We start from the raw sequence: 55,670 nt of genomic DNA, 5'->3' as shown, positions 1-55,670 counted from the left end.
CGACCGCGGCGCCACCTGGTACCTCGGCTACCTCGACGAGAACACCGACGGCTACGTGAACGTCAACGAGACCACCGCCGCCGAACTCCCCGACGGCCGCGTCTACTTCAACACCCGCAACGACTCCCCGTCCCCCGGCAACCGCGCCGACGCCCACTCCGAGGACGGCGGACGGACGCTGGTCAAGCCCTTCCGCCCGCAGGCCGGCCTCGTCGCCCCCATCTGCGAGGGCAGCGTGCTCCAGCTCCGCGACCCCGACGTCCTGCTCTTCTCCGGCCCTGCCGACCCCGCCGCCCGCGCCCTGATGACCATCCGCGCCTCCACCGACGGCGGCACCACCTGGCGGCCCGTGCACACGGTGGACGGTCTCCCCGCCGCCTACTCGGACCTCGTACGGATCGACGCCGCCACGGTCGGACTCCTCTACGAGACCGGCGACTTCGGGCCGTACGAGACCATCACCTTCCGGCGGGTGCCGGTGACGCGGCTCACCTGAGCCGCTCGGGGTGCGCGGGACGGACGTAAAGTCTGCCCATGACCTCTACCGACAGTGCACAGCAGCCCACCGACGCGCCCGCGAAGGCCCCGGCCAAGGACCCCTGGGACCTCCCCGACGTCTCCGGGCTCGTCGTCGGCGTGCTCGGCGGGACCGGGCCGCAGGGCAAGGGCCTCGCCTACCGGCTCGCCCGGGCCGGCCAGAAGGTGATCATCGGTTCGCGGGCCGCCGAGCGTGCCCAGGCCGCCGCCGAGGAGCTCGGGCACGGCATCGAGGGCGCCGACAACGCCGAGTGCGCGCGGCGCAGCGACATCGTGATCGTCGCCGTGCCGTGGGAGGGCCACGGCAAGACGCTGGAGTCCCTGCGCGAGGAGCTGGCCGGCAAGCTGGTCGTCGACTGCGTCAATCCGCTCGGCTTCGACAAGAAGGGCGCCTACGCGCTCAAGCCGGAGGAGGGCAGCGCCGCCGAGCAGGCCGCCGCCCTGCTGCCGGACTCCCGGGTGACGGCGGCCTTCCACCACCTGTCGGCGGTCCTGCTGCAGGACCCGGAGATCGACGAGATCGACACGGATGTGATGGTCCTCGGCGAGGTGCGGGCGGACGTCGAGATCGTCCAGGCGCTGGCCGGCCGTATCCCCGGCATGCGGGGGATCTTCGCGGGGCGGCTGCGCAACGCCCACCAGGTGGAGTCGCTGGTCGCGAACCTGATCTCGGTGAACCGCCGGTACAAGGCGCACGCCGGGCTCCGCGTCACGGACGTCTGAGCCGATGGGGGACACTGGCTTCACCAAAGCAGTCCAAGCAGTCCAGCAGTGCAAGCAGTGTCCCCCGACAGGAGCCGACCCCATGCCCCGCCTCGCCTACTACACCCTGATCGTCTGTGTGCTCTCCGTGGCCGCGGCGGTCGTGTCCTTCGTCCAGGGCAGCTGGCTCGGGATCGTGTGGGTGCTGCTGGCGGGGCTGTCGTCGAACATGACGTGGTACTACGTCAAGCGCGCCAGGGACGAGCGGCGGGGCTCGGTCACCGGCTGATCGAGCAGAACTCGTTCGTGTCCTGCCAGAAGCGGAACAGGTCGTAGCCGCAGTACGTGTCGAGGTCGCTGATCCCGAGGCCGCGCAGGACGGCGTCGACCATGTCGAAGAACGCGCCGTTCACCGACGGCACCCACAGCAGCGCGAACACGAACAGCAGGCCGAACGGGGCGAACGGCTCCACCTGGCGCCTGATGTTCTGCGACAGCCAGGGCTCGACCACGCCGTAGCCGTCCAGGCCCGGGACCGGCAGGAAGTTCAGGATCGCGGCCGTGACCTGGAGCAGCGCGAGGAAGGCGAGCGCGAAACGGAAGTCCCCCGGGACGCCGTCGAGCGCGTCCAGCCAGAACGGGGCGGTGCAGACGACGGCGAAGAGGACGTTGGTCAGGGGTCCCGCCGCCGAGATCAGACTGTGCCGCCAGCGCCCCCGGATCCGCCCGCGCTCGATGAAGACGGCGCCGCCGGGGAGGCCGATGCCGCCCATGATCACGAAGATGACGGGCAGCACGATGCTGAGCAGCGCGTGGGTGTACTTCAGCGGGTTGAGCGTGAGATAGCCCTTCGCCCCGACCGAGATGTCGCCGCTGTGCAGGGCGGTACGCGCGTGTGCGTACTCGTGCAGACACAGGGACACGATCCACGCGGCGGTCACGAACAGGAACACGGCCAGACCGGGCTGCGCGGCGAACCCGGTCCAGGTGGCCCAGCCCGTCACCGCCGTGACGGCCAGGATCCCGACGAAGACGGGGCTGATCCGCCGGTCGCTGCGGCGGGTGAGGGCGGTGGTCATGAGGAGCGGCTCCTGGGGGACGGGACGTCGGGCCTGCCCGACCGTACCGGGCGCACGGGGAAAACGTCTCGCGGTGAGCGGTGGTTCCGTAGAGGGTGGGGGCATGGGGCTTTGGCATGTCTTCTACGAGGACTGGCAGATGGAGTGCTGCGGTACGCCGTTCAAGGTGGGCGACGAGGTGAGCTGGCCGCTGCTGTTCACGGACGCGGACGACGCCCTCGGCGGCGGCTGGGACGACGAGCTCTCCAAGATCGTGGGACCGGTGGAGGAGTTGCCGGACGACGAGGACGGCTCGGTGTGGGTCCTGCGGGACGAGACGGGGCTCACTGTGGCCCTGGGCGGGGAGACCGGTGCCGACGTGGGACCGGGGGACCGGATCCGGCTGGTCGGCCTCCTCGCGGTGGAGACGCACGGGGGCGAGTGGCCCGAGGTGAGCGGCCGTGTGCGGGCGGTGCGGGTGGTGACCCAGCAGTACGCCGAGACGGCACCGGGCTCGCGGTCCTGGGAGCCGGTGAGGGGGCCCGGGGCGCGGCGGCTGCGGTCGGTGGACGCGTGCCCGAAGTGGTTCGCCGACGGGATGCCGGGCGAGCGGGGGCGGCGGTCGGTGGACGCGGGGGTGGTGGTGACGCTGGAGGTGCCGGACGGGGGTGCGAGGGGACCGAAGCCGTGAGTGCGCGGCGACCGGGGCGCCTCACACGCCCGGCCCGTGTTCTCGCCGCGACCGCGCTCGGCGGCACGGCGGCGTCCGGCTGTGCCCTGTTCGCCGTAGCCGCCGCCCCTCCCGCGCCACTCCTCGCCCCGATACGTCATGATCTCCCCGCCCTGCCCAACCCTGTGACCTTCCCCTGACCGACCGGAGACAATGGACCCCGTGCGCTATCGCATCCTCGGCACGACCCAGGCGCTCCGCCCCGACGGCACCCCCGTTCCGGTGGGCGGAGCGCGGTTGCGTGCTCTGCTGACCGTGCTGGCGCTGCGGGTCGGACGTACCGTGCCCGTGAGCGTGCTGGTCGACGAGGTGTGGGACGGGGATTCGCCCGCCGATGCCACGGGGGCGCTGCAGGCGCTGGTGGGGCGGTTGCGCAGGGCCCTCGGCGCGGATGCCGTCGCCTCGGTGGACGGCGGCTACCGCCTCGCCGCCGCGCCCGACGACATCGACCTGCACCGCTTCGAACGCCTCGCCGGCGAGGGCACGCGCGCGTTGGCCGACGGCGACCCCGCCAAGGCGGCGGTCGTCCTCGACGACGCCCTCGCCCTGTGGCACGGCCCCGCCCTCGCCGACCTCCCCGACCGCACCGCCGAGTCGGCCCGCTGGGAGACCCGGCGCCTCGACGCCCTGCGCGCCCGGCACGCCGCCGGCCTCGCCCTCGGCCGCGCCGACGAGTCCCTCCCCGAGCTGACCGCCCTGTGCGACACGCACCCCCTGGACGAGCCCCTCCAGGCCCTCCGCCTGCGCGCCCTGCGCGACGCGGGCCGCACGGCGGAGGCCCTGGCCGCCTATGAGGAGGTACGACGACTGCTGGCGGACCGGCTCGGTTCCGACCCTGGGCCGGAACTACGGGCGCTGCACGGGGAGTTGCTCCGGGCGGGGCAGGGTGCGCACGGGGGAGGGGCCGGCGCACGTGCGCGCGACGGGGACGGGCAGGGGACCGGCCCGCACGCCGACGCGGGGGCCCGCCGGCCGACGTCCTGGGGTACGGGCACGGGCGTGTCTGACGCATGGACCGGCGCGGGCACGGGCGTGTCTGACGCGTCGACCGGCGCGGGCACGCGTGCGTCCGATACGCCGAACGGCGCGGGCTCGCGCACCGCCGGCACGTCGACCGGCCCCGGTGCTCCCGCTCACCGCGATGCCCGCCGCACGGCAGCGCCCGACCGGACCCGCACCCTCGACTCCCCGGCCAGCCGTGGCACATCGCCTGCCGCTGCCCCGACCCCACCCGCGCCCACCGGCAACCTCCGCGCCCGTCTCACCTCCTTCGTCGGCCGGGAGGCGGACATCGAGGCCATCCGCGGTGATCTCGGCACCGCCCGGCTCGTCACCCTGCTCGGTCCCGGCGGTGCCGGGAAGACACGGCTGTCGCAGGAGGCCGGTGAGACCGTGCGGGACGCCGCCCCGGACGGGGTGTGGCTGGCCGAGCTCGCGCCGGTCGACGACCCGCAGGCCGTACCGGAGGCCGTGCTCACCGCCGTCGGCGCCCGCGAGACCGTGCTGTACGGCGCCGGGGCCGAGGCCATGCGGGCCGGGTCCGACCGGCACGACGACCCCGTCGAGCGGCTCGCCGAGCACTGCGGCAAGCGCCGCATGCTGCTGATCCTCGACAACTGCGAGCATGTCGTCGAGGCCGCCGCCCGCCTCGTGGAGGAGCTGCTGGAGCGGTGCCCGGAGCTGACGGTGCTCGCGACGAGTCGTGAACCCCTCGGCGTACCCGGGGAGTTGCTGCGGCCCGTGGAGCCGCTGCCGGAGCCGGTGGCGCTGAAGCTGCTCGCCGACCGGGGGGCCGCGGCGAGGCCCGGGTTCCGGATCGCGGACGATCCGGAGGCGTGCGCGGAGATCTGCCGGCGACTCGACGGGCTGCCCCTCGCCATCGAGCTCGCGGCCGCCCGCCTCCGCATGCTGACCCCACGTCAGATCGCCGACCGGCTCGACGACCGCTTCCGGCTGCTCACCTCGGGCAGCCGTACCGTCCTGCCCCGCCAGCAGACCCTCCGCGCGGTCGTCGACTGGTCCTGGGAGCTGCTGGACGAGGACGAACGGGACGTGCTGCGACGGCTGTCGGTGTTCGCCGGCGGGTGCGATCTCGCCGCCGCCGAGGCCGTGTGCGGACCGGGCGCACTGGACGCGCTCGGCTCGCTCGTGGACAAGTCCCTCGTGGTGGCCGCCCCTTCGAGCGACGGCGAGATGCGCTACCGGCTGCTGGAGACCGTCGCCGAGTACGCGGGCGAGCGGCTCGACGAGAGCGGGCGGCGCGGCGAGGCCGAGCGCACGCACCTGACGTACTACCGCGAACTCGCCCGCACCACGGAGCCGTTGCTGCGCGGCGCCGGTCAACTCGCCGCCGTCCAGCGGCTGGAGCGCGAGAGCGAGAACGTCCGCGCCGCCCTGCACCACGCCGTCGCCCTGCGCGACGAGCAGGAGGCGATGTGCCTGGTGCTGTCGATGGCCTGGTACTGGCAGATGCGCGACCAGCGCATCGTCGCCCGCAACTGGTGCCGGGAGATCCAGGATCTCGGGCCCGACCCCTTCATCGAGCCCGTCCGGCCCGCCGCCCCGCTGTGGGAGCGCTGCACGGCCACGCCGCCCCCCTGGACGGGTGAGGTCCTCGCAGAGGCCCGGCGCGGCGTCCACCTGGTCCATCTCGCCTGCATGGACACCGAGTTGGACGCCTGGCAGACCCCTGAGCGGCAGAAGAAGCTGCGCGTCATCAGCGAGACGTACGAGCCCGGACTCCCGCAGGGCTGCCGGTTCCCCGGCTCCCTGTGGTTCTACGCCGTCCTGCTCACCGGGGACGTGGCGCGGGTCCGGGAGATCGTCGACGCCGCCATCGACACCTGCCGCTGTGTGCCCGGATACGAGTGGGACCTCGCCGCCGGTCTGCAGATGCGGGCCAATCTGCTCGCCAACCGCACCGAGTGGAGCGGCGACGCCACCCGCGACGCCGACGAGTCGCTGGCCATCTACCGCCGCCTCGGTGATCTGTGGGGCACCGCGGAGGCACTCGCCGCGCGCGCCGAGGCACAGGAGCGCCGGGGCGAGTACCGCGCGGCCGCCGCCGACTACCGGGCGGCGATCGAACACGCCGAATGCCTCGGCGCCCGCGCCCAGGTGGGCGTGCTCAGCGCCCGGCTCGGCGCCGCCCTGATCGAGTCCGGCGAGACCGAGCGGGGAGAGCGTCTGCTGCGCGAGGTCATCGAGCAGGGGGGCGGCGTCACCGAACACGCGATGCCCTTCGCCCGGCTGATCCTGGCCGGCCGGCTCGGCATGACCGACCGGGTTCCCGAGGCGCGTGAGCATCTCCGGCTGTTGCGCGAGCAGTTCAAGATCGCCCACTTCATCATCTTCGACGCCTTCATCCTCGGTGCCGAGGCCTGGCTGGACGCGGTCGACGGCCGCTACCCGGAGTCCCTGGACAGGATCAGGCGCGCCCTGGAACGCGCCGGGGACCCGCTGTCCCAGGCCATCGCCCCGCAGATGCGCTCCGCGTACCTGACCACCGCCGCGTTCGCCCTCGCCCGCGTCGACGGCGGCCGCCGGGCCCGTGACGCCGCCCGCTGCCTCGGCGCCGCCGACGCGCTGCTGCCGCCCCGGCACGTCCCGTCGTCCCAGGAGCGCGAGGTGTACGACCGGGCGGTGGCGCGCACGCGCGCGGTGCTAGGCGACGCGGCCTACGAGGCGGCGTACGCGGAGGGCGGCGGCCTCTCCGCCGAGGAGGCCGCCGCCCTGGTCTGACGCACACCGACACGCACCGACGCGGGCCGGGTCCGTACGTCAGCTCTTCGTCCGGAACTTGTGGATCGCGACCGGCGCCATCACCGCCGTGATGGCCACCGACCAGGCGAGCGTCACCCACAGGTCGTGCGCGACCGGCCCGCCCACCATCAGGCCACGCGCGGCGTCCGCGAGCGTGGACAGCGGGTTGTAGTCGGTGAAGGCCTGCAGCCAGCCCGGCATCGACGTCGTCGGCGCGAAGATCGACGAGCCGAACTGCAGCGGGAACAGCACCAGGAAACCCATCGCCTGCACGGACTGCGCGTTCTTCATGATCACGCCCAGGGTGAGGAACACCCACATGATCGACGAGGCGAACGCCGTGGACAGGGCCACGGTCGCGAACAGCCCGGGCCAGTTGGTGATGTCGAACCCGACGGCCACGGAGACGATCATCAGCACGGTCGTCGCGAACAGCATCCGCAGCAGCTCCACCGAGATCTTCGCGAAGAGCACCGAGCCGCGCCCGATCGGCAGGGACCGGAAGCGGTCCATGACACCGGAGTTGAAGTCCTGGCTGAAGCCGGTGCCGACGCCCTGGGACAGCGTCATGCTCATCATCGCGATCATGCCGGGGATCACGTACTGCACGTACTGTTCCTGCCCGCCGCCCAGCGCCTGCCCGATCGAGCCGCCGAAGACGAACACGAACAGCAGGGTGAAGATGACCGGCATCAGCAGCGCGTCGGCCATCGACTCCGGGTCCTGACGGATCCACAGCAGATTGCGGCGGACGAGGGCCCCGGTGTGCCGCAGGTGCCCGCGCAGCGAGATGCGGGCGTCGTCGGTGGTGGTGACGGTGGCGGCGCTCATACGGCGACCTCCTCGCGGTCGTCGGCGGGCACGGCGTCCTGCGGCGCACTGGCGCGGTGGCCGGTGAGGGACAGGAACACCTCGTCCAGGCTGGGCAGTTCGGTGGTGATGGAGGCGAGCGTGATGCCGCGCGCGGTGACGGCACCGACGATCGCGGTGAGCTGCTCGTCGCTGAGGACCGGGACGAGCAGCGTGCCGGTCTCGGTGTCCACGGTGGTGGTGGCGAGCCCGGTGATGCCGAGCTCGTCCAGGTACCCGGCGAGGGGCCGCAACTGCAGGGCGTCGGCCGGCCGGACGCGCAGGGTCCGCCCGCCGACCTTCGCCTTGAGCTCCTCGATGCCGCCGCCCGCGATGACCTTGCCCCGGTCGACGACCGTCAGCTCGGAGGCGAGCTGCTCGGCCTCCTCCATGTACTGGGTGGTCAGCAGCACGGTCACACCGTCCCCGACCATGGCCTTGACCTCGTCCCACACCTCGTTGCGGGTGCGCGGGTCGAGCCCAGTGGTCGGCTCGTCCAGGAACAGCACCTTGGGCCGCCCGATCATGGAGGCGGCGAGATCGAGCCGCCGCCGCATACCGCCGGAGTACGTGGCGGCGGGCCGCTTGGCCGCCTCCGTGAGGGAGAACCGCTCCAGCAGCGCGTCGGCACGCGCGCGTGCCTCCTTGCGGGGCAGGTCCAGCAGCCGGCCGATGAGGTACAGGTTCTCCCACCCCGGGAGCTTCTCGTCCACGGAGGCGTACTGCCCGGTGAGCCCGATCACCCGCCGCAGCTGCCGGGGCTGCCGTACGACGTCGTAGCCGGCGACGGTGGCCTGTCCGGCGTCCGGCGCCAGCAGCGTGGACAGGATCCGCACCAGGGTGGTCTTCCCGGCGCCGTTCGGCCCGAGCACGCCCATGACGGTGCCTTCACGCACCGTGAGGTCAACACCGTCCAGAGCCTTGGTCTCGCCGTAGTGCTTGACCAGCCCCCGCACGGATACGGCGCTGCTCACGCCGTCGGGGTTCTTGTCGATTCGCGTCATGGGGACGACGGTGTCAGGGCCCACCGACAAACGACCGACAGATCACCGACATGGCCTACAGGGCGCCGACAGGGCGGATCCGTCCCCCGCCCGGACCCGCCTCCCGCCCGGGTCGGTCACCGGCTCATTGGCCGACCCGCCCGTCCACGCACTCGCGCAACAGGTCGGCATGCCCGCAGTGGCGGGCGTACTCCTCGATCCGGTGCACCAGGAGCTCACGCACCGCGAACCCCTCCTTGCCCAGCCGCTCGCCCAGATCCGGGTGCTCGGCCAGCGCGGCGTCGGTCGCCGCCTGCTCGCGCTCCAGATCGGCGTACGCGGCGTCCACCACGGCCTGCTCGGCGACGGCTCCGAGGAAGTCCCCGTCGGGATCGCCGTACAGCTTCGGCAGCGGATCGCCCTCGGTGATCCAGTTGCGCCAGTCCCGTTCCGTCTCGGCGAGGTGCCGGATCAGGCCGAGCAGGGACATCGTCGAGGGCGGAACCGAACGGCGGGAAAGTTGCTCCGGGTCCAGGCCCTCGCACTTCATCCGCAGGGTCATGCGGTAGTTCGTCAGGAAGTCCTGCAGCGTCGCGAGCTCGCCGTCCGGACTGACCCCGTCGCTGTTGCGGGGGTCGTCGTCGGGGTCGACCCACATGTCGGGGTAGGTGGTCGCCTGGCTCCATCGTGCGGGTTCGTCAGTCATGCGGCTCATGCTGGTGCGGGAAGTGCCGGGCCCGCCAGTGGGTTTCGGGGAGAAGAGGGCGCCCCGCCGACGGGGGAAGATCGGCGGGGCGCTGTGGTGCCGCAGTGGTTCAGGGGTGTCGGAGCCCGGAAGGGCTCAGTGGACCGAGTGCTCCTCCTGCGGGAACGTTCCGCCCACCACGTCCTCCGCGAACGCCTTCGCCGCGTTGCCCATGACCTCGCGGAGGTTGGCGTACTGCTTGACGAACTTGGGGACCCGGCCGCCGGTCAGGCCCAGCATGTCCGTCCAGACCAGCACCTGGGCGTCCGTCTCCGGACCGGCGCCGATCCCGACCGTCGGGATGTGCAGGATCCGCGTCACCTCGGCCGCCAGCTCCGCCGGCACCAGCTCCAGGACGACCGCGAACGCGCCCGCGTCCTGGACCGCCTTCGCGTCCCGCAGCAGCTGCGCGGCCGCCTCCTCGCCGCGGCCCTGAACGCGGTAGCCCATGGCGTTGACGGACTGCGGGGTCAGGCCGATGTGGGCCATGACCGGGATGCCGGACTCGACCAGCAGCTCGATCTGGCGGTGCGAGCGCTCGCCGCCCTCCAGCTTCACCGCGCCGACCCCGGCCTCCTTCACCAGCCGGGTCGCCGAGCGCAGCGCCTGCACCGGGCCCTCCTGGTAGGAGCCGAAGGGCAGGTCGCCGACGATCAGGGCGCGCGAGGTGCCCCGTACGACGGCGGCCGACAGCATGGTCATCTCGTCGAGCGTGACGGGCACGGTGGTGTCGTACCCGAGGTGACAGTTGCCCGCGGAGTCGCCGACGAGCATGACCGGGATGCCGGCCTCGTCGAACACGGACGCGGTCATCGCGTCGTACGCGGTGAGCATGGGCCACTTCTCGCCCCGCTCCTTGGCGAGAGCGATGTCGCGGACGGTGATGCGGCGGGTGCCCTTCCCCCCGTACAGCGCCTTGCTGCCGTCGGAAGGCTTCGCCTGAGGCGTCTGGGCAGCCGAGAGCTGCGTCATGGCAACGGCTCCTTCATGTCATCTCGAGGCGCCCTGACGGCGTCCCCGGACCGTCTCCATGGTGGCACTTCGTGCCAGGGAGGGCCAGGCCTCCCGCTGTGAGTTCCGCCCCCCGGCCCTGCGTAAGATGTCGGCAAAAATTTACGATACGAGACGGTGCCGTATCGAAAATCGCCTACGCTCGACGGCATGACTTCTCCCGTCCCTGACACCGGCCCCCGGATACCGGAAGCCGTGCACCGGCGCCGCTGGGCGATCCTCGGCGTGCTGATGCTCAGCCTGCTGATCGTCGTCCTGGACAACTCGATCCTGAACGTCGCCATCAAGACCATCTCGACCCCGGCCCCGACCGGCCTGGGCGCCACGCAGAGCGAGCTGGAGTGGGCGATCAACGCCTACACCCTCGTCTTCGCCGGCCTGCTGTTCAGCGCCGGTCTCCTCGGCGACCGGCTCGGCCGCAAGAAGGTCCTGCTGGGCGGGCTCGCCGTGTTCGGCGTCGGCTCCGCGCTCGCCGCCTTCTCCGGCTCGCCCGGCGAGCTCATCGCCTTCCGCGCGGTGATGGGCCTCGGCGCCGCGTTCGTCATGCCGGCCACCCTCGCCGTCCTCATGAACGTCTTCGAGCGGGACGAGCAGCCGAAGGCCATCGGCATCTGGGCGGGCGGCGTCGGGCTCGCCATCGCCATCGGGCCCATCACCGGCGGCGTCCTGCTCGACCACTTCTGGTGGGGCTCGGTCTTCCTCATCAACGTGCCGATCGTGCTCCTCGCGCTCGCGCTGATGCTGTGGCTGGTCCCCGACTCGCGTGACCCGGACCCGGGCCGCATGGACCCCGTCGGCGTCGTGCTCTCCGTGGTCGGCCTGGTCCTGCTCGTCTACGGCATCATCAAGGGCGGCCAGCTCGCCGACTTCACGGACCCGACGGTCCTCGCGACGATCGCCTCCGGTCTCGCCGTCCTCGTCGGCTTCGTCGTGTTCGAGAAGCGCAGTGACCATCCGTCCATCGACGTCACGTACTTCAAGAACAAGGTCTTCTCGGCCGCGATCGGCGTCATCGCGCTGGTCTTCTTCGCCCTCATGGGCGTGACCTTCTTCTCGGTCTTCTACACCCAGAGCGTGCGCGGCTACTCACCCCTGCAGACCGGTCTGCTGATGCTGCCGCTCGCCGCCGCCCAGATGATCTTCGCGCCGCGCGCCCGGCTCGTCGTCGACCGGTTCGGCAACCGGGCCACCACCACCGGCGCCATGCTGCTCATCGCCGCCACCCTGGCCGCGTTCGCCACGTTCGAGGCGGACACGCCGATCTGGCTCCTGGAGGTCGTGTTCTTCCTGATGGGCGCCGCCATGGCGCACATCATGACCCCGGTCAGCGTCGTCATCATGCAGGCCCTGCCCCGCGAGAAGGCCGGCTCCGCCTCCGCCCTCAGCAACACCTTCCGCCAGGTCGGCGGCGCGCTGGGCATCGCCGTACTGGGCTCCGTCCTGTCGACCGCGTACCGCGGCGGCATCGAGGACCGGCTCACGGCGCTGCCGGAGGACGTACGGCACACGGCGGGCGAGTCCATCGAGGCCACGCTCGGCGTCGCGGCCCGGCTCGGGCAGCGGGGCGAGGCCCTCGTCGGCCCGGCCCACGACGCCTTCCTGCACGCCATGCATGTGACGGCGCTGTGGGGAGCGGGCATCGCCGTGCTCGGCGCGGTGGTCGTGGCGCTGTTCCTGCCGGGGCGGCCGACGGCGCCTCAGGAGGGGGAGCCCGAGCGGGAGTTGGCCGCCGCGGAGTAGAAACTGAGCAGGACAAGGACACGCGCCGACGCGGCCTTCGCGTACGACGGCGCCGTACACGGGGGAGAATCAGCCCAGCCCAGGAAAGGACCGAACCCAGTGAGCCTCGCCGACAGCCATCCCCGGCACGACGGCCCCACCCGGGGCCGCCCCCGCAGCGAGGTCGTGGAGCGGTCCATCATCGAGGGCGTCATGAAGCTGTTGGAGGAAGGCGTACCGCTCGCGGAACTCTCCATCGAGCGCATCGCCCGCACGGCCGGCGTCGGCAAGGCCACCATCTACCGCCGCTGGAGCGGCAAGGAGGAGCTCTTCGTCGACGTCGTGCGCACCGCGGAACCCCCGGACCCAGAACTCCCGGGCACCTCGCTGCGCGACGACCTCGTGGCGTTCCTGGAACAGATGCGCCAGCGCGGACTGATGACCCGTTCGTCGGCCCTCCTGCGCAGCGTGTTCTCCCAGGTGAAGAGCAGCCCGAAGCTCTGGGACGCCTATCACACGATCGTCGTCGAACCGCGGCGCAGGAAGCAGGTCGCGCTCCTGCGCCGCGCGCAGGAGAACGGCGAGCTGCGCACGGACATCGACGCCGAGTTGATGAACGACCTGTTCATAGGGCCGATGCTGATGCGCACGGTCATGCGGGCGGACACCGTCCTGCGGGCGGACGGTGACCTCCCGGAGGGGCTGTCGGAGCAGATCGTCGACGCCGTTCTCGAAGGTCTACGGCCCGTCAGTTCGCGCACCTCGTAGATCGCATGTGCGCGTTTCGTCACAGAGCGCGCTTTCCCTCACCGTGACCGGAACTCCTGAAGGTGACTTGTACGTCCTCGCCCCCGTACGGCCGTCATGAGGACGGCAGGAACGGAGCCGATCATCCCCTAGGGTTTCTTTGGGCGCGGGGGGACGACGGAGTGCACGGCAGGTAGTGAGGCGACGGTATGGCGCAGCAGGCGTACGTGACGGAGACGGACAACGGAAGCTCGGGGCCCGAGCGCCGGGATTCCGGGCTTCGGCGCCTGACGGAACGCCTGAGGAACAACCGCCTGGTCGCGGGCTGGCGCGGCGACCCGCGCATCTGGCGGCGCGGCATCGTGCTGGCCGCCCTCGCGGTGATCCTCGCCCTGGTGATGCTGCTGCACGCGCAGATCCCGAACCGGATCGGCAACCTCGGCAGCCTCACGGAGACGTTCCTGCCGTGGCTCGGCCTGTTCGTCCCGCTGCTGCTCCTGCTGGCCCTGGTCCGCAGGTCCGCGACCGCCCTCATCGCCGTGCTGCTCCCGGCGATCGTGTGGCTGAACCTCTTCGGCGGCCTCCTCGTCGACCGGACCGGCCCCGGCGGCGACCTCACGGTGGCCACGCACAACGTCAACGCCGACAACACCGATCCGTCCGGCACCGCCCGGGACGTGGCCGCGTCCGGCGCGGACGTGCTCGCCCTGGAGGAGCTGACGGCCGCGGCGGTGCCGACGTACGAGAAGGCACTGGCGTCGACGTACAAGTACCACTCGGTGCAGGGCACCGTCGGGCTGTGGAGCAAGTACCCGCTGAGCGGGGTCAAGCCCGTGGACATCAAGCTGGGCTGGACGCGCGCCATGCGGGCCGTGGTGACCACGCCGTCCGGGCAGGTCGCGGTGTACGTCGCCCACCTGCCGTCGGTGCGGGTGAAGATGGAGGCCGGGTTCACCGCCCGGCAGCGCGACAAGAGCGCCAACGCGCTGGGCGAGGCCATCGCCGACGAGCCCGTGGAGAAGGTGGTCCTGCTCGGCGACCTGAACGGCACGATGAACGACCGCGCGCTCAACGCCGTCACCGCCCAGATGCGCTCCACGCAGGGCGCCTCGGGCAGCGGGTTCGGGTTCAGCTGGCCGGCGTCGTTCCCGATGGCGCGGATCGACCAGATCATGGTGCGGGGCGTGGAGCCGGAGAGCTCCTGGACGCTGCCGGAGACGGGCAGCGACCACCTTCCGGTGGCTGCTCGTGTGAAGGTCGACACGTCCTCGTAACCAGAGGGAATACTGGGACTGAGAGCCTTTGTTCCGGAACTGAACATAAGGTGGATCCGGACTACCGCTCTCCCTCGAAAGGCACGGCTCTCTTCATGCCCCTGGCCCTGCTCGCCCTGGCCGTCGGCGCCTTCGGCATAGGTACCACCGAGGTAGTAATTCGCACGTAGGTACACGGAGTGTAGCGGGAAGCGATCAAGGAACGCCCAGCTCAGGGAGCCTTCCTTTCTAAGGCAGGGTGCGACCTGGAGACGGCCGCCGACAGGGCCGAAAACTACGATCTGTAGCCGGAGAACCGTTATCGACTCTTTACCGTCGGCGCAGGTCGTTCAGCGCTCCCCAGTTGCCGGAGTCGTGCACGGAGGACGCACGGTCGATCTTGCGACTCATGGAAGCGGTCCGCAGCCGGGCGCGCAGCTCCGGCGGCCAGGTGGCGATGGCCTCCGCGTCCGGGTCGGCCGGGACAGGCTCGGCCGCCGGGCGGGCCGGGGGCTCCGGGCGGGACAGGCGCCGCAGGGCGCCCTTGAGCCGCTGAATCTCCGCCGCTGCACCCGGCTGGCCGGGGTCGGCCGCCAGCTCACGCAACCGTCGCTTGATCGTCTTCCGGTCCATCGTCGTCCTCCTCGTCGAGCAGATCTCCGAACTCGTCCTGGATCTTCGCCAGTTCCGCCAGCACGGCGTCAGCGCTGTCCGGCTCGCGGTAGCGCGGAGGGGCATCGTCCGCCCTGCCACCGGACGAGCCCGGCGGCAGGGCGAGTTGCGGCCGGGGTGCCTCCGGCGCCGGGCCGGGGGCCTCGCCGTCTTCGGCCTTGAGCGCGCGCCCGGCGACCTCCAGCGCGTACGACTTGAGCTTGGCCCGGTAGGCGCCATCCAGGTCGGGCAGGGCGGCCGTGACGGCGTCCACGGCGGCGATGATGGCGACGACGGACGTCTCGACCTCCTCCTCCAACCGGCGCTCCAGGGCGATGGTCATCGCCTCGGGGGCGTCCGCGCCCCGTAGCTTGCGGCGGGACTCGTTGATGCGGATCAGCCGGTCGACCGCCTTGAGCTTGGCGTCGGTGTCCTCAGCCTTGGCCATGATCGCGAACACGCGCTTCCACAGGGCGGACAGCTCCGCCTCGCGCAGGGCCACGTACTCCTCGGCGGGCGGGCCGATGCGGGCGGCCACCTCTTCCGTCAGGATCTCGTGCACTCGGGTCTGGCTGAGCCCCACCTCAGCGGCGATCTGCCGTTCGGTCAGCCCGGCCACCTTGAGGTTGAAGATCTTCGCGTTGCGGTCGGCGTGGGCCGCCGGGTTGGGCCGGGCCTGGGGCGGTGCGCCCATGATTGCTCCTCAGTGATCGGGCCCTATGGGGCGGGTGGGGCTCATGCGGCGTGAGCCGGCAAAGACCTCACCGGACAAGCAGGGTGGTGACAGGGCGGCCCGCACATGCCCGGGGCGCACAGCGGCTCACCCATGCACGTGGTGACCTCACGCCATGACCCAGAGGCGCCGGGCCGGTCCATGGTGTAGTTCACGACGGCCAGCCACGCCCGGCCCTCGTACTCGACGGCGTCCCCGGCGGCGTAGGCGCCCGCGTTGTACCACTGACTGCGCCACCGGGACGGGGCGGTCGGCGCCGGGGACGCCGGGGTGTTGAAGCGGAAGCCCGAGGGGGCCCGGCCGGGCAGCCGGGTCGATGCCCGGGTGATGTGCCAGGCGTCGCAGGCTCCGCAGAACTGGACCGTCGAGGCTCCGGGGTGGCAGCCGAGGGCCGCCAAGGCGTTCGCCTCGGAGGTGTAGCAGTTGCGTCCGCAGGGGCGCATGATCGGTCTCCATTCTCGATCTTGGAGGCCGGGCTGTTCGGGCTGTTTCCCTCTTACTGTTAGAGGTTCAGCGGTTTGAGCTGTGGCTTTGTATCCCCGGGCTTAGAGGGATAGAGCCGGAACAGCCCGAACAGCCCGCCGGACTACTCAAATGGGTCGATATCGCCCTTCCGGACCACGTTGAGCCCCCTGGAGCGGGCCGTTCCGACCCGCACTTCGGCCACCCCCGGGCAGTTTCGGAGTCGGGCCATGAGGGTGTTCCGGCCCATGAAGTGCCCGCCGTTGTCCTCGGCCCACTTCTTGAACCACCGGTGGACGTCCGCCGGGATCGCGCCCCGGCCGGGCTGTGTGGTGGTGGTCAGCTCTTCGTCGAACCACTGCCGCACCCTGTCCGAGCGGGTCTCGAACTCCGCCTGCACTTCGGCCTGCGTCGCGTCGTACCGGCCCCCGCGCAGGTTCATCCGCTGCCAGGCCCGCACCCAGCGCACGAGGATGCCCGGCAGCTCGTCGTGCATCTTGCGCTCGATCTCGGGGTCCTCCCGGCCTGCGAACGACAGCCCGAACCGGAAGGGCTTCACGCGCTCCGTGTACGCCCGGGATGCCTCGCTCACCTGCGGCAGCTCGTTCGCGCTGAAGGCGAACAGGGCCCTGTTGGTGAACTGGAACCGGCCGCCGTACTTGCGCTCAGCGTCGATCACGTCTTCGCCGGTGAGCATCTTGAACAGCGACGTGTCGCTGACGTCCTTGCCGGACAGGTCGGCCGCCGCGTTGAGGATCTTGCCGTAGATGCTCGCCGCCACGAACCGGTTCTCGCTGAGTTGGTGCAGGGTGACGGCGGAGATGTTCTCCCGGCCCGCCACGGCCTCCATCAGGCGCAGGAAGGTCGACTTGCCCGACCGGCTGGGGCCGTACAGGAACAGCGCCTTCGGCGGCGTGCGCGACGGATCGAGCATCGTACTGGCGACCTCCTCCAGGTCGCTGACCTGGTTGGGGCACACTTCGGTCAGCCACGCCTCGTAGCCGGGGCACGGCGCCTCCGGGTCCCAGGAGACGGGGAGTTGAGCCGTCGACAGGTACTCCGGCCCGTGCGGGTGCAGCTCACCCGTGCGCAGGTCGAGCATCCCGTTCGCCAGGTTCACGATCGGCTCCGCCGTCCGCTCCGGGAGCTGGATGCCCTGGGTGTAGAGCTTCGCCTGAACCTTCTGCTCCGCCGTCGTCAGGTGGCCCGGCCGGTGCTGCTCACCCAGCCGTTCCGACACAGCCGCCGCGAACCCCATGCCGTCCAGCCGGTAGACGCCGTCCCGGTACAGCGCCACCCGGCCCTCAGCAGTCAGGGCGGCCGGGTGGTCGTCCATGACGGCCTTGGCCAGCGTGTCGGCCAGCAGCGCGCCGGACGCGTCGAAGAACCGCGACTTCCGCTGTGGGGGCCTCTTGGGGAGCCTCGGGGCGGCGGCCTCCACGATCCGGACGAGGTACGGGGTGCGCTTGTCCTCGGGCCGCCGGGCCATGACGTCGTCCAGCCCGTCGGTGCCCCGAGCCCCGGCGAGCTTGGCCAGCCGGACCGAATCCGCGCCCTCGGCCGCCAGCGCGTCCCGCAGGCCCTCGGCCGCATCCCAGACGTGGTGGTTGGTGGTGACGTCCTTGTCGAACAGCAGGACCACGTCCTGTCCTTCGGCCCAGAGGAGGTCAGCACCCGACCAGCCCCAGCAGCCGTTGAGCCCTATCACGCCCCACTCGGTCGGAGCCGACAGGACCGCCTGACGCGACTGGAGGCAGCCCTCCACCACGAGCGTTGGGTGCCCCGGCTGCGCCGTCCGGAAGTGCCACAGCATCGGCTCGGCGCCGGACTGGTTGACGTACTTGACCGGCTCGCCGTCCTCGTTGGTCACCGGTTCGTCCGGCCGGACGACGTACGACACCCGGTCGTCGAGGTCATGCGCCGTGAAGATCATGCCCCGGCTGCGTACCAGCGACCGGGGACGTCCGGCGGGAGGTCGCTCAGGTCGTAGAGGGGGCTGATTCCCAGCTCGGCCGCACGCTCCACGGGAATTCCGGACCGCTCCAGCTTGGCCCGGCTGGCATCCGTGAACGGCTTTTCGCAATTCATCGAATCGGTTATTTCGTCGGACGCTGGGGTACGCTCTCCGTAGACGTTGGCGGCGTCCTCTTCGATTGCCGGGGTTCCCAGGCCCCGGCTTTCGTTTGCGCTCATTCCTGCACACCCCCTGCCGGGGCGAGCAGCCGTCGCACCTTGGCGATCACTACGTCGGGCGCCGGAGCGCGATTGACCCGTGCCTGAATTTCCTCGTCCAGCGTCGGTCGGTCCTTCACCGGCATTTCCTGGGCCATCTCTGGGCCCCTTTCCACACTGGTTGCCTCGCGCCTCCTTTCCGTGGTCTTTGGTCAGGTGCTGTGCCGGTCGGTAGACGCCTTGCCCGTCCGGCGGGTGGTGCTCGGTCCGGCTACGCGGCCGGGCCCGTCAGTGCTTCAACCTCGCGACGCAGCCGCTTGGCCTCGGTCTCCAGCGTGTTGGCCCGCTCCAGCGTCAGCTCCGCGTCCAGGCGTTCCGCCTCTTCGGTGCGGCCGTAGCGCAGGGCGATGGCCCGGCGACCCTTGAGGGACCGCTCGGCGGCCGACATCGGGACCTTGGGAATGGGCATGATCTCCTCCCGGAAAGCAAAAGGAACCCGCGCCCCTTGTGGGGCTGGGTTCCTTGGTCTGCTTACAACCTACCCCGGGTGCGAGGTTCAGCAAACCGTCTGGGCACCGGGCGCCGAAGTTTGTAGGTTCCTATTTATCTTCATCTACTTAATTCGTGTACGCGCTTTTACGCGCGATTACTCACGGGGGTACACGAGGGCGCAAAGGGGGCGCACCCCAGTCATGATCCCCATTCTTTGGAGTGCGCCCGCACCTCCATTATGCTCCTTTTAAAAGCCGGGAGGCGCGCAATGGATTTCCTCACCATTTCCCAGGCGGCGGACCGCCTGAACACGACGACGCAGGCGGCGTACGACGCCCTGAAACGCGGCGACCTGGAGCGCGTGCCCGGCGAGGGGATCATCCTGCTCACCGGGGCGTCGGTGGACGCCTTCGCCCGGCGTCGGCGCAGCCGGGCCGCCTCGGGCCTCACCCCGGCCACGGCCGCGCAGTACCTGGCCGATCACCTCCGTCCGCCGCCCGAGCCCCTGACCGTGGACGGCCGCAGCATCGCCACCGGCGAGAAGCCCACGCCGCCTGCTCCGCTCACGCGGGAGGAGCTGCGCACCCGGCGGGACAGGGCGCTGGCCCAGATGCCCGCCCTGCGTGCGATCTTCAGCGCTGACGTACTGGACGCGGTCCTCCTGCCAGACGGCGCCGGGTGCCGGTGGTGCGCGTCGGACGTCCCGGCGGACGAGGTGTTCGCCGCCCGAGGCGAGGCCACCTTCGGCCTGCTGTTCGGCATGGAGCCCTGTGCCCGGGACATCGCCCGCTGGGATGACCAGGTAGCCGCCACAGAGCGGCGCCGGGCCGCCGCCCGCGCGGCCAGCGACCAGACAGCGGCGGACGGCCGTATGCGGGCGGATGCGCTGCGCTTCGCTGAGTTGAAGATCGGTGCGCCCTACGCCGACGACGCCGACGGCCCGCTCAGCTTCGACTGCGCCGGGCTCATCCGCTGGGCCTACGCGCAGGCGGCCGGGGTGCTCGTGCCCCGGCTGAACCTGCCTCTCATCGACGCCGGGCAGCGGGTGGAGCTGGACGGCCTGGAGCCGGGGGACGTCGTGCTCAACCGCCTGGCCACGCATGCGGGCCTGTACGCCGGGAACGGCCGGGTGCTGCACGCGGTCGAGGGCGGGGTGCAGTACACGTCCCTGGAGGGCTTCACGGACGGCGTGAGGCTGTCCCGGCCGGGCCTGGTGGCCTCGGGCGCGGAGACCGTTGACAGCGGCTCTCTCGCCGCTCTGACGGCTCTCGCGGCACTGCGGGCCGCCGCTGACGAGATGGGGCTGACGTCGTGAGCGCCCGGTACCGGTGGCCCCGGCCGGGGGCCGAACTCTCCCCCGCTACTCGCGCGTTGACGCTGCTCCAGGGCAACGGGGACACCGGCATGACTCCAGCGTCGGTCGGGGTGGTGCTGGGGCTGCCCGCCGGGCAGGCCCGGCGCCTCCTTGAGACGCTCGTCCGTCGGGGACGCGCCGTCCGCGTAGACGACAACTACCGGGCCGCTCCAACTGACGAGACTCCGGGAGGCGTTGACCATGTCCGGTGAACTGGACGCACAGCAGGCCGCCATCGTCGCCGCCGGGCGCGCGGCGCTGGCCGACATCCAGCAGGCGTCCGGCGAAGCGACGGCGGCCGTGGTGCGGGTGATCGAGGCGCAGACGGGCGTCACCCTCGCTGCTCCGCCCGGCCCGTCGATCATGGACGCAACCCGTCAGCAGCTCATGGACGCCGACCGCCGGGCGCGAGCCGCCGTGGCCGCGATGGACATCGTCCTGCGCCAGTGGCACTGGGGCGACGCGCAGACCCTCGGTCAGCTCATGCCCGACCTGCCGGAGCACGTCCGTGAGGCCGTGGCGGATCACCTCGTACAGGCGGGGCAGAGCTGACGTGGGCGGCGGGGTCGACAGCATCAGTCCGTTCCTGCGCGCCAGGGCGCTGCGTCACATCCAGACCAACCCCGGCCGCACCGCCGACGAGCTGACGGCGATGCTGTCGGTGTACGACCGCAGCCTGTTCGGCGGGGCACTGCGGAGCCTGCGGGAGTGCTGCCAGGTCCGCGTGGACGGCGACGGCCGGGTCTGGCCCGCCTGAGCTGGGGCGACTCCTTGCCGGCCGATATAGCTAAATCACTCTCCGCCTGGACGGCTACGCTCGGCAGACATGAGCACAATCAGCGGCCCGGCGACGGCCGTTACCGACGCGGGCGAAGCGCCCGTCTCCGTCAGCCTCCGGCAGGTGCCCGACGGCATCCGCAACCCGTACTGGTCCGGCACGATGACCCTCCGCTCCGTAGAGGTGTGGCGGGAGATCGACAGGACTCGGCAGCTCCGTCTGCGACTCCCCGACGGGCAGGAAGGCCCGTTCGACGTCCAGGACGGAGTGGGCATGCCACCGACCGACGCGAGGCCCGCCACGTTCCGCATCACCCGGAACGACGGCGAGTCCTTCACAACCGGCTGACGACAGAGCCCCGCCGGGCGTACCCGGCGGGGCTCGTGTCTGTGCGTCAGAGGGACCCGAGGATGTTGGTCGCCGTGGTCCCGAGTTCGCCGAAGCCACCCATCAGTACGACCGTCGCCGCGATGGCGATCAGGGCGGGGACGCGGTGCTGCTTGGCTGCGGCCACGAGGACCACCAGAGCGATCAGTGCACCGAACTGGATCATGCGTAGCCACCTTCCGTCCGCACGAGGCGGACCATGCGCTTGACAGTCTCGGGGTTGGCGCCGGGCAGCGCCTCCACGACGGCCGCCGGATCTGTGGTGCCGGACTCGTACAGGGCGCGGACCCGGTCCTTGACGGATCCGGATTCCGGATCCGTCCGGGCGGATCCGGATCCGGCGGACTGGGCGGTCCGGATCCGCTCCGCCGTGCCCTCCATCTCGGTCCTCAGCCGGTCCTCCGTCAGGCCGTCGGTGGCCGGGGTGCGCCACTCCAGCGCGGTGACGGATCCGGATCCGTCCAGGGCGGAAGTCTCCTCCCGGATCCGCGCCCGGGTGCGGTGGAGCTGTCGCCGGACGGCGACGGTGGCCATCTCGGCGTGGACCTCGGCGCGCTCGGCGGCGGCCCACTGTGCGGACGCCGGGTCCAGCTCCGCCCCCGTGGCCCGCATGACGACGTGCCAGAAGCCCTTGGCCACAAGGCTGACGGCGGCCCCCGCCAGACCCACCCCGAGGGAGCCGCTGACGGAGCCGTGAGCGGCGATCAGGCCCATGGACAGTGCCAGGGCCGCCCACCCCGCCCGGCGGGGCGTACGGGCGCGCTCCGGGTCGTAGCGGTTGATCCACTCCAGCACCAGGCAGCCGATCCATGCGGCGTCGAACACGAACGCAATCAGGTACGCGACCCACACGGGGGAGGTCAGCGCGAGCAGTCCGCCGATGGCCACTGTGGACCACACGACCGCCCCCAGGACGATGAGTCCGGCGAGCGCCGTGACCGCCTGGAGCGCCTGTGCGTCACGGTCCGCCGGGGGCACCGGCACGTCGATCGAGTACGTCTCGGTGACGTCGTGGGTCTTGCCGTCGATGGTCTTGGGCACCGTCCTTGTGCGGTGCTCACTCCGGGTCTTCACTGGGAGGTCCCTTCTTCCTGAGCAGGGGGGAGGGCGAAGCCGTCCGGGGTCGCTTCGACCTGGCCCCGGGCGGCGAGTTGGGTGATCTTGCGGTGGACCGAGCCCGGGTTGCGGCCGGTAGCGCGGGCGATCTCCCGCACGCCCGCCGGGCCCCCGAGCAGCGCGCGTTCGATCTCCTCCGCGAACAGGTCCGTGCGGGTGTTGCCTGTTGCGTGTTGCGTGGGTCCGCCCAGGTCAAAGGCGTGTGCAACGGGCGCAACGTCCTTGTGCAGGTCCACGGGCGGGGCGAACTCGGGGGCGGTGTACGGGCCCTGGCGCTCCAGGGCGGCCAGGCGTCCGGCCGACAGCCACAGGCCGTACACCACCCGGGGCGCGGACATGGCCCGTACGGGCGTCCAGATGAGCATCTGGCCCGAGCGCATCAGGCGGTGCGGAGCCCACCCGGCGGCCACCAGCTCCTTGAGCGCGACGCGCGCGGCCTCTTCGGTCTGGAGCTGGTGGACGAGCTTGGCGCTGAACTGGTCGCGGATCTCGCTCGGGACGCTGTCGGTCTTGGGGTCCTGGAGCCCGAACCACAGGTGCACGCCGAGTTCCCGGCCGGTCTGGATGACCGTCACGAGGTCGCGCATACCGGCGGCCGACAGCATGTTGAGGAGCCGGGACTCGTCCATGATGATCGCGAGGTGCGGAGGCTCGGCCATGAGCGCTCGGGCGGGCAGCTCCCGGGTCACCAGGTCCCGCAGCCGGGCCTCGATCGCCTCCATGGTGTCGAGCACCGGAGCCTTGCCCCGGTAGGCCCGGACTGAGGCGCCCCACTTGCCGTCCCAAGCCTCAAGCGACCAGGAGGAGTTGGACAGGGCCCAGGCCGCGAGCACCCGCAGCGCCGACGACTTCCCGGACCCCGTGAAGCCGACGACCATGATGTGCTGATCCGGCCGGATCCGCTCGTACCGGCCGAGAAATCCCCGGCGGGCGATGCGGACCGTGGGGCGGATCCGGCTGTCCGGCGTCCAGCGGAACAGCCGGGCCAGCGCGGCATCCGGCAGGACGGCGTGCAGACGCTGCGCGAGGGTCCGGCGGGCGGCCTCACGCTCCTTGGCGGCCTGTCCGGCGACGATGGCCCGGCGGGCGTCGCGGGTGGCCTTCCACAGCCGGTAGCGGTACCGGAGGTAGAACCAGGCCCCGGCGGCAGCGGCCAGGCAGAGAACGACGGTCACGCGGACGCACCCCCGTCCGCCTCCAGGTAGCGGATGAGGTCGGCGGTGCGCACCTTCTGACGGCCCACCACCCGCAGCACGGGCACGGGGAACTCACCCCGGGCGGCGAGGGTGAAGGCGGTGGTACGGCCGATGCCCAGTGCGCGGGCCGCCTGAGCGAGTGTGACGAGGGCGGGCCAGGTGCGGACCTCGTCCAGGGTTGCTGGTTCGCCCATGGGGCGCCTCCGGGTTCGGGACATGACCCGGCCCAGAAACGCGACGACCACGGACCCGCGTTCTGGTCCGTGGTCTGTGGTCTTTGCTCCTCCCAGAGTACGCCCGAGTACGGCTCAGTTCCAGGGAGTTCGGGGGCGTACAGCACCCAATCTGAACTGGGCGGACTCCTTTAGCTAAATCAGCCGGCAGTGGGCCCTCGTCACACGTTGAGCGCCCGGCGGGCGTCAGTGATGAGCCGGTGCGCGTCGGCCCCGTACACGGCCGACTCCCGCAGGGTGTTCCAGGTGCGGAGGTAGGTGCTCACGCTGGCCTCGTCCTCCACCCACAGCTCGGAGTGCCACGTCTCCACGATTACGCGGCTGTCGTCGTAGACCCAGAAGGCCGTGGCGGGCGGGATCTTGAGCGAGGCGCTGAGCGGGACGATGCCGAGTTCGACCGTGTCCAGGCCGACGGCGCCGGACAGCCGGTCGAGCTGCGCCGCCAGCACCGACGGCGGACAGACCAAGGCGCGCAGCGCGGCCTCCCACAGGAGCAGGTGGAAGCGCTTGGAGGGGTCGTACAGGGCTTCCTGCCGCTTGATGCGGGAGCGGACGGCTTCCTCCGTGTCCCGGGGCGACTGCTGGAGTTCGGCGTACCGGGCGAAGATCGACCGGGCGTAGTCGGGGGTCTGGAGGATGCCGAAGATGATGGACGACTCCCAGCCCCGGAACACGGAGGCGTCACCGTGTGCGGCGAGGTGTGTGTCCTGCACGGGCTTGTGTCCGGAGGCGAGCTGCCGCCGCCATGAGCGGATGTGTGACTCGAACCCCCGTAGCCGGGCGAGTAGTTCGTCGTAGGCGTCCGGCTGGCCGGTGCCGTCGGCCCAGGCGCGGAGGTCGTCAGGCGTGGCGGTCTGACGGCCGTTCTCCAGCTTGCTCACCTTGGGCTGCGGCCAGCCGAGGCGCCGGGCGAGTGCGGAACCGGTGAGCCGACCGTCCGGCGCCGTGAGCCTCAGCTCACGCAGCCGGATACCGAGCGCCTCGCGCGCCTGCTGGTAGTCGGTGGTCACCGGTTCCGCTCCTTGGCCCTACAGGTTCGCCGCGAAGGCGTCGTACGGCACGGCGTAGTGCTGCGCGGCGTCGCGCACCTGTGCGTACCGGTTGACCTCCACCGGCTCCGTGATCAGCTCCACGTTCACCAGGTTGTCGGCGTCGTCGAAGTTGAGCCGGGCCACCAGCCGGGAGTCGAACAGCCAGAAGTCCTCTGCGGGGAGCTGGAGGCGTTCGGCGTCGGTGCGCCAGAGCTGCCGGATGTCCTCGCCGACGGAGCTGTTCCGCCGGGCGTTGTCGAGCAGGTAGAGCTGGCCCGGGGTGGGCGGGCTGTCGACGACGCGTACGCGCTCGAACCGCTTGCCGAGCGCCACCTGTTCACGGCGCTCGGCGCACCACTCGGCGTCCTTGCCCTCCCAGTCGACGGGCTCGCCCCGGAGGAACTGCGCGTAGGTGTCGGTCACCTCGTCGGAGGCGTACCGGCGGCGGCTCTCCAGCCGCCAGGCCGTGTGCTGGAACTGAGTGAACAGCCGGTCGAACTCATCCAGGCCGATGATGTTCGGCACGCGTGTGACCTCCTTGGGGCCGAAGTCGACGAGCAGTTCGCGCGGGACGACGATAGGCACCTCGCCCTCTCCGAGGTGCCGCAGGCGGGCGATGTCGTCAGGGTCGGTGAGCGCCGGTCCGTGAATGATGACCTCGCCGGTGTCGAGGTCTTCGTGGACGGCCGGGCAGCCGTTCACGCCACTGCCCGTGCCGTTGAAGCGCAGCCGTCGCGCCATGATCGGTTCCTTTCGCCGGGTACTGGTGCCCTCATGATCAGCGTGCTCGGGAGTGGACGGTACGGGTTCGCCGGGCCCCCGTGGACATAAACGGCTATAGACAGCCCCTACCCGCGAATAACCGGGTATAGGCGCTAGCTGCCTCAACCGCCTCTTTACAACGCTCAGTTCATGGTCACTGCACAGGAGACGGGCACCACGGATGCCCTGGAAGCGGTTGAGGTGCTGCGCGAAGCACTGACGGCGGCGGGGATCGTCCTGCCGTCCCTGGGGGCGGATACGGCATCGCCCTCACTGAACCTGATCAACCTGGGCCGGGTGCGGGCTGATGTCGCGCTCCGGCTCGCCGACGTGATCCAGCGGGGGTGCGCATGAACGCGTATACGCCCCAGGTTGACGAGCTGGTGTGGGACGAGACCGCGCGCAAGGTCGGCCGGGTGATGGGCCGCGAGGGCGGGTGCTGGCAGCTCCGGCCGCCCGGCGGCGGGCGGGAGTGGGACGCGCAGGGCCCTCTGCGGCCCGCTACGGCGGCGGAGAAGCTGTCGGCAGGCGTGGCTATGGCCAACGCCCGGAGCCGGGGAGAGGCGCCGTGAGCGCCCCCGCGACGGACACCCCGCCGCTGTCGGCCGAGTGCACGCTGGGCCAGCGGCCGGACTACAGGGACGTGCACCGCGAGTGCCGCCAGACCAAGGACGTCCCGCTGCCGCACTCGAACGGGGCTGTCCTGCTGGTGCGCCGGTGCGGGTGCGAGTGCCACAGGCGCCGGGGTGGTGCGCTGTGACGGCGAGCGTGCACGTGTGCCGGGCGTGCGACGAGGAGATCACCGACCCGGCGGACGCGGTGGCCGTGGCTCACGAGCTGGGCAACTCGGGCCCGGGGTGGACGGTGTGGGCCCACCGTGAGCACGTGGACGACGTGGAGCTGATCGACCCGGACCTGCTAAGGATCATGCTGCGCATCTGGACGGTGCGCCTCGGCGCGTAGCCCCAACAGCACGGAGCCGCCCCGATGCCGATGCGGGGCGGCTCCGTCGTGTGCGGGTGGATCAGGTGCGGCGCCGTAGCAGGGCGACCCGGAACGGCGTCAGCACGGGACGCTGACGGGGCGTCTCCGGCCTCGTGCCCCTGACCAGCAACCGGCGTAGGGCCCGGCCGACTTCGGCCGCCTGAGCGCCGTACAGGGGCTCGCGGATGTCGCTCATGCTGCCGTCACCCACTTGATGCGGTCTCGTACGGCGTCTGACGGGCTGTCGGCCACGCGCCGGAGCCGTACCTGCCCGATGACCTCGGGGCTGAGCAGAAGGGCGGCCACGGCCCGCTGAGCGGCGATGTCCGTCGCCTCCCAGCGCGCGGCGATGGTGTCGGCCGGGCCCTGGGGGAACAGCGCCTCCAGCGGGTTGGGCCGGGTGAGGCTCTGCTCCTTCTCCTCCAGCTCCTTGACTTCGGTCTCCAGCCGCTCCTCACGGCGGGCCAGGCGGCGCTCCTCCGCCAGCGACTCGGGCTCGGCGGTGCGGGTCTCATCCAGGGCTGTGCGCTTGGCGGTCAACTGAGCGCGGACGCTCCTCAGTTCGGCATCGTCGTGTCCATTGCCGAGCCTGGTGTAGACGTCCGGCCGGGCCAGCCAGCCCAGCACGTGACGGGCCAGGATGCGGTCCAGCTCGGCCTTCTCGCTCAGTCGCACGCAGCCCTTGTCCCGGCAGGCGTACACCTGCTCGCCCTCGGCCGACAGGTGCGCCGTGACGGTGATGGGGCCGCCGCAGACGTCGCAGCGCACGGTCATGGTCCAGATGTGCTTGGCTCCGCCGCCGGGGTTGGTCCGGCGCTGGGGGTCGTTGAGCATCGCCTGGACCTCAGTGAACAGGGTGACGAACTCCTCGGCGTCCATGGGGGAGCCGTCGAAGTCGGCAACCACAGGCCAGGCGGCGTCCACCTCACCGGTCACGATCTTCTTGCGCTTGCCGGTCTCGGGGTCCTGCACGGTCTTGGTGATGACGCGCTTGCCGACGTAAGAGATCTTGCGGGCCATCTGGGACAGGGACTGCGCGCTGAAGGGGACGCCGTCCCGGCTGACGATGCCGCGTGCGGCCCAGTCGTCGGAGATGACCTGGAAGGACTCCCCGGCCCGCAGCTTGACGAACAGGTCGATCACGTTCAGGGCTTCGGTGGGCTCGGGGAGCTGCGCCTCGGGGCGGGTGACCAGACGACCCTTGGAGTTGCGGACCTTGGTGTACGTGCGCCGGTAGCCGTAGGGGATCAGCCCGTGGGGCTTGCCCTTGCGGGCGTTGCTGGCCAGGGTCCGGGTCACGCGCTCGCTCGTCTCCTCGGAGGCCGCCGCCGCCTTCAGGCTCTCTTCCTGGAGGGCGTGGCGGTCGCGCCACTTGTCCAGATCGTAGAGGCGCGCGTGCGTGGTGATGAAGATCTTCACGCCGCGCGCCTGGCAGGCGTCGATCAGGTCGAGCCACTCGCGGGGCTGGCGGCTGCCCCGGCTGTTCTCCCACATCACGAGTACCTGCGCGCCGAAGGTATTGGCCTCCAGGTCGGCCATGAGGCGCACGAAGTCGTCGCGCTCCTTGAGCGCGAACCGGGAGGCGGAGCCGACGTCGCGGTACGGCTGGCCGACCAGCGTGATGCCGTTGTCTGCGGTGACGTAGGTGTTCTCGTCGTGCTGGTCGTCGTTGCTGCGCTCGTAGCCGGACGTGTCGATCGAGACGCGCAGGTATTCGCGGCCGATGAGCGTTGCGGTGGTGGTGGCGGTCGTCATGTCCCCTCCCGGGTGGTCTGCCCTACCCCTTCAACCATGCACCCATCTGCGAATTACGACCGAGTTCGTGATGATGGGCCTGCTGCCCGACGTCGCGGACGACCTGCACACCTCCATCCCCACCGCCGGGCACCTGGTCTCGGCGTACGCCCTCGGCGTAGTCATCGGCGCCCCGCTGCTCGCGGCCGCGACCGCGCGGATGCCGCGCCGGACGGTCCTCATCGCGCTGATGGCGCTGTTCGTCGCGGGCAACGCCGCGTCGGCCTTCGCGCCGGACCACTCCTGGCTGCTCGTGGCTCGCTTCGTGAGCGGTCTGCCGCACGGCGCCTTCTTCGGCGTCGGCGCGGTGGTCGCCACGGCCATGGTCGCGCCGGAGCGCAAGGCCCGGTCGGTGTCCCTGATGTTCCTCGGGCTGACCGTCGCGAACATCGCCGGGGTGCCGGTCGCCACGCTCATGGGGCAGCACCTGGGCTGGCGGGCGACCTTCCTGGGCGTCAGCGCGATCGGCCTGGCCGCCATCGCCTCGCTCGCGCTGCTGATCCCGCACGACCGGGTGCCGGCGCCGTCCGCCGGGCTGCGCGGGGAGCTGGCCGCGCTGAAGTCGCCGCCGGTGTGGCTCGCCCTCGGGACGACGGTCGCGGGCTTCGGCGCGCTCTTCGCCGCGTACAGCTACATCACGCCGATGCTGACCGACTCCGCCGGGTACGCCGACGCCAGCGTGACGCTGCTGCTGGCGCTGTTCGGGGTGGGTGCGACCATCGGCAACCTGCTGGGCGGGCGGCTGGCGGACCACTCGATGCGCAGGACCCTGTTCGGGGGCCTGCTCTCGCTCGCCGCGGTGCTGGCCCTGTTCCCGCTGCTGATGTCCACGGCCTGGAGCGCGGCCCTGGCGGTGATGCTGCTCGGCATGGCCGCGTTCGTCACCGGCTCCCCGCTCAACCTGATGGTGATGGAGAAGGCGTCCTCGGCCCCGTCCCTGGCCTCCTCCGCCAACCAGGCGGCCTTCAACCTCGCCAACGCGGGCGGCGCCTGGATCGGCGGCCTGGCCCTCGCCGCCGGCTTCGGGGTGACCTCGCCGGCCCTGGCCGGGGCGGCGCTGGCCGTGCTCGGGCTGGGCGTCGCGGGGGCCGCGTACGCGGTGGACCGGCGCCGGGCCGCCGCACCGCGGGCCGGGCGGGAGCGGGTGGTCGCCGGGCATGTTCCGCAGCAGGCGGAGAGGGTCCGGTCCTGAGTCCTGCGAGTCCTACGACGACTCGCACGTCCAGTCCTGCGGGTCCTACGACGACTCGCACGTCCTACGACGATCCGCGCGTCCCACGACGATGCGCGGGTCCCGGGACGAAGGGGGCGCCCGGTGACCACCTGGCGCCCCCCCATTCGTTTCTCTCACCGGTCTCTCACTGGCGGTACGACTCCACGTAACCGTTCGCAGGCGTCCCCACGCCCGTCACGTCGTCGTAACCCTGCACGGCCTGGAGCGAGCTGTCCTTGCCGAGACTGCGCACGGACGTGGTCAGGCCGCCCGTGGCGTCGTAGCCGTTGACGTAGTCGACGCGCGCGACCGCGATCCCGGAGCCCGTCGGATTGTCGGTGACGTCGTGGTACGCCTTCGAGCCGTACTTCGCGTAGATCGCCGGGTTGGCGAAACCGAGCGGCTTCCCGCCGCGCGCCTCCTGCGCCAGCGCCTGCACGGCCGCGATCACCGGCGCGGCGAGCGAGGTGCCGCCGATGCGGTACTCGTCGTACGCCTGGGTCTTTCCGTCCGGCAGGGTCTGCGTCTGGCCCACCAGGAACCCGGTGTTCGGGTCGGCGATCGCCGCGATGTCCGGCACGACACGGTTGCCGTCGGCGCTGTTGGCCTTGGCCAGCGCGTCCGGCACGACGCCCTTCTGCCAGTACGGCTCGGCGACGGTCCTGCTGGTGCCGCCGCCCGCGCCCGAGGTGAAGGCGCCGGGGAAGTCCGTCCAGCTCTTGCCGTCGGCCGACAGCACCGCCTTCTGCGTGCCCCAGCCGGTCTCCCACAGGTACGAGTCGCCCTTGCCGACCGCCAGCGACGTGCCGCCGACCGCCGTCACCCACGCCGAGTTGGCCGGGGTGTCGACCTGCTTGGTGCCGGTGTTGGCGACCTCGTCGCCGTTGTCGCCGGAGGAGAAGTAGAAGCCGATGCCCTCCACCGCGCCGAGCTGGAAGACCTGGTCGTAGGCGGCCGCGAGGTCGGGCGTCTGGTTGGCCTCGATGTCGCCCCAGGAGTTGGAGACGATGTCGGCGAGGTGGCTGTCGACGATCTTGCCGAGCGAGTCGAGCAGGTCGTCGTCGTAGCAGGAGGCGGCACCCACGTACGTGACGTTCGCGGCGGGCGCGACCGCGTGCACGGCCTCGACGTCGAGGGTCTCCTCGCCGTACCAGCCGGCCGCCGAGCACTCCTTGGTGTGCGTGTACTTGGCGGGCAGGACCTCGCGCAGCTGACCCGTGGTCCAGGCCGCGTCGCCGTGCTTCTTCGCGTAGGTGGCAGCGTCGAAGGCGATGGTCGGGGAGGCGTACGCGTCGGTGATGGCGATGCGCACGCCCTTGCCGGTGCGCTTGCCGGCGCCGTACGCGGCGCGCAGCTGCTTGCCGGTGTACCCCTTCACGGCGTACGGGATCTTCGTGCCGTAGGCGTCCGGCAGCGTGGTCGCCACGTTCGAGCCGTAGTACGACGAGAAGGGTCCGGCATTGCGGAACACGGTCTCCGGCGGCGGCAGCTGGTCCTGGTGGCGCGCCAGGTGCGGCGCGTTGTCCAGGCCGGTGACGGTCAGGACGGCGTCCTTGAGGGCCTCCGGCACCGATGCCGTCGTCGCCGGCGCGCGGTAGGTCCGGGCGCCCTTGGTGTAGTTGTGCAGCTGCGTGCCGAACGCCTTCTCGGCGGCGGCCACATCGCCGGTGACGGCGACATAGTGCTGCGTGACATCCGTGACCTTCAGGCCCGCCGACGTCAACCAGCTCTTGACCGCGGCCACTTGGGCCTTCGTCGCGCCGAAGCGGGCCTGCGCCTGCTTGGCGGTCAGGTACGTGCCGTACGACGCCGAGTCCGGGTCGGACACGGCCTTGGCGTAGGCGGCGAGACCGGTCGCGTCCCGTCCCGCGAGGTAGACGCGGACGGAGACGGGGGCGCTGTCGGCGGTCGCGCCCCGGTCGGCCTTGGTCGTGGCCCACGCGGGCCTGGTTCCCGCGAGCGTGTCCCGGTCCGCGTGGCCGGCGGCGTGCGCCGCGGGTATGCCGAGCGCCAGCGCGCCGGCGAGCAGGGGCAGTGTCGCCGCCAGGCTCACTCCGGCGCGCAGGGTGGCGCGGTTGGATCTCATGAAACCCCCTGTGCGGTTCGTCGCGAGTGGATCACTCGCCAGTCGTCACTCTTGCGATGAACCGTTCATGCCAGGGGAATGCGAGGGCCAAGAAGCCCTCAATTAACCTAATGACAAGGCCATTTGATGGTCGAGGAGAAAGCGAGGATCACGGTCGCGGCTTCGCGCCCCGCTCCTCCAGCATGTCCTTCATCAGGTCGATCTCCGACTGCTGCCCATCGACCATGCCCTGCGCGAGCTTCTTCTCCACGTCGACCGTGCACTTGTCGACACAGCCCTCGGCCATGTGGATGCCGCCCTTGTGATGGTCCGTCATCAGCTGCAGATAGAAGACCTCCGCCTGCTTGCCGCTGAGGCCCTCGAGCTTCTTCATCTCCGTGTTGGTCGCCATGCCCGGCATCAGCGCGCCGTCCCCGGCGGAGGGCATGTCGCCCATGCCCATCCAGGTCATCGGCGCGTCCGACGACACCTTCGGCAGCTCCCACAGATCCAGCCAGCCCAGCAGCATGCCGCGCTGGTTGGCCTGCGTCTGGGCGATGTCGTACGCGAGCCGCCGTATCTCCTCGTCCTTCGTGCGGTCGCGGACGATGTACGACATCTCCACGGCCTGCTGATGGTGCACCGCCATGTCGCGCGCGAACCCGGCGTCCGCCGAGTCGGCGCTCGGGGTCCGCTCGGCGCCGCCGTCCTCGGCGACGGCGTAGGTGATCGCGCCGGCCGCGACGAGCACGGCCGCCGCGGTCCCGGCAATCCAGCCGACGTGCTGCCTCACTCCGACAGACCGCCCGTGCAGGCCGCGCCCGGCTCGGGCGTCTGCTTGCCCTGGACGTACGTCTCGAAGAACTTGTCGACGTTCGGGTCGCTCGCGCTCGTCACCGTGCGCTGGTGGCCCCACGCGCTGAGCATGATCGGGTCCTTCTGCTTCTCGTCCGGGCTCATCAGCGTGTACGGCGTCTTCTTGACCTTCTCCGCCAGCGCGGCGACATCGGCCTTGGAGGCCTTGCTGCTGTACGTCACCCACACCGCGCCGTGCTCCAGGGAGTGCACGGCGTTCTCGTTCCTGAGTTCCTTGGTGTAGACGTCGCCGTTGCAGTTCATCCAGGCCCGGCTGTGGTTGCCGCCGACCGGCGGTTCCACCGGGTACTTCACGCTCGTCTCGACGTGGGTGCGGGCCAGGGTGCCCTTCCACGTGTTCACGCCGTCCTTGCCGGCGACGAACTTCCCGGTGGTCTTGTCCTTCTCGGACTGCGCCGAGTCGCTCTTGTCGGACTGCGACTGGATCAGGACGACACCGCCGACGACGAGACCGGCGACGACCACCACGCTGGCCGCGATGGTGAGGATGCGGTTGCGGCGCTCACGGGCACGCTCGGCACGCCGCATCTCCTCTATTCGCGCCTTGCGATCCGCGCTGCTCTTGTTCTTGGCGGAGCCCATGAGGTGTGCCCTTCTGAGGGGGTGGGACGGTCGGGTCCGCTGATCGTAATGGGGGAGCTGGGGCGAGATGTAGGGAGGCTGCGAACCGCCGATATTTTGAGCCGCGGATGCGCATTATCTACGCTGCCCCCATGCGGCTGCTGCGCTCCACCGACCTGGCCCTGCGGCTCCTCATGCGGCTCGCCGTCCTGGGTGACGCCACGCCGACGACCCGCGAGGTCGCGGCGGACATGGAGGTGCCCTACACCCACGCCGCCAAGGTCGTCGCCGAGCTGCAGCACATGGGTCTGGTCGACGCCCGCCGGGGCCGCGGCGGCGGTCTCTGGCTCAGCGACAAGGGCCGTACCGCCTCGGTCGGCGCCATCGTGCGCGCCTTCGAGGGGGACGGCGACGTCGTCGAGTGCGAGGGCGACAGCCCCTGCCCGCTCCACTCCGCGTGCCGGCTGCGGGGCGCGCTGCGGCGGGCCCAGGAGGCCTTCTACGCCTCACTGGACCCGCTGACGGTGACCGACGTGACCGCGGACCCGACCGGTCCGCTCCTGCTGCAGATCGGCCGGACCCGCTGAGAGTCAATGAGGCCCACTGAGGCGCACTGAGGCCGGCTCCGCCTCAGCCCTCCTGCGCCAGCCAGAGGTCCGGCCCGAACACCTCGTAGTGGATGTCGGCACGTGCCACGCCCTTCGCGATCAGCTGCGCCCGCACCGCCCGCATGAAGGGCAGCGGACCGCACAGGTACGCGCGCGTGCCCTTCGGTACGGCGATGTCGGTGAGGTCGACCAGACCGGTGCGGTGGGACTCCCCGGCGCCGTCGGCGTCCGTCTCGTACCAGAAGTGGACCGAGGCGTCCGCGAGCTTCCCGGCGTACGCCTCGTGGTCGGCGCGCAGGGCGTGCCCGCCGGGGGAGCGGTCGCCGTGCACGACGGTCACCGGGCCCTCGTGCCCGGCGTCCGCGAGCTCACCGAGCATGGCGACCATCGGGGTCACGCCGATGCCGGCGGAGGCGAGCAGCAGCGGGGCGTCGGTGCCGGCGAGCACGAGATCGCCGTACGGCGCCGACAGGCGCAGCCGGTCACCGACCCGCACGCGCGCGTGGAGGTGGTTCGAGACCTCGCCGTCGGGGGCGCCCCCGCCCCGCACGCGCTTCACGCTGATCTGGCGGATCGGCGAGCCGGGGGCGGCGGAGAGGCTGTACTGGCGTATCTGCCGGGCCCCGTCCGCCAGCTCGACCTGGACGGAGACGTACTGCCCGGCCCGGAAGCCGGGTGCCGGGCGGCCGTCGGCCGGGCGCAGCCGGAAGGTGGCGACGTCGGCCGTCTCCTCGACGCGTTCGACGACCTCCCACTCCTGCCACCTGCTCCCGCCGCGCTCCTCGTACAGCCGCTTCTCGATCGCGATGAGTGCGTTCGCCATCAGCCAGTAGACCTCGTCCCAGGCGGCCGCGACCTCGGGCGTGACGGCCTCGCCGAGGACGTCGGCGATGGCGGCGAAGAGGTGCTCGTGGACGATTCCGTACTGCTCCGCGGTGACGCCCAGGGAGGCGTGCTTGTGGGCGATGCGGCTCAGCATCGCGTCGGGCCGCTCGTCGGGGTGGTCCAGGAGGTACGTCGCGAACGCGGCGATCGATCCCGCCAGGGCCTGCCGCTGGGTGCCCGCCGCCTGGTTGCCGCGGTTGAACAGGTCACGCAGCAGCTCGGGGCGGGCGGTGAACAACCCGGCGTAGAAACGCTCGGTGATCTCGGCGAGGGACGCGCCGACCGCAGGCAGGGTGGCGCGGACGGTGACGGCGGACTGCTCGGACAGCATCAAGTCTCCTCAAGCTCGAAGGGGACGGTGAGGGTGACCGCCCGCCCTCATTAAAACTTGCATCTGAGATGCAAATTAAAGCGGGGTGGGTCTTACGGGGCCGGGCATTACGGATGTCAGTCCGAGCAGGCAAGATGGGCGGCAGAGCAGTTCATCGAGTGCCGTGGCAGGACACGTGCCGTATGCCGGGCGTTCGGCCCGGGGTCGCCCCGGCGATCAAGGTGCGCAACGCGCCTGAAACGGTGTTGTGGTGGGATGCTCATGTGCCCGACCGCCACTCCAGCAGTACCGGAGACAGGCGGCCTGACCAGCAAGGATGGGGAAGCGGAAGATGGACAAGCAGCAGGAGTTCGTGCTCCGGACGTTGGAGGAGCGCGACATCCGGTTCGTACGGCTGTGGTTCACGGACGTGCTGGGCTTCCTCAAGTCCGTGGCCGTGGCCCCGGCCGAGCTGGAGCAGGCCTTCGACGAGGGCATCGGCTTCGACGGCTCGGCGATCGAGGGCTTCGCCCGTGTCTACGAGTCCGACATGATCGCCAAGCCGGACCCGTCGACCTTCCAGATCCTGCCCTGGCGCGCCGAGGCCCCCGGCACCGCCCGCATGTTCTGCGACATCCTCATGCCGGACGGCTCCCCGTCCTTCGCGGACCCGCGCTACGTCCTCAAGCGCGCCCTGGCCCGCGCCTCCGACCTGGGCTTCACCTTCTACACCCACCCCGAGATCGAGTTCTTCCTGCTGAAGGACAAGCCCGTCGACGGCACGGTGCCGACCCCCGCCGACAACTCCGGCTACTTCGACCACACCCCGCAGAACATCGGCATGGACTTCCGCCGCCAGGCGATCACCATGCTGGAGTCGATGGGCATCTCGGTCGAGTTCTCCCACCACGAGGGCGCCCCCGGCCAGCAGGAGATCGACCTGCGCTACGCCGACGCACTCTCGACGGCCGACAACATCATGACCTTCCGCCTGGTCATGAAGCAGGTGGCGCTGGAGCAGGGCGTCCAGGCGACGTTCATGCCCAAGCCGTTCTCGGAGCACCCGGGCAGCGGCATGCACACGCATCTCTCGCTCTTCGAGGGCGACAGGAACGCCTTCTACGAGTCGGGCGCCGAATACCAGCTCTCCAAGGTCGGCCGCTCCTTCATCGCGGGCCTGCTGCGGCACGCCGCGGAGATCGCCGCGGTCACCAACCAGTGGGTGAACTCCTACAAGCGCATCTGGGGCGGCTCCGAGCGCACCGCGGGCGCCGGCGGCGAGGCCCCGTCGTACATCTGCTGGGGCCACAACAACCGCTCGGCCCTGGTCCGCGTCCCGATGTACAAGCCCGGCAAGACGGGCTCCGCGCGCGTCGAGGTCCGCTCACTGGACTCCGGCGCCAACCCGTACCTGGCCTACGCGGTCCTCCTCGCCGCCGGCCTCAAGGGCATCGAGGAGGGCTACGAACTCCCTCCGGGCGCCGAGGACGACGTCTGGGCCCTCTCCGACGCGGAACGCCGCGCGATGGGCATCGAGCCGCTGCCGCAGAACCTGGGCGAGGCGCTGACGCTGATGGAGCGCAGCGATCTTGTCGCCGAGACGCTCGGGGAGCACGTCTTCGACTTCTTCCTGCGCAACAAGCGGGCGGAGTGGCACGAGTACCGGTCCGAGGTGACGGCGTTCGAGCTGCGGAAGAATCTGCCGGTGCTGTAAGCGCAAGGTCGGAGCCGGTTCCCGGCAGGTCAATGCAGGACGGGTCGGTAGATGAGCTCCTGGATGTGACCGTCGAGTGTCCGGTTCTCGATCAGCTCCAGATCGAAGTCGGCCGCGCCTTGAAAGATCGGGTCCAGCCCGGTCCGACCGGTGATGACAGGGAAGAGCGTCACCTGCAAGCGGTCGACCAGGCCGGCGGCCATCAGCGCCCGGTTCATCGACAGGCTGCCGTGCGAGCGCAACGGCACGTCGGACTCCTCCTTGAGCCGGGCGACGACGTCGACGGCGTCGCCGCTCACGACGGTGGCGTCCGGCCAGTCGAGGGGACCTTCCAGCGTCGTCGACACCACCGTTGCCGGCATGCTCCTCATCCGCGTGACCCATGGGTCCCGTACGTCGGACTCCTCGGTGCTCTCGGCCAGCATTCGCGCGAATGCCCGGTACGTGTTGGCCCCGAAGACCATCCGCTGCTCCGCGTCGTACAAGGCCAGGCGGTGGTCGAGCAACTCGGGGCCTTGCTTGCCCCAGTAGCCGGTCCAGTCGCCGCCGGCGGCACCGTAGCCGTCGAGGCTGGAAAAGACGTCGAAGGTGTAGGTGGCGGTCATGTCGTTCTCCTCGCGTCGCGGTTGAACGATGCATAGACCCGGCACGCTGCCGAAACTCATCGCCGCCCGCCCCGAGGGGCCCCGACCACCCGCGTGGCCTCAGCGGGCCCAGGGGCGCGGATCGTCCGCGCCCCTGAGACCGGCTAACTCGCCGCCAGCTTCGACAGGAGCTGGTGCAGCGGTTCCGTAGCCCTGCGCCGGTACTCCTGGATCGACCAGCCGTTGCCGTCGGGGTCCGTGAAGTACATGAACGTGGCGCCGTCGTCAGGTGCGTACTGGACCGGCTCGGAGACCTCGAGGCCGCGTTCGACCAGCTCCGCATGGGCCGCCTTGATGTCGGCGACGCAGAGCTGGAGGCCCTGGTAGGAGCCGGGCGCCGGGCGGGGGCCCTTCGCCATCTCCCAGATGCTGTCGCCCAGGGCGATCGAACAGCCCGAGCCCGGAGGCGTGAGCTGGACGATGCGCATGCCCGGCATGACCTCCTGGTCGATGTCGACGTGGAAGCCGACCTTGTCCCGGTAGAAGTCGCGGGCCCGGTCGATGTCGCTCACGGGCAGCGGGATCACTTCGAGTGTGAAGTCCATCGCTAGTCCTCCAAGGTGAATCGCCAACGGGTCTGACTGAACGGCTCCCCCTTACCGAACCGGAAAACGACGCGCTGCGCCACGTGAAGGGCACGTTCCGCCATTTCCAAGGCACCGGCATCGGGGTCAGGGACGGTGCTGCCCCGTCCTCGAACGCCGAACGGGCTGCCGGCTCGAGGCGTGCCCGGCGTGGGGGCTGGGCTGGGGTGGGTCGCGCAGCCCGGCGCGACGGGGTGCCGCTGCGCCCACCCGTGCCGCCCCAGCGGCACGACTGCCCGCAGCTACGCACGCTGGCGCCGACCTGCGGCTGGGTGGGGTGGGCGTGACGGCCCGCGGCTATGCGGGCTGTGGTGGACGGCAGTGCGGTCGGCGTGACGGCCGCGGCTGGGTCGGCGTGACGGGCCGCGGTCAGGCTCGCTCGGCAGCCCGTGGGGGGAATGCGCGTACCCCTACGGGCCTGCAGTCGCCCACGGCGGGAAGGGGACGTGTCGGGGGGTGTCCGCCCGCAGTGGCCGGCGTCAACACGCGGCACCTCCTGGCCTAAGTCCAGCCGCCGGTCCGAGGACGGACACCCCCCGGCACGGCCCCGACCCACCCACCGACCCGTAGGCGCTACGCGCACCCCCACCCCACCCGCACAGGCCGCCGCAGGCATCAACGCGCACCCCCACCGACCCCCACAGGCCGCCGCAGGCACCCCGCCCAACCCCCGGAGGGTTACGCTCGACCGCGTACGACCTTGATCGGGCGTGTAAGACCCCGATCGGACGGGAGGCCAGGCATGACGGCGCCGGGGCGCAGGAGCAGTACCTTCACGCGGCTGCTGCGGCACGGATTCACCGATCCCTCGGCCGCCGAGCGGCTGCTGGAGAGTGTCGAGCTGGCGCCGATCAGGAACGACCCCGTGCTGCTGGAGGCCCTCGGCGCCACCGCCGACCCGGACCTGGCCCTGCACGGTTTCGTACGGCTCCTCGAAGCGCAGCCCGGCCCCGGCCCCCAGCGGCAACTGCTGGACACGGTGATAGCGGCCAAGCCCCTGCGCGACCGGCTGCTCGGCGTGCTCGGCGCCTCCTCAGCGCTCGCCGACCACCTCGCCAAGCACGCCGGCGACTGGCAGGCGCTGGTCATGTACGAGCCGAGCGATCTGCACCCCGGCGTGGAGGAGTTCGAGCTCGGGCTCGCCCAGGCCACCGACCCGGTGTCCCTGCGCGTCGCCTACCGGCGCTGCCTGCTGTCCATCGCCGCCCGCGACGTGTGCGGCACCACCGACGTGGCCCAGACGGCCGCCGAACTCGCCGACCTCGCCACCGCCACCCTGCGCGCCGCCCTCGCCATCGCCCGAGCCGCCGCGCCCGAGGACGCCGCGCTGTGCCGGCTCGCGGTGATCGCGATGGGCAAGTGCGGCGGCCATGAGCTGAACTACGTCTCCGACGTGGACGTCATCTTCGTCGGTGAGGCGGTGGACGGTGCCGACGAGGCCAAGGCCCTGCGGTCGGCCACCAAGCTCGCCTCGCACATGATGCGGATCTGCTCCGAGACCACCGTCGAGGGGTCCATCTGGCCGGTGGACGCCAATCTGCGCCCCGAGGGCAGGAACGGCCCCCTGGTGCGCACGCTCAGCAGCCACCTCGCCTATTACCAGCGCTGGGCCAAGACCTGGGAGTTCCAGGCACTCCTCAAGGCACGCCCGGTGGCGGGCGACATCGAGCTGGGCGAGGAGTACGTCGCCGCGGTGGAGCCGCTGGTCTGGAAGGCCGCCGAGCGGGAGAACTTCGTCGCCGACGTGCAGAAGATGCGGCGAAGGGTCGTGGAGAACATCCCCGTCGCCGAGCTCGACCGGCAGCTCAAGCTCGGCCCGGGCGGGCTCAGGGACGTCGAATTCGCCGTACAACTGCTGCAGTTGGTGCACGGCAGGGACGACGCGTCCCTGCGCAGCGGCACCACCCTGGACGCGCTCCAGGCCCTCGCCGCCGGCGGTTACGTCGGCCGCGCCGACGCCGCCCAACTCGACGACGCCTACCGCTTCCTGCGCTCCATGGAGCACCGCATCCAGCTCTACCGGCTGCGGCGGACCCACCTGGTGCCCGAGGACGAGGCCGACCTGCGGCGCATCGGCCGCTCGCTCGGCCTGCGCGTCGACCCGGTCGCCGAGCTGAACCGCGAGTGGAAACGGCACGCGAGCGTCGTACGGCGGCTGCACGAGAAGCTCTTCTACCGGCCGCTGCTCGATGCCGTCGCCCAACTCGCCCCGGGCGAGGCCCGGTTGAGCCCCGGTGCGGCACGCGAGCGGCTGGTCGCGCTCGGATACGCCGACCCGGCGTCCGCACTCCGGCACCTGGAGGCGCTGGCCTCCGGCGTCAGCCGCAAGGCGGCGATCCAACGCACCCTGCTGCCCGTCCTGTTGGGCTGGTTCGCGGACTCGGCGGACCCGGACGCGGGCCTGCTGAACTTCCGCAAGGTCTCGGACGCGCTCGGCAGGACCCCTTGGTATCTGCGGCTGTTGCGGGACGAGGGCGCCGCGGCCGAGAACCTCGCGCGGGTGCTGTCGGCCGGCCGTCTCGCCCCCGACCTGCTGATGCGGGCGCCGGAGGCGGTGGCGCTGCTCGGTGACGGCGACGGCGGCACCGGGCTGGAGCCGCGTTCGCGTGGGCATCTGGAGCAGGAGATCCTCGCCGCGGTGGGGCGCGCGGACGGTGCCGTACAGGCGGTGACGGCGGCACGCGGTGTGCGGCGCCGGGAGCTCTTCCGTACGGCCGCCGCCGACATCGTCGACTCCTACGGCACCGAGACGAAGCCGGCCGAGGCCGATCAGGGTGCGCTGGTGGACCGGGTCGGCGCCGCGGTGTCGGATCTGACGGCGGCGACGCTGGCGGGCACGCTGCGTGCGGTGGTGCGGGACGGGTGGGGGGACACCCTGCCGACCCGGTTCGCGATCATCGGCATGGGCCGCTTCGGTGGGCATGAGCTGGGGTACGGCAGTGACGCGGACGTCGTGTTCGTGCACGAGCCGCGGGACGGTGTCGACGAACACGAGGCCGCGGCGGCGGCGAACCGGGTGGTCGAGGAGATGCGGCGGCTGCTGCAGATCCCGAGCGCTGATCCGCCGCTGCTGATCGATGCCGATCTGCGGCCGGAGGGCAAGTCGGGGCCGCTCGTGCGCACGCTGAACTCGTACGCGGCGTATTACCGCCGGTGGTCGCTGATCTGGGAGTCGCAGGCGCTGCTGCGGGCCGAGCCGGTTGCCGGGGACTTGGAACTGGCGAGTCGCTTTGTCGATCTGATCGATCCGCTGCGGTATCCCGCCGAGGGGCTCGGTGAGGACGCCGTGCGGGAGATCCGCCGGCTGAAGGCCCGTATGGAGTCCGAACGGCTCCCGCGCGGCTCCGACCCCAAGCTGCACACCAAACTCGGGCCCGGTGGTCTCTCCGACGTGGAATGGACGGTTCAGCTGCTGCAGCTCCAGCACGGCTGGGCCGAGCCGGGGCTGCGGACGACGCGGACGCGGGAGGCCCTTGCCGCGGCTTGCGCGGCCGGGCTCATTCCGGCCGAGGAGGCGGCGATCCTGGACGAGGCGTGGGTGCTGGCCACACGGGTGCGCAATGCGGTGATGCTGGTGCGGGGGCGGGCCGGCGACACGTTTCCGTCGGACGCTCGTGAGCTGGCGGCGGTGGGGCGCTACCTGGGGTACGAGCCGGGGCACGTCGGGGACATGCTCGATGCGTACCGGCGTACTACGCGTCGGGCTCGGGGTGTGGTGGAGGAGCTGTTCTACGGGGCCTGAGCTGCGGCTCGTGGGGTGCGCGTCGATGCCTGCGGCGGCCTGTCGCGGTTCGGTGGGGTGCGCGTAGCGCCTACGCGTGGGTCGTGGGTCGGGGCCGCGCCGAGGGGTGTCCCTCCTCGGTCGGGCGGTTGCCGTCCCTCAAGAGGTGCTGTTCCTCGACGCCCGCCGCTGCGGGCGGACACCCCCCGGCACGTCCCCTCTCCGCCGTGGGCGGGTGCGGGTGCGTGCGTGCTTGCGCCACTCGCCTCGGCAGTGCGTGCGGCAGCGCTCCGTACCAGAGGCGTGCCACCGTGTAGCCGAAGGCCAGGCACATGAGGCCGCCCACCGCGTCCAGCCAGAAGTGGTTGGCCGTGGCGACGATCACGACCAGGGTGGCCGTGGGGTAGAGCAGGCCCAGGACGCGTGCCCAGGGGGTTCTTGTGAGGGCGAAGATCGTCAGGCCGCTCCAGACGGACCAGCCGATGTGCATGGACGGCATCGCGGCGTACTGGTTCGACATGTTCTTCAGGTCGCCGGAGGCCATCGAGCCCCAGGTGTCGTGGACCAGGACCGTGTCGATGAAGCCGCCGCCCGTCATCAGCCGTGGGGGAGCGAGCGGATACAGGTAGTAACCGATCAGGGCCACGCCCGTGGTGGCGAAGAGGACCAGGCGGGTCGCCGCGTAGCGGCCGGGGTGGCTGCGGTAGAGCCAGACCAGGACGCCGAGGGTGACGATGAAGTGCAGGGTCGCGTAGTAGTAGTTCATGCCGACGATGAGCCAAGTCACCGAGTTGACGGCGTGGTTGATCGTCTCCTCGACGGCGATGCCCAGGTGGTGTTCCAGCTTCCACAGCCAGTCGGCGTTGTGGAGGGCCTCCGCCTTCTGTTCCGGCACCGCGTTGCGGATCAGTGAGTACGTCCAGTAACTCACCGCGATCAGCAGGATCTCGAACCAGAGGCGGGGGCGGCGTGGGGTGCGCAGACGGTGGAGGAGGCTCTGCCCGGCCTTGTCCGTGACAGGGTGCGGAACGGCCGCTTCCCGGCCTTCCAGTGTCGTCACGGTCGTGTCACCCATAGGCACAGAGTCTGCCAGATTTGCTTTCCCCGACCGATCATCCCTCGGGTGGGTTCAGGACGCATGTTCTACGGCGGGCGTGCAAGCCCCATTCTCCTACCAACGCAGGGCTGGATGCCGGGATTCTCCGCCTTGGGGACGAGTCAGGAGTGATTCCTGTTCCCGGGCGCCGAAGCCGTCGAACCGCGTACCACCAGCTCCGGCATGAACACGAACTCGCTGTGGGGTGCAGGGGTCCCGCCGATCTCCTCCAGCAGCGTGCGCACCGCGGCCTGGCCCATCGCCGGCACCGGCTTGCGGACCGTGGTGAGGGGCGGGTCGGTGAAGGCGATCAGGGGGGAGTCGTCGAAGCCCACGACCGAGATGTCCGTGGGGACCTCCAGGCCGTGCTGGCGGGCCGCCCGTATCGCGCCCAGTGCCATCATGTCGCTGGCGCAGACCACTGCCGTGCAGTTCCGGCCGATGAGCGCCGTGGCCGCCGCCTGGCCCCCCTCCAGCGTGTACAAGGAGTGCTGGATCAGTTCGGTCTCTATGACGTCCGTCGGCAGGTTCAGCTGGTCCTGGATCGCACGGACGAAGCCCTCGATCTTGCGCTGGACCGGAACGAAGCGCTTGGGGCCGAGCGCGAGGCCGATGCGGGTGTGGCCCAGGGAGGCGAGGTGGGTGACCGCCAGGGTCATGGCAGCGCGGTCGTCGGGCGAGATGAACGGCGCCTGGACCTTGGGGGAGAAGCCGTCGACCAGGACGAAGGGGACGCCCTGGGCGCGCAGTCGCTCGTAGCGCTGCATGTCGGCGGTGGTGTCCGCGTGCAGACCGGAGACGTAGATGATGCCGGCCACTCCGCGGTCGACGAGCATCTCCGTGAGCTCGTCCTCCGTCGAGCCGCCCGGGGTCTGGGTGGCCAGCACCGGGGTGTAGCCCTGCCTGGTCAGTGCCTGGCCGATGACCTGGGCGAGCGCCGGGAATATCGGGTTCTCCAGCTCCGGGGTGATCAGACCCACCAGGCCCTCGCTGCGCTGCCGCAGCCGCACCGGGCGCTCGTAGCCGAGCACGTCGAGTGCGGCCAGCACGGACTGGCGAGTGGTGGCGGCGACGCCCGGCTTCCCGTTGAGGACGCGGCTGACGGTCGCTTCGCTCACCCCCGCCTGAGCAGCGATGTCGGCAAGCCGTGTGGTCACGGCACTGGACTGTACCGGGCGGATCTCGCCTTGCACACCAATCGGACGCCGCGGGCGGCCCGTTGACCGGCCCGGTGCGGGCTGCTGCCTCATCGCGCTCCCTAGTGAAAGTGATGGCAAGAGCTTGCAGAGTCTTGCACAGCCACCCCCTGTGCCGCTCCACCACTGGAAAGACGCGTCTCACGGCGGTCGCCGAACGGTCACGCCCGGATAACTTCCGAGACTTCTTGCACTTTTTTTCTGCAAGGTCTTTCGCAAGGATTGCATCGCTGTTACGTTCACGTCGCCCGGCGGCCTCCCCCACTCTCGACTTCGCTCGAGCGGGGGGACCCCATCGGCGCAGTCGGCAAGACAGCAGGCGGAGGCAGACGGGGCCGCCCCTGCACCACACGGGCTTTCACCCTCAAGGAGATCTCATGCGGCGTGGCATAGCGGCCACCGCGCTGGTGGCGTCCCTCGCCCTCGCGGCGACGGCCTGCGGCGGCGGGGACGACAGTGGCAGCGACTCGAGCGGTCCGGTGACCATCACCTGGTGGGACACCTCCAACGCCACCAATGAGGCGCCGACGTACCAGGCCTTGGTCAAGGAGTTCGAGGCCGCCAACAAGGACATCAAGGTCAAGTACGTCAACGTCCCCTTCGACCAGGCGCAGAACAAGTTCGACACGGCCGCCGGCTCCAAGGGCGCCCCGGACATCCTGCGCTCCGAGGTCGGCTGGACCCCCGCCTTCGCCAAGAAGAGCTTCTTCCTGCCGCTGGACGGCACCGAGGCCCTCGCCGAGCAGGACAAGTTCCAGCCCAGCCTGATCGAGCAGGCCAAGTACGAGGGCAAGGTGTACGGCGTTCCGTTCACCACGGACACCCTCGCCTTCGTCTACAACAAGGAGCTGTTCAAGAAGGCCGGCGTCGAGGCCCCCAAGACCTGGGACGACCTGAAGAAGGCCGCCGCCAAGATCAAGGACAAGACCGGCGTCGACGGCTACTGGGGCTCCACCCAGGCCTACTACGCCCAGACGTTCCTCTACGGCGAGGGCACCGACACCGTCGACGCCGACGCCAAGAAGATCACCGTCGCGTCGCCCGAGGCCAAGAAGGGCTACGAGACCTGGCTGAGCCTCTTCGACGGCAAGGGCCTGCACAAGGCCGACACCACCGCCGACGCCTACGCCCACATCCAGGAGGCGTTCGTCAGCGGCAAGGTCGCCGCGATCATGCAGGGCCCGTGGGAGATCACCAACTTCTACAAGGGCTCCGCGTTCAAGGACAAGAGCAACCTCGGCATCGCCACCGTCCCGGCCGGCTCCTCCGGCAAGGCGGGCGCCCCGACCGGCGGCCACAACCTCTCCGTGTACGCCGGTTCGGACAGGGCGCACCAGGAGGCTTCGCTGAAGTTCGTGAAGTTCATGACCTCGGCGAAGGCCCAGGAGACCATCGCCCTGAAGAACAACACGCTGCCCACCCGCGACGACGCCTACACCGCCGAGGTCAAGGCCGACCCGGGCATCGCCGGCTACCAGAGCGTCCTCGCCGCCGCCCAGCCGCGCCCGGCCCTGCCCGAGTACAGCTCCCTGTGGGGCCCGGTGGACGCCGAGCTGCTGAAGATCGCCGGTGGCAAGGTGTCCCTGGACAAGGGCCTGAGCACCGCCGAGACCGCGATCGCCAAGCTGGTCCCGGACTTCAGCAAGTGACCCCGAGTGGCCGCCGGATCGCCCTGAATGATGGGGGGAGCGATCCGGCGGTCACCGGCCTGTGCGCCGTACACCCACGAGCCGCACATCCGACGAGCCGTACACCCTTGATCTGTCGATCTTCATGAAGGTTGTCGAACCATGACAGTCGCCATCGACCGCGCGACCGGGAAAACCCGAGGTGACCGCGGGCCACGCCGCGGACTCGGCCAGCGCCTGAAGCACGGCTACCAAAAGCACTGGTACGCGTACGTGATGATCGCTCCGGTGCTGATCGTCCTCGGCGTCCTCGTGCTCTACCCCCTGGTGTACGGCTTCTACCTCACTCTCACCGACGCCAACAGCCTCAACAGCGCCCGCACGATCGGCGTCAACGAGATCGAGGCCACCTACAAGTTCATCGGTTTCGACAACTACGCCGACATCCTGTGGGGCGAGACGGCGTACGACCGCTTCTGGTCGCACTTCATCTGGACGATCTTCTGGACCGCGGCCTGCGTCACCCTCCACTACACCATCGGTCTCGGCCTCGCCCTGCTGCTCAACCAGAAGCTGCGCGGCCGCACCCTGTACCGGCTGATCCTGATCCTGCCGTGGGCCGTGCCGACCTTCGTCACCGTCTTCGGCTGGCGGTTCATGCTCGCCGACGGCGGCATCATCAACTCCGCCTTGGAGAGCCTGCACCTGCCGACGCCGCTGTGGCTGGAGGACACCTTCTGGCAGCGGTTCGCCGCGATCATGGTGAACACCTGGTGCGGTGTGCCGTTCATGATGCTCTCGCTGCTCGGCGGACTGCAGTCCATCGACTCCTCGCTCTACGAGGCCGCCGAGATGGACGGCGCGAGCAAGTGGCAGCAGTTCCGCTACGTCACCCTGCCGGGTCTGCGGTCCGTCAGCTCCACCGTCGTACTCCTCGGCATCATCTGGACCTTCAACCAGTTCGCCATCATCTTCCTGCTGTTCGGCGACACGGCCCCCGACGCGCAGATCCTCGTCACCTGGGCCTACTACCTCGGCTTCGGACAGCAGCCGCGCGACTTCGCGCAGTCGGCCGCCTACGGCATCCTGCTGCTGGCCATCCTGATCGTCTTCACCTCCTTCTACCGCCGCTGGCTGAACCGCAACGACCAGCAGCTCGCGATCTGAGGCAGGAGTCCCCATGAGTACGACCACTGTTGAGAACCCGGTGAACAAGCAGGACTCCATGACCACTGCCGCCCCGCGCAAGGCGCCCCGCCGTGGCGAGCGCAGCCTCGCCGGCTCCCTCGTCTCGCACGGCATCCTGATCGTCGCGAGCCTGATCGCGCTCTTCCCCGTCGCCTGGCTGGTCTACCTGTCCCTCGGCCCGGACAAGGACGACTACCTCCACCCGGGTGGCATCTGGGGCAAGATGACGCTCGACAACTACACGTTCGTGCTGCAGGAGACGAAGTTCTCCGACTGGCTGCTGACCACGATGGTCGTCGTGCTCGGCACCACGCTCATCGGCGTCATCATCTCCGCCACCACCGGCTACGCGGTCTCGCGGATGCGCTTCCCGGGCTACAAGAAGTTCATGTGGGTGCTCCTGGTCACCCAGATGTTCCCGGTGGCCGTCCTGATGGTGCCGATGTACCAGATCCTGTCGGACCTGCAGCTCATCGACACCTATCTCGGACTCGTCCTCGTCTACTGCTCGACCGTCGTCCCGTACTGCGCGTGGCTGATGAAGGGCTACTTCGACACCATCCCGTTCGAGATCGACGAGGCGGGACGCGTCGACGGGCTGAGCCCCTTCGGCACGTTCGCGCGACTGATCCTGCCGCTCGCCAAGCCGGGCCTGGCGGTCGCCGCGTTCTACAGCTTCCTCACGGCCTTCGGTGAGGTCGCGTTCGCGTCGACGTTCATGCTGTCCGACACGAAGTACACCTTCGCGGTCGGTCTGCAGACCTTCGTCAGCGAGCACGACGCGCAGCGCAACCTCATGGCCGCGACGGCGGTTCTGATCGCCATACCCGTGTCCGCGTTCTTCTACTTCGTGCAGCGGAACCTGGTGACCGGCCTTACCGCGGGCGGCACCAAGGGCTGAGCCCGGGACCCACCACGACTCCCGCGCCTTGCCGCGCGGGTGGCGGCCGCGGTGCCCATCCGACCCCGCTGTCACCGCGGCCGCCTCACTCCGGGGACCGGCGATCCCGGGCCTTTCCGCAACCCACTGAAAACCTGCAAGCGCCACAATCCTGTGGATGCCGACGAAAAACCCCGTGAACTCAACCCCGTTACGCATCAAGGACGCCATGAGCCAGCACTCGACCGACCCGGCACCGAACTCCGCCGTCGCCACCGTCGCCAAGCGCCGCGACTGGTGGCGGGACGCGGTGATCTACCAGGTCTATCCGCGCAGCTTCGCCGACAGCAACGGCGACGGCATGGGCGACCTGGAAGGCGTACGCTCCCGACTCCCGTACCTGCGCGACCTCGGCGTGGACGCCGTGTGGCTCAGCCCCTTCTACGCCTCCCCGCAGGCCGACGCCGGCTACGACGTCGCCGACTACCGGGCCGTCGACCCGATGTTCGGCAACCTGCTCGACGCGGACGCGCTGATCCGCGACGCCCACGAGCTGGGCCTCAGGATCATCGTCGACCTGGTCCCGAACCACTCCTCCGACCAGCACGAGTGGTTCAAGCGGGCGGTCGCCGACGGGCCCGGCTCCCCGCTCCGGGACCGCTACCACTTCCGCCCCGGCAAGGGGGCGAACGGTGAACTCCCGCCCAACGACTGGGAGTCCATCTTCGGCGGCCCGGCCTGGACCCGGGTGACCGAGCCGGACGGCACCCCCGGCGAGTGGTACCTGCACCTCTTCGCCCCCGAGCAGCCGGACTTCAACTGGGAGCACCCGGCGGTGGGCGACGAGTTCCGCTCGATCCTGCGCTTCTGGCTCGACATGGGCGTCGACGGCTTCCGCATCGACGTGGCCCACGGCCTGGTGAAGGCGGAGGGCCTGCCGGACCTCGGTTCCCACGACCAGCTGAAGCTGCTGGGCAACGATGTCATGCCGTTCTTCGACCAGGACGGCGTGCACGCGATCTACCGCCAGTGGCGCACGATCCTCGACGAGTACGCGGGCGAGCGCATCTTCGTCGCCGAGGCCTGGACCCCGACCGTCGAGCGGACCGCGAACTACGTCCGCCCCGACGAGCTGCACCAGGCCTTCAACTTCCAGTACCTGTCGACGGACTGGGAGGCGGAGGAGCTCCGCAAGGTCGTCGACCGCACGCTGGAGGCGATGCGTCCGGTGGGCGCCCCCGCCACCTGGGTCCTCTCCAACCACGACGTCACCCGCCACGCGACGCGCTTCGCCAACCCCCCGGGCCTGGGCACCCAGATCCGCACGGCGGGCGACCGCGAGCTGGGCCTGCGTCGCGCACGGGCCGCCACACTGCTGATGCTGGCCCTGCCCGGCTCGGCCTACATCTACCAGGGCGAGGAGCTCGGCCTGCCGGACGTCGTCGACCTGCCCGACGAGGTGCGCCAGGACCCGGCGTACTTCCGCGGCGCCGGCCAGGACGGCTTCCGTGACGGCTGCCGGGTGCCGATCCCCTGGACGCGCAAGGGATCGTCGTACGGCTTCGGCGCGGGCGGCAGCTGGCTGCCGCAGCCGGCGGGCTGGGGCGAGCTCAGTGTGGAGGCCCAGAGCGGTGACCCCGACTCCACCCTGGAGCTCTACCGCGCCGCCCTCGCGGCCCGCCGCGAACACCCCGGCCTCGGCGCCGGCGACTCGGTCGAGTGGTTGAAGGCCCCCGAGGGCGTCCTCGCCTTCCGGCGCGGCGACTTCGTGTGCGTCGCGAACACCGGCGGCGAGTCGATGACGACTCCGGCCTACGGCCGTCTGCTCCTCACCAGCGGTGAGGTGACCGAGGCGGACGGCGAGGTGAAGGTGCCGGGCGACACGACCGTCTGGTGGACGACGGCCTGACGGTCCCGCGGAGCCATCGCCCCCGGCCCTGGACGGCTCTGAAAGTTCTTGCATCAACTTCACATGGCCCGCTGCCTTTTCAGGCAGCGGGCCTTTAACATCTCCGTCACCGCAAGTTTGCTGAAAGATTGCAGCAAGCGCATTCAGCGGCCCCCACATGCCTTCAACGAAGAAGGACAACCCCACATGGCATCCAACAGATCCCTCGCGGGCGCCCTCGCGCTCGCCGCCGCGGCGGCCGTCATAGCCCCCGGCACCGCCCACGCCTCCCCACCCGGTACCAAGGACGTCACCGCCGTCCTCTTCGAGTGGAACTTCGCCTCGGTGGCGAGGGAGTGCACCACCACCCTCGGCCCCGCCGGCTACGGCTACGTCCAGGTCTCCCCGCCCGCCGAGCACATCCAGGGCTCGCAGTGGTGGACCTCGTACCAGCCGGTCAGCTACAAGATCGCCGGGCGCCTCGGCGACCGTACGGCCTTCCAGAACATGGTCAACACCTGCCACGCGGCCGGTGTGAAGGTCGTCGTCGACACCGTCGTCAACCATATGTCGGCGGGCAGCGGCACCGGGACCGGCGGCTCGTCGTACTCGAAGTACACCTACCCCGGCCTGTACTCGTCGTTCGACTTCGACGACTGCACGAGTCAGATCTCCAACTACCAGGACCGCTGGAACGTCCAGCACTGCGAACTGGTGGGCCTCGCCGACCTGGACACCGGTGAGTCGTACGTCCGCGGGGCCATCGCCGGTTACATGAACGACCTGCTCTCCCTCGGCGTCGACGGCTTCCGCATCGACGCGGCCAAGCACATCGACACCGCCGACCTCGCCAACATCAAGTCCCGGCTGAGCAATCCGTCGGTGTACTGGAAGCAGGAGGTCATCTACGGCAGCGGAGAGGCCGTCCAGCCGACCGAGTACACGGGCAACGGCGACGTCCAGGAGTTCCGCTACGCCTATGACCTCAAGCGCGTCTTCAACAACGAGAACCTCGCCTATCTGAAGAACTACGGCGAGGGCTGGGGGTACATGAGCAGCGGCGTCTCCGGTGTCTTCGTCGACAACCACGACACCGAGCGCAACGGCTCCACGCTCAGCTACAAGGACAACGCCAACTACACGCTGGCCAACGTCTTCATGCTCGCCTGGCCGTACGGCGCCCCCGACATCAACTCCGGCTACGAGTTCACCGACCACGACGCCGGCCCGCCCAACGGCGGCCAGGTCAACGCCTGCTGGCAGGACGGCTGGAAGTGCCAGCACAACTGGCCGGAGATCAAGTCGATGGTCGCCTTCCGCAACGCCACCCGCGGTCAGGCCGTGACGAACTGGTGGGACAACGGCAACGACGCCATCGCCTTCGGACGGGGTAGCAAGGGCTTCGTGGCCATCAACCACGAGTCGGGCTCCCTGAGCCGTACGTACCAGACGTCGCTGCCTGCGGGGACGTACTGCAACGTGCAGAACAACACCACCGTGACGGTGAACTCCAGCGGCCAGTTCACGGCCACCCTGGGCGCCAACACCGCTCTGGCGATCTACGTCGGCAAGTCGAGCTGCTGAGCGCCCCGCTGAAAATTCTTACCGATGGTTTCAAGCCTCTTGCTGTAATCCTTACGGCGGCGATACGGTCGCGCGGGGTCGGACCCAAAGAGCCGTAATCGCAAGGAGTCCATCTGTGATACCGAGATGGCCGACGCCGTCGAGGCGCCGAACCGCCCGTACCGGACGGGTCGCTGCGGTCACCGTGACCGCGCTGGCCGCAGCGCTCGTCCAGCCCCTCGCGGCGCAGGCGGACACCCCGCCTCCGCCCCCGTCCGACGCCAGGCTCGCCGCCGAGCCCGCCCGGCACGACGCCACCCGGGAGCAGTTCTACTTCGTCCTGCCGGACCGTTTCGCCAACGGCGACGTGAGCAACGACAAGGGCGGCCTCACCGGCTCCCGTCTCGCCACCGGCTACGACCCCACCGACAAGGGCTTCTACCAGGGCGGCGACCTCAAGGGCCTGACCAAGAAGCTCGACTACATCAAGGGCCTCGGCACCACCGCCATCTGGATGGCGCCGATCTTCAAGAACCAGCCCGTGCAGGGCACGGGCAGCAACGCCTCCGCCGGCTACCACGGTTACTGGATCACCGACTTCACCCAGGTCGACCCGCACTTCGGGACGAACAAGGACCTTCAGACCCTCATCTCCAAGGCCCACGCCAAGGGCCTGAAGGTCTACTTCGACGTCATCACCAACCACACCGCCGACGTCGTCGACTACGAGGAGAAGTCCTACGACTACCTCGCCAAGGGCGCCTTCCCGTATCTGACGAAGGACGGCAAGCCCTTCGACGACGCCGACTACGCGGACGGGAAGTCCGGCTTTCCCGCGGTCGACGGCGACTCCTTCCCGCGCACCCCGACCGTCCCCGCCGCGAAGAAGAACCTCAAGGTCCCGTCGTGGCTCAACGATCCGACGATGTACCACAACCGCGGCGACTCCACCTTCGCCGGTGAGAGCTCCACCCACGGCGACTTCTCCGGCCTCGACGACCTGTGGACCGAGCGTCCCGAGGTCGTCAGCGGCATGGAGAGGATCTACCAGCGCTGGGTGCGGGACTTCGACATCGACGGCTTCCGCATCGACACGGTGAAGCACGTCAACATGGAGTTCTGGACCCAGTGGGCAACGGCCCTCGACTCCTACGCGGCCAAGCGGGGCCGCGACGACTTCTTCATGTTCGGCGAGGTCTACTCCGCCGACACGAACATCACGTCGCCGTACGTCACCCAGGGCCGCCTCGACGCCACGCTCGACTTCCCCTTCCAGGAGGCGGCACGCCAGTACGCCTCCCAGGGCGGCAGCGCGCGCAAGCTCGCGGGCGTCTTCGGCGACGACTACAAGTACACGACCGACAAGGCCAACGCCTACGAGCAGGTCACCTTCCTCGGCAACCACGACATGGGCCGCATCGGGTACTTCCTGAACCAGGACAACCCGAAGGCCACCGACGCCGAGCTGCTGAAGAAGGACAGGCTCGCCAACGAGCTGATGTTCCTCAGCCGCGGCAACCCGGTCGTCTACTACGGCGACGAGCAGGGCTTCACCGGCTCCGGCGGCGACAAGGACGCCCGCCAGACCCTGTTCGCCTCGAGAACCGCCGACTACCTCGACGACGACCAGCTCGGCACCGACCGCACCCACACGAGCGACGCCTACGACACGAGCGCCCCGCTCTACCGGCAGATCAGCGCCCTGTCCAAGCTCCGCAAGGCCAACCCGGCCCTCGCCGACGGCGTCCAGACCGAGCGCTACGCGGCCGACGGCGCCGGCGTCTACGCCTTCTCCCGCACCGACGCCAGGACGGGCACCGAGTACGTCGTCGCCTTCAACAACGCCGACGACGCGAGGACGGCGACCTTCGCGACCGGTTCGGCCGACATGGCGTTCAAGGGCATCTACGGCACCGACGACTCCCTCAAGAGCGACGGCGACAAGAAGCTCACCGTCACCGTCCCGGCCGGCTCGGCGATCGTCCTCAAGGCGGCCGGCAAGCTCGCCCGGCCCGCCGCCGAGCCGGCGCTCACCCTGAAGGCCCCGGCCACCGGAGCCACCGGCACCGTCGAGATCGGCGCCGACGTCGACGGCGGTCAGCTCAACCGCGTCGTCTTCGCCGCCCAGGTGGGCGACGGCAAGTGGAAGACGCTCGGCTCCGCCGACCACGCCCCGTACAAGGTCACCCAGACCATCGGGAAGGACGTACCGGCCGGAACGGCCCTGCGCTACAAGGCGGTTGTCAGCGACTCGGCCGGACGCACGGCGAGCGCCACGGCGGCCTCCACCACCGGCACCCCGCCCGCCGAGGAGCCCCCCACCGCCTCCTCCCGCGACTACGCGATCGTCCACTACAAGCGCACCGACGGCGACTACGCCGACTGGGGTCTGTACGCCTGGGGCGACCTCGCCGACGGCGAGTCCACCAACTGGCCGGACAGTCACCCGTTCACCGGCCGGGACGCCTACGGCGCCTTCGCCTACGTCAAGCTGAAGCCCGGCGCCTCGACGGTCGGCTTCCTCGTCATCGACAAGCAGGGCAACAAGGACGTCTCCGCGGACCGCACGATCGACGTCACCAAGACCGGCGAGATCTGGGTCGAGCAGGGCAAGGAGGCCGTCCGCACCGAGAAGCCCGCGGCCGACTACCCGGCCCCCGACAAGACCAAGGCGGTCCTCCACTACCACCGCGCCGACGGGAACTACGACGGCTGGGGCCTGCACGTCTGGACGGGCGCCGCGAACCCCACCGAGTGGTCGAACCCCCTGAAGCCGGTCAAGACTGATGCGTATGGCGCAGTCTTCGAGGTACCGCTCACCGACGGTGCCACCAGCCTCAGCTACATCATCCACAAGGGCGACGAGAAGGACCTGCCCGCCGACCAGTCGCTCGACCTCACGGCCAACGGTCACGAGGTGTGGCTGTTGAGCGGCCAGGAGAAGTACCTGCTCCCGCAGCCCGCGGGCTCCGCGGCCGCGCTCGACCTGACCACCTCCAAGGCGGTCTGGATCGACCGGAACACGGTCGCCTGGAACGGCTCCGAGGCGGCCGCCTCCACCCAGCTGCTGTACAGCCGGGACGGCTCGATCGCCGTCAAGGACGGCGCGCTGACCAGCGACGACGAGCGCTGGCTGCGCCTGTCCAAGACCGCCCTCACCGACGCCCAGAAGGCGAAGTTCCCGCACCTGAAGAACTACACCGCCTGGTCCGTCGACCCCCGCGACCGCGACCGGGTCCGCGAGGCTCTGCGCGGCCAGGTCGTCGCCTCCCAGCGCGCCGCCAACGGTGCCGTCCTGGCCGCGACCGGCGTCCAGATCGCCGGCGTCCTCGACGACGTGTACTCCGGCGCGACGAAGGCCGACCTCGGGCCGACCTTCGACAAGGGCCGTCCGACGCTGGCCGTCTGGGCGCCCACGGCACAGTCGGTCGAGCTGGAGATCGGCGACTCCACGGTCGCCATGAAGCGGAACGACACGACCGGCGTCTGGTCCGTCACCGGTCCCAGGTCCTGGAAGAACAAGCCGTACCGGTACGTCGTCCAGGTCTGGGCGCCCAGCGTCCGCAAGGTCGTCACCAACAAGGTCACCGACCCCTACTCGGTCGCCCTCACCGCGAACTCCGAGCGCAGCCTCGCCGTCGACCTGCGGGACAGGTCCCTGGCGCCGACGGGCTGGTCCACGTACACCAAGCCCAAGGCCGTCCCGCTGAACGACGCCCAGATCCAGGAGCTGCACATCCGGGACTTCTCGGTGGCGGACAAGACGGTGCCCGCGAAGGACAAGGGCACCTACCTCGCCTTCACCGACAAGCTCAGCGACGGCTCCAAGCACCTGAAGAAGCTGGCCGAGGCGGGCACGTCGTACGTCCATCTCCTGCCCGCCTTCGACATCGCCACCATCCCGGAGAAGAAGTCCGAGCAGGCGACCGTCGACTGCGACCTGGCCTCCTTCCCGGCCGACTCCGACAAGCAGCAGGAGTGCGTGGCGAAGATCGCCGCGAAGGACGCCTACAACTGGGGATACGACCCGTACCACTACACGGTCCCCGAGGGCTCGTACGCGAGCGACCCCGACGGCACCGCGCGCACGGTCGAGTTCCGCAAGATGGTCAAGGCGCTCAACGAGGACGGCCTGCGGGTCGTCATGGACGTCGTCTACAACCACACCGCGGCGAGCGGCCAGGCGGACACCTCCGTCCTGGACCGGATCGTCCCCGGCTACTACCAGCGCCTGCTCGCCGACGGCTCGGTGGCCAACAGCACCTGCTGTGCCAACACCGCCACCGAGAACGCCATGATGGGCAAGCTGGTCGTCGACTCGATCGTCACCTGGGCCAAGGAGTACAAGGTCGACGGCTTCCGCTTCGACCTCATGGGCCACCACCCGAAGGCCAACATCCTGGCGGTCCGCAAGGCCCTGGACGAGCTGACCCTCGCCGAGGACGGCGTCGACGGCAAGAAGATCATCCTGTACGGCGAGGGCTGGAACTTCGGCGAGGTCGCCGACGACGCCCGCTTCGTCCAGGCCACGCAGAAGAACATGGCCGGCACCGGCATCGCGACCTTCTCCGACCGGGCCCGGGACGCCGTACGCGGCGGCGGACCCTTCGACGAGGACCCGGGCATCCAGGGCTTCGCGTCCGGGCTGTACACCGAGCCCAACTCCTCGAAGAACAACGGGACTCCGGAAGAGCAGAAGGCCCGTCTCCTGCACTACCAGGACCTCATCAAGGTGGGCCTGTCCGGCAACCTCGCCGCCTTCCGTTTCACGGACACCGGCGGCAAGGAGGTCAAGGGCTCCGAGGTCGA

54 protein-coding genes (2 of these 54 only partly in view) are annotated in these 55,670 nt (G+C 70.4%); 26 read left to right on the top strand and 28 right to left on the bottom strand.

Going from position 1 to position 55,670, the window contains the following annotated elements:
- The 3 genes from ACQEV2_RS11935 to ACQEV2_RS11925 form a co-directional block, all read left to right on the top strand.
- On the top strand, positions 1-496 hold the 3' portion of the coding sequence (locus ACQEV2_RS11935; RefSeq protein WP_433039318.1) for a sialidase family protein. Its footprint begins 578 nt before the window's first position; only the last 496 of its 1,074 coding nucleotides appear in the window; its start codon lies off the left edge, out of view; it ends in the stop codon at positions 494-496.
- A 38-nt stretch (positions 497-534) separates the two neighbouring features.
- Positions 535-1,260, top strand: coding sequence for an NADPH-dependent F420 reductase (gene npdG / locus ACQEV2_RS11930; RefSeq protein ID WP_433039317.1), 726 nt, complete (start codon positions 535-537; stop codon positions 1,258-1,260).
- Positions 1,261-1,342: 82 nt separating this feature from the next.
- Entirely contained in the window at positions 1,343-1,528 is a 186-nt protein-coding gene (locus ACQEV2_RS11925; protein WP_433039316.1) for a hypothetical protein, read from the top strand.
- Here the strand turns inward: ACQEV2_RS11925 and ACQEV2_RS11920 are convergent.
- A complete protein-coding gene (locus tag ACQEV2_RS11920) occupies positions 1,518-2,318 on the bottom strand; it encodes a site-2 protease family protein (protein WP_433039315.1) in 801 nt (266 codons plus the stop codon). The genes ACQEV2_RS11925 and ACQEV2_RS11920 overlap by 11 nt on opposite strands.
- A gap of 103 nt (positions 2,319-2,421) precedes the next feature.
- Here ACQEV2_RS11920 and ACQEV2_RS11915 point away from each other — a divergent pair, with 103 nt between their 5' ends.
- Together ACQEV2_RS11915 and ACQEV2_RS11910 are read left to right on the top strand one after the other, a co-directional pair.
- Positions 2,422-2,988, top strand: a complete 567-nt coding sequence (locus ACQEV2_RS11915; RefSeq protein ID WP_433039314.1) for a DUF6578 domain-containing protein — start codon at positions 2,422-2,424, stop codon at positions 2,986-2,988.
- A gap of 192 nt (positions 2,989-3,180) precedes the next feature.
- Positions 3,181-6,768 carry an AfsR/SARP family transcriptional regulator gene (locus ACQEV2_RS11910; RefSeq protein WP_433039313.1) on the top strand — a complete coding sequence of 1,196 codons (3,588 nt, stop codon included), beginning with the start codon at positions 3,181-3,183 and terminating at the stop codon, positions 6,766-6,768.
- A 39-nt stretch (positions 6,769-6,807) separates the two neighbouring features.
- On the opposite strand, the gene ACQEV2_RS11905 is transcribed toward ACQEV2_RS11910, so the two are convergent.
- From ACQEV2_RS11905 to panB, 4 genes are all read right to left on the bottom strand, one after another.
- Positions 6,808-7,620, bottom strand: coding sequence for an ABC transporter permease (locus tag ACQEV2_RS11905; RefSeq protein ID WP_433039312.1), 813 nt, complete (start codon positions 7,618-7,620; stop codon positions 6,808-6,810).
- On the bottom strand, positions 7,617-8,642 hold the full coding sequence (locus ACQEV2_RS11900) for an ATP-binding cassette domain-containing protein (RefSeq protein ID WP_433039311.1): 1,026 nt from the start codon (positions 8,640-8,642) through the stop codon (positions 7,617-7,619). Before ACQEV2_RS11900 ends, ACQEV2_RS11905 begins: the two co-directional genes overlap by 4 nt.
- A 124-nt stretch (positions 8,643-8,766) precedes the next feature.
- Positions 8,767-9,336, bottom strand: coding sequence for a DinB family protein (locus tag ACQEV2_RS11895; RefSeq protein WP_433039310.1), 570 nt, complete (start codon positions 9,334-9,336; stop codon positions 8,767-8,769).
- A 126-nt stretch (positions 9,337-9,462) separates the two neighbouring features.
- Positions 9,463-10,338 carry a 3-methyl-2-oxobutanoate hydroxymethyltransferase gene (gene panB, locus ACQEV2_RS11890; RefSeq protein ID WP_433039309.1) on the bottom strand — a complete coding sequence of 292 codons (876 nt, stop codon included), beginning with the start codon at positions 10,336-10,338 and terminating at the stop codon, positions 9,463-9,465.
- Positions 10,339-10,527: 189 nt separating this feature from the next.
- Between panB and ACQEV2_RS11885 the strand changes: the two genes are divergently transcribed.
- From ACQEV2_RS11885 to ACQEV2_RS11875, 3 genes are all read left to right on the top strand, one after another.
- Positions 10,528-12,117, top strand: a complete 1,590-nt coding sequence (locus ACQEV2_RS11885) for an MFS transporter (RefSeq protein ID WP_433039308.1) — start codon at positions 10,528-10,530, stop codon at positions 12,115-12,117.
- 99 nt (positions 12,118-12,216) lie between these two features.
- Positions 12,217-12,864 carry a TetR/AcrR family transcriptional regulator gene (locus ACQEV2_RS11880; RefSeq protein WP_433039307.1) on the top strand — a complete coding sequence of 216 codons (648 nt, stop codon included), beginning with the start codon at positions 12,217-12,219 and terminating at the stop codon, positions 12,862-12,864.
- Between the two features lie 188 nt (positions 12,865-13,052).
- Positions 13,053-14,117: an endonuclease/exonuclease/phosphatase family protein gene (locus ACQEV2_RS11875; protein WP_433039306.1), complete on the top strand. Its 1,065-nt coding sequence runs from the start codon at positions 13,053-13,055 to the stop codon at positions 14,115-14,117.
- Between the two features lie 309 nt (positions 14,118-14,426).
- Here ACQEV2_RS11875 and ACQEV2_RS11870 read toward each other — a convergent pair whose 3' ends face one another.
- From ACQEV2_RS11870 to ACQEV2_RS11840, 7 genes are all read right to left on the bottom strand, one after another.
- The gene (locus ACQEV2_RS11870) at positions 14,427-14,729 is read right to left on the bottom strand and encodes a hypothetical protein (RefSeq protein ID WP_433039305.1); all 303 of its coding nucleotides are present in this window, start codon (positions 14,727-14,729) and stop codon (positions 14,427-14,429) included.
- Positions 14,695-15,441 carry a hypothetical protein gene (locus tag ACQEV2_RS11865; protein ID WP_433039304.1) on the bottom strand — a complete coding sequence of 249 codons (747 nt, stop codon included), beginning with the start codon at positions 15,439-15,441 and terminating at the stop codon, positions 14,695-14,697. Before ACQEV2_RS11865 ends, ACQEV2_RS11870 begins: the two co-directional genes overlap by 35 nt.
- 41 nt (positions 15,442-15,482) lie before the next feature.
- The gene (locus ACQEV2_RS11860; protein ID WP_433039303.1) at positions 15,483-15,923 is read right to left on the bottom strand and encodes a hypothetical protein; all 441 of its coding nucleotides are present in this window, start codon (positions 15,921-15,923) and stop codon (positions 15,483-15,485) included.
- Positions 15,924-16,066: 143 nt separating this feature from the next.
- A complete protein-coding gene (locus ACQEV2_RS11855; RefSeq protein ID WP_433039302.1) occupies positions 16,067-17,875 on the bottom strand; it encodes a DNA primase family protein in 1,809 nt (602 codons plus the stop codon).
- Entirely contained in the window at positions 17,872-18,135 is a 264-nt protein-coding gene (locus tag ACQEV2_RS11850) for a hypothetical protein (protein WP_433039301.1), read from the bottom strand. Before ACQEV2_RS11850 ends, ACQEV2_RS11855 begins: the two co-directional genes overlap by 4 nt.
- Positions 18,132-18,272: a hypothetical protein gene (locus tag ACQEV2_RS11845; RefSeq protein WP_433039300.1), complete on the bottom strand. Its 141-nt coding sequence runs from the start codon at positions 18,270-18,272 to the stop codon at positions 18,132-18,134. The genes ACQEV2_RS11850 and ACQEV2_RS11845 overlap by 4 nt, the downstream gene beginning before the upstream one ends.
- A 113-nt stretch (positions 18,273-18,385) precedes the next feature.
- On the bottom strand, positions 18,386-18,583 hold the full coding sequence (locus tag ACQEV2_RS11840) for a hypothetical protein (RefSeq protein WP_433039299.1): 198 nt from the start codon (positions 18,581-18,583) through the stop codon (positions 18,386-18,388).
- Positions 18,584-18,874: 291 nt separating this feature from the next.
- Here ACQEV2_RS11840 and ACQEV2_RS11835 point away from each other — a divergent pair, with 291 nt between their 5' ends.
- From ACQEV2_RS11835 to ACQEV2_RS11820, 4 genes are all read left to right on the top strand, one after another.
- The gene (locus ACQEV2_RS11835) at positions 18,875-19,921 is read left to right on the top strand and encodes a C40 family peptidase (protein ID WP_433039298.1); all 1,047 of its coding nucleotides are present in this window, start codon (positions 18,875-18,877) and stop codon (positions 19,919-19,921) included.
- A gap of 240 nt (positions 19,922-20,161) precedes the next feature.
- A complete protein-coding gene (locus tag ACQEV2_RS11830) occupies positions 20,162-20,512 on the top strand; it encodes a hypothetical protein (protein WP_433039297.1) in 351 nt (116 codons plus the stop codon).
- Position 20,513: 1 nt separating this feature from the next.
- Entirely contained in the window at positions 20,514-20,717 is a 204-nt protein-coding gene (locus ACQEV2_RS11825; RefSeq protein WP_433039296.1) for a hypothetical protein, read from the top strand.
- A gap of 69 nt (positions 20,718-20,786) precedes the next feature.
- The gene (locus ACQEV2_RS11820) at positions 20,787-21,086 is read left to right on the top strand and encodes a hypothetical protein (protein ID WP_433039295.1); all 300 of its coding nucleotides are present in this window, start codon (positions 20,787-20,789) and stop codon (positions 21,084-21,086) included.
- 46 nt (positions 21,087-21,132) lie between these two features.
- Here ACQEV2_RS11820 and ACQEV2_RS11815 read toward each other — a convergent pair whose 3' ends face one another.
- The 6 genes from ACQEV2_RS11815 to ACQEV2_RS11790 all read right to left on the bottom strand — a co-directional run bounded on the left by ACQEV2_RS11815 (position 21,133) and on the right by ACQEV2_RS11790 (position 25,442).
- Entirely contained in the window at positions 21,133-21,291 is a 159-nt protein-coding gene (locus ACQEV2_RS11815) for a hypothetical protein (protein ID WP_387728376.1), read from the bottom strand.
- The gene (locus ACQEV2_RS11810) at positions 21,288-22,199 is read right to left on the bottom strand and encodes a protein transporter Sec31 (protein ID WP_433039294.1); all 912 of its coding nucleotides are present in this window, start codon (positions 22,197-22,199) and stop codon (positions 21,288-21,290) included. Before ACQEV2_RS11810 ends, ACQEV2_RS11815 begins: the two co-directional genes overlap by 4 nt.
- The gene (locus ACQEV2_RS11805) at positions 22,196-23,416 is read right to left on the bottom strand and encodes a hypothetical protein (RefSeq protein WP_433039293.1); all 1,221 of its coding nucleotides are present in this window, start codon (positions 23,414-23,416) and stop codon (positions 22,196-22,198) included. Before ACQEV2_RS11805 ends, ACQEV2_RS11810 begins: the two co-directional genes overlap by 4 nt.
- On the bottom strand, positions 23,413-23,631 hold the full coding sequence (locus ACQEV2_RS11800; RefSeq protein WP_387728370.1) for a helix-turn-helix transcriptional regulator: 219 nt from the start codon (positions 23,629-23,631) through the stop codon (positions 23,413-23,415). Before ACQEV2_RS11800 ends, ACQEV2_RS11805 begins: the two co-directional genes overlap by 4 nt.
- Positions 23,632-23,831: 200 nt before the next feature.
- On the bottom strand, positions 23,832-24,680 hold the full coding sequence (locus ACQEV2_RS11795; RefSeq protein ID WP_433039292.1) for a helix-turn-helix domain-containing protein: 849 nt from the start codon (positions 24,678-24,680) through the stop codon (positions 23,832-23,834).
- Positions 24,681-24,698: 18 nt separating this feature from the next.
- The gene (locus tag ACQEV2_RS11790; protein ID WP_433039291.1) at positions 24,699-25,442 is read right to left on the bottom strand and encodes a DUF6879 family protein; all 744 of its coding nucleotides are present in this window, start codon (positions 25,440-25,442) and stop codon (positions 24,699-24,701) included.
- 171 nt (positions 25,443-25,613) lie between these two features.
- Between ACQEV2_RS11790 and ACQEV2_RS11785 the strand changes: the two genes are divergently transcribed.
- Genes ACQEV2_RS11785 through ACQEV2_RS11770 form a run of 4 tightly spaced genes read left to right on the top strand, consistent with a single transcriptional unit; the run spans position 25,614 to position 26,426 of the window.
- Positions 25,614-25,817 (top strand): hypothetical protein, encoded by a 204-nt coding sequence (locus ACQEV2_RS11785; protein WP_433039290.1) that lies wholly within the window; start codon positions 25,614-25,616, stop codon positions 25,815-25,817.
- A complete protein-coding gene (locus ACQEV2_RS11780) occupies positions 25,814-26,035 on the top strand; it encodes a hypothetical protein (protein WP_433039289.1) in 222 nt (73 codons plus the stop codon). Before ACQEV2_RS11785 ends, ACQEV2_RS11780 begins: the two co-directional genes overlap by 4 nt.
- The gene (locus ACQEV2_RS11775; RefSeq protein ID WP_433039288.1) at positions 26,032-26,223 is read left to right on the top strand and encodes a hypothetical protein; all 192 of its coding nucleotides are present in this window, start codon (positions 26,032-26,034) and stop codon (positions 26,221-26,223) included. Before ACQEV2_RS11780 ends, ACQEV2_RS11775 begins: the two co-directional genes overlap by 4 nt.
- Positions 26,220-26,426 (top strand): hypothetical protein, encoded by a 207-nt coding sequence (locus ACQEV2_RS11770; protein WP_387728358.1) that lies wholly within the window; start codon positions 26,220-26,222, stop codon positions 26,424-26,426. Before ACQEV2_RS11775 ends, ACQEV2_RS11770 begins: the two co-directional genes overlap by 4 nt.
- Before the next feature lie 61 nt (positions 26,427-26,487).
- On the opposite strand, the gene ACQEV2_RS11765 is transcribed toward ACQEV2_RS11770, so the two are convergent.
- Entirely contained in the window at positions 26,488-26,643 is a 156-nt protein-coding gene (locus tag ACQEV2_RS11765; RefSeq protein WP_433039287.1) for a hypothetical protein, read from the bottom strand.
- A complete protein-coding gene (locus ACQEV2_RS11760) occupies positions 26,640-28,202 on the bottom strand; it encodes a recombinase family protein (RefSeq protein WP_433039286.1) in 1,563 nt (520 codons plus the stop codon). Before ACQEV2_RS11760 ends, ACQEV2_RS11765 begins: the two co-directional genes overlap by 4 nt.
- On the opposite strand from ACQEV2_RS11760, the gene ACQEV2_RS11755 reads away from it, so the two are divergent.
- Complete coding sequence (locus ACQEV2_RS11755; protein WP_433054379.1) at positions 28,201-29,433, top strand: MFS transporter; 1,233 nt, start codon at positions 28,201-28,203, stop codon at positions 29,431-29,433. The two genes, ACQEV2_RS11760 and ACQEV2_RS11755, sit on opposite strands and share 2 nt — an antisense overlap.
- 166 nt (positions 29,434-29,599) lie before the next feature.
- Here the strand turns inward: ACQEV2_RS11755 and ACQEV2_RS11750 are convergent, their stop codons facing one another.
- The 3 genes from ACQEV2_RS11750 to ACQEV2_RS11740 all read right to left on the bottom strand — a co-directional run bounded on the left by ACQEV2_RS11750 (position 29,600) and on the right by ACQEV2_RS11740 (position 32,977).
- Positions 29,600-31,540: a S53 family peptidase gene (locus ACQEV2_RS11750; protein ID WP_433039285.1), complete on the bottom strand. Its 1,941-nt coding sequence runs from the start codon at positions 31,538-31,540 to the stop codon at positions 29,600-29,602.
- Positions 31,541-31,688: 148 nt separating this feature from the next.
- Positions 31,689-32,312, bottom strand: a complete 624-nt coding sequence (locus ACQEV2_RS11745) for a DUF305 domain-containing protein (RefSeq protein ID WP_433039284.1) — start codon at positions 32,310-32,312, stop codon at positions 31,689-31,691.
- Positions 32,309-32,977 (bottom strand): DUF3105 domain-containing protein, encoded by a 669-nt coding sequence (locus tag ACQEV2_RS11740; protein ID WP_433039283.1) that lies wholly within the window; start codon positions 32,975-32,977, stop codon positions 32,309-32,311. The genes ACQEV2_RS11745 and ACQEV2_RS11740 overlap by 4 nt, the downstream gene beginning before the upstream one ends.
- 131 nt (positions 32,978-33,108) lie before the next feature.
- Here ACQEV2_RS11740 and ACQEV2_RS11735 point away from each other — a divergent pair, with 131 nt between their 5' ends.
- Positions 33,109-33,543: an RrF2 family transcriptional regulator gene (locus tag ACQEV2_RS11735; RefSeq protein ID WP_433039282.1), complete on the top strand. Its 435-nt coding sequence runs from the start codon at positions 33,109-33,111 to the stop codon at positions 33,541-33,543.
- Positions 33,544-33,586: 43 nt separating this feature from the next.
- On the opposite strand, the gene ACQEV2_RS11730 is transcribed toward ACQEV2_RS11735, so the two are convergent.
- Positions 33,587-34,780 carry a globin domain-containing protein gene (locus ACQEV2_RS11730; RefSeq protein ID WP_433039281.1) on the bottom strand — a complete coding sequence of 398 codons (1,194 nt, stop codon included), beginning with the start codon at positions 34,778-34,780 and terminating at the stop codon, positions 33,587-33,589.
- A gap of 331 nt (positions 34,781-35,111) precedes the next feature.
- Between ACQEV2_RS11730 and glnA the strand changes: the two genes are divergently transcribed.
- On the top strand, positions 35,112-36,473 hold the full coding sequence (glnA, locus tag ACQEV2_RS11725; protein ID WP_433039280.1) for a type I glutamate--ammonia ligase: 1,362 nt from the start codon (positions 35,112-35,114) through the stop codon (positions 36,471-36,473).
- A gap of 29 nt (positions 36,474-36,502) precedes the next feature.
- Here the strand turns inward: glnA and ACQEV2_RS11720 are convergent, their stop codons facing one another.
- Entirely contained in the window at positions 36,503-37,078 is a 576-nt protein-coding gene (locus ACQEV2_RS11720) for a dihydrofolate reductase family protein (protein WP_433039279.1), read from the bottom strand.
- Between the two features lie 143 nt (positions 37,079-37,221).
- On the bottom strand, positions 37,222-37,662 hold the full coding sequence (locus tag ACQEV2_RS11715) for a VOC family protein (protein WP_433039278.1): 441 nt from the start codon (positions 37,660-37,662) through the stop codon (positions 37,222-37,224).
- Positions 37,663-38,443: 781 nt separating this feature from the next.
- Here ACQEV2_RS11715 and ACQEV2_RS11710 point away from each other — a divergent pair.
- Positions 38,444-41,443 (top strand): bifunctional [glutamine synthetase] adenylyltransferase/[glutamine synthetase]-adenylyl-L-tyrosine phosphorylase, encoded by a 3,000-nt coding sequence (locus ACQEV2_RS11710; protein ID WP_433039277.1) that lies wholly within the window; start codon positions 38,444-38,446, stop codon positions 41,441-41,443.
- 70 nt (positions 41,444-41,513) lie between these two features.
- Here the strand turns inward: ACQEV2_RS11710 and ACQEV2_RS11705 are convergent, their stop codons facing one another.
- Both ACQEV2_RS11705 and ACQEV2_RS11700 read right to left on the bottom strand, forming a co-directional pair.
- The gene (locus ACQEV2_RS11705; protein ID WP_433039276.1) at positions 41,514-42,497 is read right to left on the bottom strand and encodes a phosphatase PAP2 family protein; all 984 of its coding nucleotides are present in this window, start codon (positions 42,495-42,497) and stop codon (positions 41,514-41,516) included.
- A 143-nt stretch (positions 42,498-42,640) separates the two neighbouring features.
- A complete protein-coding gene (locus ACQEV2_RS11700) occupies positions 42,641-43,675 on the bottom strand; it encodes a LacI family DNA-binding transcriptional regulator (protein ID WP_433039275.1) in 1,035 nt (344 codons plus the stop codon).
- Positions 43,676-44,091: 416 nt separating this feature from the next.
- On the opposite strand from ACQEV2_RS11700, the gene ACQEV2_RS11695 reads away from it, so the two are divergent.
- The 6 genes from ACQEV2_RS11695 to pulA form a co-directional block, all read left to right on the top strand.
- Positions 44,092-45,363, top strand: a complete 1,272-nt coding sequence (locus tag ACQEV2_RS11695; RefSeq protein WP_433039274.1) for an extracellular solute-binding protein — start codon at positions 44,092-44,094, stop codon at positions 45,361-45,363.
- Between the two features lie 141 nt (positions 45,364-45,504).
- Positions 45,505-46,509, top strand: coding sequence for a carbohydrate ABC transporter permease (locus ACQEV2_RS11690; protein ID WP_433039273.1), 1,005 nt, complete (start codon positions 45,505-45,507; stop codon positions 46,507-46,509).
- Between the two features lie 13 nt (positions 46,510-46,522).
- Positions 46,523-47,431 carry a sugar ABC transporter permease gene (locus tag ACQEV2_RS11685; protein ID WP_433039272.1) on the top strand — a complete coding sequence of 303 codons (909 nt, stop codon included), beginning with the start codon at positions 46,523-46,525 and terminating at the stop codon, positions 47,429-47,431.
- A 208-nt stretch (positions 47,432-47,639) separates the two neighbouring features.
- Complete coding sequence (locus tag ACQEV2_RS11680) at positions 47,640-49,319, top strand: glycoside hydrolase family 13 protein (protein WP_433039271.1); 1,680 nt, start codon at positions 47,640-47,642, stop codon at positions 49,317-49,319.
- Between the two features lie 186 nt (positions 49,320-49,505).
- Positions 49,506-50,882 carry an alpha-amylase gene (locus ACQEV2_RS11675; protein ID WP_433039270.1) on the top strand — a complete coding sequence of 459 codons (1,377 nt, stop codon included), beginning with the start codon at positions 49,506-49,508 and terminating at the stop codon, positions 50,880-50,882.
- Positions 50,883-50,997: 115 nt separating this feature from the next.
- Positions 50,998-55,670, top strand: the 5' portion of a protein-coding gene (gene pulA, locus ACQEV2_RS11670) for a pullulanase-type alpha-1,6-glucosidase (RefSeq protein ID WP_433039269.1). Its footprint extends 745 nt past the window's final position; 4,673 of the gene's 5,418 nt are visible here — the first part of the coding sequence; it begins with the start codon at positions 50,998-51,000; its stop codon lies beyond the right edge, outside the window.

The organism is Streptomyces sp. CA-251387 (genome assembly GCF_050936625.1).
Lineage (GTDB): Bacteria > Actinomycetota > Actinomycetes > Streptomycetales > Streptomycetaceae > Streptomyces.
The sequence above is the reverse complement of the archived record's forward strand: the minus strand, read 5'-3'. Positions and strand labels throughout refer to the sequence as shown.

Coding starts and splice junctions, on each gene's coding strand:
- ACQEV2_RS11860 (WP_433039303.1), bottom strand. CDS start 15,923: ATGCGCCCCTGCGGACGCAACTGCTACACCTCCGAGGCGAACGCCTTG.
- ACQEV2_RS11895 (WP_433039310.1), bottom strand. CDS start 9,336: ATGAGCCGCATGACTGACGAACCCGCACGATGGAGCCAGGCGACCACC.
- ACQEV2_RS11740 (WP_433039283.1), bottom strand. CDS start 32,977: ATGGGCTCCGCCAAGAACAAGAGCAGCGCGGATCGCAAGGCGCGAATA.
- ACQEV2_RS11780 (WP_433039289.1), top strand. CDS start 25,814: ATGAACGCGTATACGCCCCAGGTTGACGAGCTGGTGTGGGACGAGACC.
- ACQEV2_RS11920 (WP_433039315.1), bottom strand. CDS start 2,318: ATGACCACCGCCCTCACCCGCCGCAGCGACCGGCGGATCAGCCCCGTC.
- ACQEV2_RS11915 (WP_433039314.1), top strand. CDS start 2,422: ATGGGGCTTTGGCATGTCTTCTACGAGGACTGGCAGATGGAGTGCTGC.
- ACQEV2_RS11800 (WP_387728370.1), bottom strand. CDS start 23,631: ATGGGCGAACCAGCAACCCTGGACGAGGTCCGCACCTGGCCCGCCCTC.
- ACQEV2_RS11765 (WP_433039287.1), bottom strand. CDS start 26,643: ATGAGCGACATCCGCGAGCCCCTGTACGGCGCTCAGGCGGCCGAAGTC.
- npdG (WP_433039317.1), top strand. CDS start 535: ATGACCTCTACCGACAGTGCACAGCAGCCCACCGACGCGCCCGCGAAG.
- ACQEV2_RS11820 (WP_433039295.1), top strand. CDS start 20,787: ATGAGCACAATCAGCGGCCCGGCGACGGCCGTTACCGACGCGGGCGAA.
- ACQEV2_RS11685 (WP_433039272.1), top strand. CDS start 46,523: ATGAGTACGACCACTGTTGAGAACCCGGTGAACAAGCAGGACTCCATG.
- ACQEV2_RS11695 (WP_433039274.1), top strand. CDS start 44,092: ATGCGGCGTGGCATAGCGGCCACCGCGCTGGTGGCGTCCCTCGCCCTC.
- ACQEV2_RS11855 (WP_433039302.1), bottom strand. CDS start 17,875: ATGATCTTCACGGCGCATGACCTCGACGACCGGGTGTCGTACGTCGTC.
- ACQEV2_RS11715 (WP_433039278.1), bottom strand. CDS start 37,662: ATGGACTTCACACTCGAAGTGATCCCGCTGCCCGTGAGCGACATCGAC.
- ACQEV2_RS11875 (WP_433039306.1), top strand. CDS start 13,053: ATGGCGCAGCAGGCGTACGTGACGGAGACGGACAACGGAAGCTCGGGG.
- ACQEV2_RS11830 (WP_433039297.1), top strand. CDS start 20,162: ATGTCCGGTGAACTGGACGCACAGCAGGCCGCCATCGTCGCCGCCGGG.
- ACQEV2_RS11905 (WP_433039312.1), bottom strand. CDS start 7,620: ATGAGCGCCGCCACCGTCACCACCACCGACGACGCCCGCATCTCGCTG.
- ACQEV2_RS11845 (WP_433039300.1), bottom strand. CDS start 18,272: ATGGCCCAGGAAATGCCGGTGAAGGACCGACCGACGCTGGACGAGGAA.
- panB (WP_433039309.1), bottom strand. CDS start 10,338: ATGACGCAGCTCTCGGCTGCCCAGACGCCTCAGGCGAAGCCTTCCGAC.
- ACQEV2_RS11925 (WP_433039316.1), top strand. CDS start 1,343: ATGCCCCGCCTCGCCTACTACACCCTGATCGTCTGTGTGCTCTCCGTG.
- ACQEV2_RS11840 (WP_433039299.1), bottom strand. CDS start 18,583: ATGCCCATTCCCAAGGTCCCGATGTCGGCCGCCGAGCGGTCCCTCAAG.
- ACQEV2_RS11690 (WP_433039273.1), top strand. CDS start 45,505: ATGACAGTCGCCATCGACCGCGCGACCGGGAAAACCCGAGGTGACCGC.
- ACQEV2_RS11870 (WP_433039305.1), bottom strand. CDS start 14,729: ATGGACCGGAAGACGATCAAGCGACGGTTGCGTGAGCTGGCGGCCGAC.
- ACQEV2_RS11885 (WP_433039308.1), top strand. CDS start 10,528: ATGACTTCTCCCGTCCCTGACACCGGCCCCCGGATACCGGAAGCCGTG.
- glnA (WP_433039280.1), top strand. CDS start 35,112: ATGGACAAGCAGCAGGAGTTCGTGCTCCGGACGTTGGAGGAGCGCGAC.
- ACQEV2_RS11680 (WP_433039271.1), top strand. CDS start 47,640: ATGAGCCAGCACTCGACCGACCCGGCACCGAACTCCGCCGTCGCCACC.
- ACQEV2_RS11750 (WP_433039285.1), bottom strand. CDS start 31,540: ATGAGATCCAACCGCGCCACCCTGCGCGCCGGAGTGAGCCTGGCGGCG.
- ACQEV2_RS11790 (WP_433039291.1), bottom strand. CDS start 25,442: ATGGCGCGACGGCTGCGCTTCAACGGCACGGGCAGTGGCGTGAACGGC.
- ACQEV2_RS11815 (WP_387728376.1), bottom strand. CDS start 21,291: ATGATCCAGTTCGGTGCACTGATCGCTCTGGTGGTCCTCGTGGCCGCA.
- ACQEV2_RS11720 (WP_433039279.1), bottom strand. CDS start 37,078: ATGACCGCCACCTACACCTTCGACGTCTTTTCCAGCCTCGACGGCTAC.
- ACQEV2_RS11865 (WP_433039304.1), bottom strand. CDS start 15,441: ATGGGCGCACCGCCCCAGGCCCGGCCCAACCCGGCGGCCCACGCCGAC.
- ACQEV2_RS11785 (WP_433039290.1), top strand. CDS start 25,614: ATGGTCACTGCACAGGAGACGGGCACCACGGATGCCCTGGAAGCGGTT.
- ACQEV2_RS11675 (WP_433039270.1), top strand. CDS start 49,506: ATGGCATCCAACAGATCCCTCGCGGGCGCCCTCGCGCTCGCCGCCGCG.
- ACQEV2_RS11850 (WP_433039301.1), bottom strand. CDS start 18,135: ATGAGCGCAAACGAAAGCCGGGGCCTGGGAACCCCGGCAATCGAAGAG.
- ACQEV2_RS11760 (WP_433039286.1), bottom strand. CDS start 28,202: ATGACGACCGCCACCACCACCGCAACGCTCATCGGCCGCGAATACCTG.
- ACQEV2_RS11900 (WP_433039311.1), bottom strand. CDS start 8,642: ATGACGCGAATCGACAAGAACCCCGACGGCGTGAGCAGCGCCGTATCC.
- ACQEV2_RS11710 (WP_433039277.1), top strand. CDS start 38,444: ATGACGGCGCCGGGGCGCAGGAGCAGTACCTTCACGCGGCTGCTGCGG.
- ACQEV2_RS11835 (WP_433039298.1), top strand. CDS start 18,875: ATGGATTTCCTCACCATTTCCCAGGCGGCGGACCGCCTGAACACGACG.
- ACQEV2_RS11730 (WP_433039281.1), bottom strand. CDS start 34,780: ATGCTGTCCGAGCAGTCCGCCGTCACCGTCCGCGCCACCCTGCCTGCG.
- ACQEV2_RS11705 (WP_433039276.1), bottom strand. CDS start 42,497: ATGGGTGACACGACCGTGACGACACTGGAAGGCCGGGAAGCGGCCGTT.
- ACQEV2_RS11755 (WP_433054379.1), top strand. CDS start 28,201: ATGTCCCCTCCCGGGTGGTCTGCCCTACCCCTTCAACCATGCACCCAT.
- ACQEV2_RS11735 (WP_433039282.1), top strand. CDS start 33,109: ATGCGGCTGCTGCGCTCCACCGACCTGGCCCTGCGGCTCCTCATGCGG.
- ACQEV2_RS11910 (WP_433039313.1), top strand. CDS start 3,181: ATGGACCCCGTGCGCTATCGCATCCTCGGCACGACCCAGGCGCTCCGC.